This window comes from uncultured Marinobacter sp., from assembly GCF_947488835.1.
GTDB lineage: Bacteria > Pseudomonadota > Gammaproteobacteria > Pseudomonadales > Oleiphilaceae > Marinobacter.
Genome location: NZ_CANLBK010000001.1, coordinates 1,153,009 through 1,210,679 on the forward strand (window position 1 = coordinate 1,153,009; position 57,671 = coordinate 1,210,679).

The 57,671-nt window shown below is 53.5% G+C and carries 56 protein-coding genes (2 of these 56 only partly in view); 26 read left to right on the plus strand and 30 right to left on the minus strand.

Translation table 11 applies throughout. The features are described from left to right. The 11 genes from Q0824_RS05330 to cysQ form a co-directional block, all read right to left on the minus strand. Positions 1 to 764: the 5' portion of a DegT/DnrJ/EryC1/StrS family aminotransferase gene (locus tag Q0824_RS05330; RefSeq protein ID WP_298448168.1), read on the minus strand. It extends 358 nt beyond the left edge of the window; 764 of the gene's 1,122 nt are visible here — the first part of the coding sequence; it begins with the start codon at positions 762 to 764; its stop codon lies off the left edge, out of view. Continuing rightward, the gene (locus Q0824_RS05335; RefSeq protein WP_298448170.1) at positions 764 to 1,225 is read right to left on the minus strand and encodes an acyltransferase; all 462 of its coding nucleotides are present in this window, start codon (positions 1,223 to 1,225) and stop codon (positions 764 to 766) included. The genes Q0824_RS05330 and Q0824_RS05335 overlap by 1 nt, the downstream gene beginning before the upstream one ends. Next, on the minus strand, positions 1,222 to 1,629 hold the full coding sequence (locus tag Q0824_RS05340) for an FdtA/QdtA family cupin domain-containing protein (RefSeq protein WP_298448172.1): 408 nt from the start codon (positions 1,627 to 1,629) through the stop codon (positions 1,222 to 1,224). Before Q0824_RS05340 ends, Q0824_RS05335 begins: the two co-directional genes overlap by 4 nt. Next, positions 1,626 to 2,510 carry a glucose-1-phosphate thymidylyltransferase RfbA gene (gene rfbA / locus Q0824_RS05345; RefSeq protein WP_298448174.1) on the minus strand — a complete coding sequence of 295 codons (885 nt, stop codon included), beginning with the start codon at positions 2,508 to 2,510 and terminating at the stop codon, positions 1,626 to 1,628. Before rfbA ends, Q0824_RS05340 begins: the two co-directional genes overlap by 4 nt. Then, complete coding sequence (locus tag Q0824_RS05350) at positions 2,507 to 3,634, minus strand: dTDP-glucose 4,6-dehydratase (protein ID WP_298448176.1); 1,128 nt, start codon at positions 3,632 to 3,634, stop codon at positions 2,507 to 2,509. The genes rfbA and Q0824_RS05350 overlap by 4 nt, the downstream gene beginning before the upstream one ends. After that, complete coding sequence (locus Q0824_RS05355) at positions 3,631 to 4,605, minus strand: Wzz/FepE/Etk N-terminal domain-containing protein (RefSeq protein ID WP_298448178.1); 975 nt, start codon at positions 4,603 to 4,605, stop codon at positions 3,631 to 3,633. Before Q0824_RS05355 ends, Q0824_RS05350 begins: the two co-directional genes overlap by 4 nt. Further along, on the minus strand, positions 4,605 to 7,124 hold the full coding sequence (locus Q0824_RS05360) for an SLBB domain-containing protein (protein ID WP_298448179.1): 2,520 nt from the start codon (positions 7,122 to 7,124) through the stop codon (positions 4,605 to 4,607). Before Q0824_RS05360 ends, Q0824_RS05355 begins: the two co-directional genes overlap by 1 nt. Before the next feature lie 60 nt (positions 7,125 to 7,184). Beyond that, a complete protein-coding gene (locus Q0824_RS05365; RefSeq protein ID WP_298448181.1) occupies positions 7,185 to 8,675 on the minus strand; it encodes a capsule assembly Wzi family protein in 1,491 nt (496 codons plus the stop codon). 155 nt (positions 8,676 to 8,830) lie between these two features. Further along, positions 8,831 to 9,616 carry a Wzz/FepE/Etk N-terminal domain-containing protein gene (locus Q0824_RS05370; protein ID WP_298448183.1) on the minus strand — a complete coding sequence of 262 codons (786 nt, stop codon included), beginning with the start codon at positions 9,614 to 9,616 and terminating at the stop codon, positions 8,831 to 8,833. Positions 9,617 to 9,754: 138 nt separating this feature from the next. Further along, positions 9,755 to 10,234, minus strand: coding sequence for a transcription/translation regulatory transformer protein RfaH (rfaH, locus tag Q0824_RS05375; RefSeq protein WP_298448185.1), 480 nt, complete (start codon positions 10,232 to 10,234; stop codon positions 9,755 to 9,757). After that, a complete protein-coding gene (cysQ, locus tag Q0824_RS05380) occupies positions 10,231 to 11,007 on the minus strand; it encodes a 3'(2'),5'-bisphosphate nucleotidase CysQ (RefSeq protein ID WP_298448187.1) in 777 nt (258 codons plus the stop codon). Before cysQ ends, rfaH begins: the two co-directional genes overlap by 4 nt. Before the next feature lie 140 nt (positions 11,008 to 11,147). Between cysQ and Q0824_RS05385 the strand changes: the two genes are divergently transcribed. Then, positions 11,148 to 13,340: a mechanosensitive ion channel domain-containing protein gene (locus Q0824_RS05385; RefSeq protein ID WP_298448189.1), complete on the plus strand. Its 2,193-nt coding sequence runs from the start codon at positions 11,148 to 11,150 to the stop codon at positions 13,338 to 13,340. Positions 13,341 to 13,590: 250 nt separating this feature from the next. On the opposite strand, the gene Q0824_RS05390 is transcribed toward Q0824_RS05385, so the two are convergent. The 3 genes from Q0824_RS05390 to Q0824_RS05400 form a co-directional block, all read right to left on the minus strand. Continuing rightward, on the minus strand, positions 13,591 to 14,040 hold the full coding sequence (locus Q0824_RS05390) for a pilin (protein WP_298448191.1): 450 nt from the start codon (positions 14,038 to 14,040) through the stop codon (positions 13,591 to 13,593). Between the two features lie 50 nt (positions 14,041 to 14,090). Beyond that, positions 14,091 to 15,629: an O-antigen ligase family protein gene (locus tag Q0824_RS05395; protein WP_298448193.1), complete on the minus strand. Its 1,539-nt coding sequence runs from the start codon at positions 15,627 to 15,629 to the stop codon at positions 14,091 to 14,093. 110 nt (positions 15,630 to 15,739) lie between these two features. Further along, positions 15,740 to 16,228, minus strand: a complete 489-nt coding sequence (locus Q0824_RS05400) for a pilin (RefSeq protein ID WP_298448195.1) — start codon at positions 16,226 to 16,228, stop codon at positions 15,740 to 15,742. Positions 16,229 to 16,615: 387 nt separating this feature from the next. Here Q0824_RS05400 and pilB point away from each other — a divergent pair, with 387 nt between their 5' ends. From pilB to Q0824_RS05460, 12 genes are all read left to right on the plus strand, one after another. Further along, positions 16,616 to 18,331: a type IV-A pilus assembly ATPase PilB gene (pilB, locus tag Q0824_RS05405; RefSeq protein WP_298448197.1), complete on the plus strand. Its 1,716-nt coding sequence runs from the start codon at positions 16,616 to 16,618 to the stop codon at positions 18,329 to 18,331. Between the two features lie 2 nt (positions 18,332 to 18,333). Continuing rightward, positions 18,334 to 19,554 carry a type II secretion system F family protein gene (locus Q0824_RS05410; protein WP_298448199.1) on the plus strand — a complete coding sequence of 407 codons (1,221 nt, stop codon included), beginning with the start codon at positions 18,334 to 18,336 and terminating at the stop codon, positions 19,552 to 19,554. Positions 19,555 to 19,627: 73 nt separating this feature from the next. Then, on the plus strand, positions 19,628 to 20,503 hold the full coding sequence (locus Q0824_RS05415) for an A24 family peptidase (RefSeq protein ID WP_298448200.1): 876 nt from the start codon (positions 19,628 to 19,630) through the stop codon (positions 20,501 to 20,503). 17 nt (positions 20,504 to 20,520) lie between these two features. After that, positions 20,521 to 21,120 carry a dephospho-CoA kinase gene (gene coaE / locus Q0824_RS05420; RefSeq protein WP_298449529.1) on the plus strand — a complete coding sequence of 200 codons (600 nt, stop codon included), beginning with the start codon at positions 20,521 to 20,523 and terminating at the stop codon, positions 21,118 to 21,120. Next, positions 21,092 to 22,207, plus strand: a complete 1,116-nt coding sequence (locus Q0824_RS05425; protein WP_298448201.1) for a hypothetical protein — start codon at positions 21,092 to 21,094, stop codon at positions 22,205 to 22,207. The genes coaE and Q0824_RS05425 overlap by 29 nt, the downstream gene beginning before the upstream one ends. Positions 22,208 to 22,212: 5 nt before the next feature. Next, complete coding sequence (gene tsaA, locus Q0824_RS05430; protein WP_298448202.1) at positions 22,213 to 22,956, plus strand: tRNA (N6-threonylcarbamoyladenosine(37)-N6)-methyltransferase TrmO; 744 nt, start codon at positions 22,213 to 22,215, stop codon at positions 22,954 to 22,956. Positions 22,957 to 23,026: 70 nt separating this feature from the next. Further along, positions 23,027 to 25,351, plus strand: coding sequence for a response regulator (locus Q0824_RS05435; RefSeq protein WP_298448203.1), 2,325 nt, complete (start codon positions 23,027 to 23,029; stop codon positions 25,349 to 25,351). Next, a complete protein-coding gene (gene yacG / locus Q0824_RS05440) occupies positions 25,348 to 25,536 on the plus strand; it encodes a DNA gyrase inhibitor YacG (RefSeq protein ID WP_298448205.1) in 189 nt (62 codons plus the stop codon). Before Q0824_RS05435 ends, yacG begins: the two co-directional genes overlap by 4 nt. A gap of 120 nt (positions 25,537 to 25,656) precedes the next feature. After that, on the plus strand, positions 25,657 to 26,217 hold the full coding sequence (locus Q0824_RS05445) for a YfaZ family outer membrane protein (protein ID WP_298448207.1): 561 nt from the start codon (positions 25,657 to 25,659) through the stop codon (positions 26,215 to 26,217). Positions 26,218 to 26,390: 173 nt separating this feature from the next. Continuing rightward, positions 26,391 to 28,580 carry a hypothetical protein gene (locus tag Q0824_RS05450; protein WP_298448209.1) on the plus strand — a complete coding sequence of 730 codons (2,190 nt, stop codon included), beginning with the start codon at positions 26,391 to 26,393 and terminating at the stop codon, positions 28,578 to 28,580. A gap of 103 nt (positions 28,581 to 28,683) precedes the next feature. After that, a complete protein-coding gene (locus tag Q0824_RS05455; RefSeq protein WP_298448211.1) occupies positions 28,684 to 29,607 on the plus strand; it encodes a glucosaminidase domain-containing protein in 924 nt (307 codons plus the stop codon). Positions 29,608 to 29,649: 42 nt separating this feature from the next. Then, positions 29,650 to 30,567: an acyltransferase gene (locus tag Q0824_RS05460; RefSeq protein WP_298448213.1), complete on the plus strand. Its 918-nt coding sequence runs from the start codon at positions 29,650 to 29,652 to the stop codon at positions 30,565 to 30,567. Between the two features lie 10 nt (positions 30,568 to 30,577). On the opposite strand, the gene Q0824_RS05465 is transcribed toward Q0824_RS05460, so the two are convergent. The 4 genes from Q0824_RS05465 to zapE form a co-directional block, all read right to left on the minus strand. After that, positions 30,578 to 33,265, minus strand: a complete 2,688-nt coding sequence (locus Q0824_RS05465) for a LuxR C-terminal-related transcriptional regulator (RefSeq protein ID WP_298448215.1) — start codon at positions 33,263 to 33,265, stop codon at positions 30,578 to 30,580. Between the two features lie 167 nt (positions 33,266 to 33,432). Further along, on the minus strand, positions 33,433 to 34,791 hold the full coding sequence (locus tag Q0824_RS05470) for a DUF1329 domain-containing protein (protein ID WP_298448217.1): 1,359 nt from the start codon (positions 34,789 to 34,791) through the stop codon (positions 33,433 to 33,435). A 33-nt stretch (positions 34,792 to 34,824) separates the two neighbouring features. Beyond that, complete coding sequence (locus Q0824_RS05475; RefSeq protein ID WP_298448219.1) at positions 34,825 to 36,681, minus strand: DUF1302 domain-containing protein; 1,857 nt, start codon at positions 36,679 to 36,681, stop codon at positions 34,825 to 34,827. Between the two features lie 255 nt (positions 36,682 to 36,936). Beyond that, a complete protein-coding gene (gene zapE, locus Q0824_RS05480; protein ID WP_298448221.1) occupies positions 36,937 to 38,070 on the minus strand; it encodes a cell division protein ZapE in 1,134 nt (377 codons plus the stop codon). Between the two features lie 194 nt (positions 38,071 to 38,264). On the opposite strand from zapE, the gene Q0824_RS05485 reads away from it, so the two are divergent. Next, complete coding sequence (locus Q0824_RS05485; RefSeq protein WP_298448223.1) at positions 38,265 to 38,693, plus strand: YhcB family protein; 429 nt, start codon at positions 38,265 to 38,267, stop codon at positions 38,691 to 38,693. 36 nt (positions 38,694 to 38,729) lie between these two features. Here the strand turns inward: Q0824_RS05485 and Q0824_RS05490 are convergent, their stop codons facing one another. The 11 genes from Q0824_RS05490 to Q0824_RS05540 all read right to left on the minus strand — a co-directional run bounded on the left by Q0824_RS05490 (position 38,730) and on the right by Q0824_RS05540 (position 47,332). Next, positions 38,730 to 39,473: a Nif3-like dinuclear metal center hexameric protein gene (locus Q0824_RS05490; protein ID WP_298448225.1), complete on the minus strand. Its 744-nt coding sequence runs from the start codon at positions 39,471 to 39,473 to the stop codon at positions 38,730 to 38,732. A gap of 169 nt (positions 39,474 to 39,642) precedes the next feature. Next, positions 39,643 to 40,695 (minus strand): histidinol-phosphate transaminase, encoded by a 1,053-nt coding sequence (gene hisC, locus Q0824_RS05495; protein WP_298448227.1) that lies wholly within the window; start codon positions 40,693 to 40,695, stop codon positions 39,643 to 39,645. After that, entirely contained in the window at positions 40,688 to 41,998 is a 1,311-nt protein-coding gene (gene hisD / locus Q0824_RS05500) for a histidinol dehydrogenase (protein ID WP_298448228.1), read from the minus strand. Before hisD ends, hisC begins: the two co-directional genes overlap by 8 nt. A gap of 26 nt (positions 41,999 to 42,024) precedes the next feature. Further along, entirely contained in the window at positions 42,025 to 42,663 is a 639-nt protein-coding gene (gene hisG / locus Q0824_RS05505; protein ID WP_298448230.1) for an ATP phosphoribosyltransferase, read from the minus strand. Between the two features lie 29 nt (positions 42,664 to 42,692). Then, on the minus strand, positions 42,693 to 43,955 hold the full coding sequence (gene murA, locus Q0824_RS05510; RefSeq protein WP_298448232.1) for a UDP-N-acetylglucosamine 1-carboxyvinyltransferase: 1,263 nt from the start codon (positions 43,953 to 43,955) through the stop codon (positions 42,693 to 42,695). A gap of 28 nt (positions 43,956 to 43,983) precedes the next feature. Next, positions 43,984 to 44,226, minus strand: coding sequence for a BolA/IbaG family iron-sulfur metabolism protein (locus Q0824_RS05515; RefSeq protein ID WP_298448233.1), 243 nt, complete (start codon positions 44,224 to 44,226; stop codon positions 43,984 to 43,986). Between the two features lie 25 nt (positions 44,227 to 44,251). Further along, on the minus strand, positions 44,252 to 44,560 hold the full coding sequence (locus Q0824_RS05520; protein WP_298448234.1) for an STAS domain-containing protein: 309 nt from the start codon (positions 44,558 to 44,560) through the stop codon (positions 44,252 to 44,254). Then, positions 44,557 to 45,171, minus strand: coding sequence for a phospholipid-binding protein MlaC (locus tag Q0824_RS05525; RefSeq protein WP_298449531.1), 615 nt, complete (start codon positions 45,169 to 45,171; stop codon positions 44,557 to 44,559). The genes Q0824_RS05520 and Q0824_RS05525 overlap by 4 nt, the downstream gene beginning before the upstream one ends. An 85-nt stretch (positions 45,172 to 45,256) precedes the next feature. After that, a complete protein-coding gene (gene mlaD / locus Q0824_RS05530) occupies positions 45,257 to 45,706 on the minus strand; it encodes an outer membrane lipid asymmetry maintenance protein MlaD (RefSeq protein ID WP_298448236.1) in 450 nt (149 codons plus the stop codon). A gap of 34 nt (positions 45,707 to 45,740) precedes the next feature. After that, a complete protein-coding gene (gene mlaE, locus Q0824_RS05535) occupies positions 45,741 to 46,523 on the minus strand; it encodes a lipid asymmetry maintenance ABC transporter permease subunit MlaE (RefSeq protein WP_298448238.1) in 783 nt (260 codons plus the stop codon). Continuing rightward, positions 46,520 to 47,332: an ATP-binding cassette domain-containing protein gene (locus tag Q0824_RS05540; protein WP_298448239.1), complete on the minus strand. Its 813-nt coding sequence runs from the start codon at positions 47,330 to 47,332 to the stop codon at positions 46,520 to 46,522. The genes mlaE and Q0824_RS05540 overlap by 4 nt, the downstream gene beginning before the upstream one ends. Positions 47,333 to 47,645: 313 nt before the next feature. Here Q0824_RS05540 and Q0824_RS05545 point away from each other — a divergent pair, with 313 nt between their 5' ends. From Q0824_RS05545 to yjgA, 12 genes are all read left to right on the plus strand, one after another. After that, positions 47,646 to 48,626, plus strand: coding sequence for a KpsF/GutQ family sugar-phosphate isomerase (locus Q0824_RS05545; protein ID WP_298448240.1), 981 nt, complete (start codon positions 47,646 to 47,648; stop codon positions 48,624 to 48,626). 46 nt (positions 48,627 to 48,672) lie between these two features. Beyond that, a complete protein-coding gene (locus Q0824_RS05550; protein WP_298448242.1) occupies positions 48,673 to 49,236 on the plus strand; it encodes an HAD hydrolase family protein in 564 nt (187 codons plus the stop codon). Positions 49,237 to 49,238: 2 nt separating this feature from the next. Then, positions 49,239 to 49,859, plus strand: coding sequence for an LPS export ABC transporter periplasmic protein LptC (gene lptC, locus Q0824_RS05555; protein WP_298448244.1), 621 nt, complete (start codon positions 49,239 to 49,241; stop codon positions 49,857 to 49,859). A gap of 43 nt (positions 49,860 to 49,902) precedes the next feature. Further along, a complete protein-coding gene (lptA, locus tag Q0824_RS05560) occupies positions 49,903 to 50,379 on the plus strand; it encodes a lipopolysaccharide transport periplasmic protein LptA (RefSeq protein ID WP_298449533.1) in 477 nt (158 codons plus the stop codon). A 27-nt stretch (positions 50,380 to 50,406) separates the two neighbouring features. Then, complete coding sequence (gene lptB, locus Q0824_RS05565) at positions 50,407 to 51,132, plus strand: LPS export ABC transporter ATP-binding protein (RefSeq protein ID WP_298448245.1); 726 nt, start codon at positions 50,407 to 50,409, stop codon at positions 51,130 to 51,132. Positions 51,133 to 51,306: 174 nt separating this feature from the next. Further along, complete coding sequence (locus Q0824_RS05570) at positions 51,307 to 52,842, plus strand: RNA polymerase factor sigma-54 (protein ID WP_298448246.1); 1,536 nt, start codon at positions 51,307 to 51,309, stop codon at positions 52,840 to 52,842. A 103-nt stretch (positions 52,843 to 52,945) separates the two neighbouring features. Continuing rightward, positions 52,946 to 53,254 carry a ribosome hibernation promoting factor gene (hpf, locus tag Q0824_RS05575; protein WP_298448247.1) on the plus strand — a complete coding sequence of 103 codons (309 nt, stop codon included), beginning with the start codon at positions 52,946 to 52,948 and terminating at the stop codon, positions 53,252 to 53,254. Between the two features lie 84 nt (positions 53,255 to 53,338). Then, positions 53,339 to 53,809 carry a PTS IIA-like nitrogen regulatory protein PtsN gene (gene ptsN, locus Q0824_RS05580; RefSeq protein ID WP_298448248.1) on the plus strand — a complete coding sequence of 157 codons (471 nt, stop codon included), beginning with the start codon at positions 53,339 to 53,341 and terminating at the stop codon, positions 53,807 to 53,809. A gap of 29 nt (positions 53,810 to 53,838) precedes the next feature. After that, entirely contained in the window at positions 53,839 to 54,723 is an 885-nt protein-coding gene (rapZ, locus tag Q0824_RS05585; protein WP_298448249.1) for an RNase adapter RapZ, read from the plus strand. Positions 54,724 to 54,729: 6 nt separating this feature from the next. After that, on the plus strand, positions 54,730 to 54,999 hold the full coding sequence (locus Q0824_RS05590; protein ID WP_298448250.1) for an HPr family phosphocarrier protein: 270 nt from the start codon (positions 54,730 to 54,732) through the stop codon (positions 54,997 to 54,999). Between the two features lie 68 nt (positions 55,000 to 55,067). Beyond that, on the plus strand, positions 55,068 to 56,429 hold the full coding sequence (gene mgtE / locus Q0824_RS05595) for a magnesium transporter (protein ID WP_298448251.1): 1,362 nt from the start codon (positions 55,068 to 55,070) through the stop codon (positions 56,427 to 56,429). A gap of 22 nt (positions 56,430 to 56,451) precedes the next feature. Further along, complete coding sequence (yjgA, locus tag Q0824_RS05600; protein ID WP_298448252.1) at positions 56,452 to 56,976, plus strand: ribosome biogenesis factor YjgA; 525 nt, start codon at positions 56,452 to 56,454, stop codon at positions 56,974 to 56,976. 18 nt (positions 56,977 to 56,994) lie between these two features. On the opposite strand, the gene Q0824_RS05605 is transcribed toward yjgA, so the two are convergent. Beyond that, positions 56,995 to 57,671, minus strand: the 3' portion of a protein-coding gene (locus Q0824_RS05605) for an AsmA-like C-terminal region-containing protein (RefSeq protein WP_298448253.1). It continues 3,088 nt past the right edge of the window; the window shows 677 of its 3,765 coding nt (coding positions 3,089-3,765); its start codon lies beyond the right edge, outside the window — the gene reads right to left on this strand; its stop codon occupies positions 56,995 to 56,997.

Here is a 57,671-nt window from a genome sequence, read left to right on the forward strand (position 1 = left end):
TTTCGGGTGTCGGAATCGAGTTGCTTTAGCTTCACCCGCAGTAACGATGCCTGCAATTCGTCCAGGCGACTGTTTACGCCTTGGTACAGATTTTCATATTTTTTATGCCCCCCGTAATTGCCCAGTGCCCGGATAGTTTTCGCCAGCTCGTCGTCATTAGTAGTCACGGCACCCGCATCACCCAGTGCTCCTAGGTTCTTACCAGGGTAGAAACTAAATCCAGAAGCATCGCCCCAATTGCCGGCTCTTTTGCCATTTATGGCGGCGCCATGAGCTTGGGCCGAATCCTCCAGCACCAACAAATTGTGAGTTTTAGCCAGTGTCATAATTCCTGGCATAGGCGCTAACTGGCCATATAGGTGCACGGCGAGGATGGCGCGGGTGTTCCGGCTAATAGCGGTTTCGGCTTTTGCTGGGCATAAGTTGTAGGTAAGTTCATCCGGCTCGACCAGAACGGGCTTTAACCGGTTTTCAGTAATTGCCAGTATGCTGGCAATGTAGGTATTAGCTGGCACTATAACTTCATCACCCTCCTTGAGTTTGCCCATTTCTTTCCAGGCTCTAAGGGTAAGGGTCAGCGCGTCCAAGCCATTGGCTACGCCTATGCAATGTTTGCTGCCACAGTAGTCGGCGAACTCTTCTTCAAAGGCTTTTACTTCATTGCCCTGAATGTACCAGCCGGAGTCAATAACTCTGGTGGCGGCGGCTACGAGTTCGTCTCGGTATTGGGCGTTGATTGCTTGCAGATCTAGAAACGGAATCATTAATTTATGTACCTAATTACTTTCGCCGGATTTCCAGCTACAACAGCATTAGCCGGGACACTTTTGGTAACAACCGCGCCAGCCCCAACCACAGCGAATTCATTAATTGTGATTCCCGGTAGTAACGTAGCATTTGCACCAATGCTTGCATTGCGCTTGATGAAAACACCAGAGAATTGTTCGGGATACTCTTTTGATCGAGGATACGGGTCATTTGTAAGGGTTGCATTTGGGCCAATAAATACATCATCTTCTATACGGGTACCGTCCCACAATTGAACACCTGACTTTACAGTTACCCTGTCACCGACAATGACATCGCCTTCAACCAGAGTATGAGCACATATATTGCAGTCAAGTCCAATTTTCGCGCCTTGAAGAATGACCACAAACTGCCAAATTTTAGTACCCTCCCCAATGGTACATTCGGCGACATCCGCAAGCGGGTGGACAAAGCTCATTGGTTCACCTGCTGTCGGAAGTCTTCATGGTCGCGAATGTAATCAGCTTCATCATAGTGTTCACTCGCTAGCACCAGCAGCACACAGTCTTCGCTAAAGTCATGCATTTCCCGCCATACCATGTTTTCGATTAGAAGGCCTTTGGTCGGTGAGTCAAGCCATGTTTCTTCGCGACTTGTGCCATCATCCAATACCATCCTGCATTTTCCAGCTACGCAGATTGCAATCTGCTTAAGCTGCTTATGAGCATGGTAGCCGCGACTCCCGCCCTGCTCGGTATTGTAGATGTAATATACGCGCTTGATATCGAACGGCACCGCTTTGTTCTGGCCCATTTCCACAGCAACCATGCTACCTCTCTCATCCCCAAGGCTTGGAAATTCGACCCATTTAAAGAGGCTCATTTGATTGCATCCTTTATTAAATCTGCCAAGTATTCGCCGTAACCATTTTTCTTAAGTTGGTCGGCCTGCACTTGCATTTGTGCGGCGGTTAACCAATTCTGACTAAACGCGATTTCTTCCAAGCAGGCGATTTTGTATCCTTGCCTCTTTTCAATCGTTTCCACGAACTGCGCTGCTTCCAATAAACTCTCATGCGTCCCGGTGTCCAGCCAGGCGAAACCCCTCCCTAACAATACTACGTTGAGATTGTCTTGTTCCAAATAGGCGCGGTTTACGCAGGTGATTTCCAGTTCGCCACGGTGGCTAGGTTGTACCTGCTTGGCGATATCGACCACGCTGTTGTCGTAGAAGTAGAGGCCAGTGACAGCATAATGGGACCTGGGTTTAGCGGGCTTTTCTTCTATGGAGATGGCTTGGTGGTTTTCGTCAAACTCTACTACTCCAAAACGCTCAGGGTCTCTTACCTGGTAGCCAAACACTGTAGCGCCTTTACCGTTGTTTGCATTTTCAGCCGCTTGTCTAAGCTTGGGGGTAAAGCCCTGTCCGTAGAATATATTGTCGCCGAGGACTAGGCATACACTATCTCTGCCGATGAAATCTTCGCCGATGATGAAGGCTTGAGCCAGACCATCTGGACTTGGCTGCACGGCGTAGTTCAGGCTGACACCAAATTGTTCACCTGTCCCCAGTGCACGCTTAAATCCTGCCTGATCTTCCGGGGTGGTGATGATGAGAATGTCCCGGATACCGGCTAGCATGAGTACAGATAGTGGATAATAGATCATGGGCTTGTCGTACACTGGCAGGAGTTGTTTGGAGGTGCCGAGTGTTATGGGGTAGAGGCGGGTGCCGGAGCCGCCAGCAAGGATAATGCCTTTCATTCTGCTGCTCCTAGGCGTTCGCGCTGATAGCTGCCGTCTTGTACTCGGTGACACCAGCCGAGGTTGTCGAGGTACCACTCTACCGTTTTACGGATGCCGGTTTCGAAGGTTTCTTCTGGTGTCCAGCCGAGTTCCTTTTCGATTTTGGTGGCGTCTATGGCGTAACGCCTGTCGTGGCCGGGGCGGTCAGTGACTGTGGTGATAAGGTCATGGTAGCTGCTGTCCTGCGGGCGCAACTCGTGAAGTATGTCGCAAAGGGTGTGTACTACTTCTATGTTCTGCTTTTCGTTGTGGCCACCAATGTTGTAGGTTTCGCCTACTTGGCCTTCGATGACCACTTTGTAGAGTGCGCGGGCATGGTCTTCTACGTAGAGCCAGTCGCGGATTTGGTCGCCTTTGCCGTATACGGGTAGTGGTTTGCCTTCCAGGGCGTTCAAGATCATCAATGGGACGAGCTTTTCGGGGAAATGGTAAGGGCCGTAGTTGTTGCTGCAATTGGTGACCAGTACCGGCAGGCCGTAGGTGCGGTGCCAGGCTCGCACTAGATGGTCTGAGCTGGCTTTGCTGGCGCTGTAGGGGGAGCTGGGGGCGTAGGGGGTCTCCTCGGTGAATAGAGGTAAAGTTCCCCCCATCTCCCCTGCCCCCTCTCCCGCGGGGGGAGAGGGGGAGCTGGCCCCATCTCCCAGATTATCACCTGGGTGTGGGAGATCGCCGTAGACTTCGTCGGTGCTTATGTGGTGGAAGCGGAAGTTAGCTTTCTTTTCACCTTCCAGAGTCTGCCAGTATTGGCGGGTGGCTTCCAGGAGGGTGTAGGTGCCGACGATGTTGGTTTCTATGAATTCTGCAGGGCCGTCGATGGAGCGGTCAACGTGGCTTTCGGCAGCCAGATGCATGATGGCATCTGGCCGATGTTGAGCCAGTACGCGGTCGACTTCGGCTCGGTTGCAGATGTCGACTTGCTCGAAATTGTAGCGTTCGCTGTTGCTCACTTCGGCCAGGCTTTCGAGGTTGCCTGCGTAGGTGAGTTTGTCGAGGTTGATCACTTCATCGTTGGTGTTTCGAATGATGTGGCGAATAACTGCGGAGCCTATGAAGCCGGCTCCGCCGGTTACTAAGAGTTTCATATTTCTGCTCTATCTGAATTTTGTTCTTTGCCGGAGCGGACAAAGGCTATTACAAATACAGTAAAGATGCCCAGCATGCCGCCGAGCATGGTCGCGACCACGCATATCAAAGCGCGCTTGGGTTCGCTTTTTTCCTGTGGCACCACCGCCGGATCTATGGTTTTGAACACGTATTCGCTTTGGGCGTTTGCCAGCATCACGGTGCGAGTTTCACTTTCAATCAATTGATAGAACACCTGCTGCATTCCAGCAATATTTGTTTCGCGTAGTTTGTTTTCGAGGTACGCAATACGAGCTTCGGCTTCAGCCACGTCTTGCTCGCGCATGTGTTCGTTAATATCGTGCACCAACTTTGTAGCCCAGTCTTTCGCGGCAGGTGGCGCGAGGTTTTTCACGCTCAGGGAGATCATGCCGCTGTCTTTATTCTCAGACAGACTTAGGTGTGACTCCTTAAACTTTTTAACCATGTCCCAGTCTGTGGGTTTCTGGCTTTCTCCATTTTTATCGTTGAGCCATTGATGGGTTTCCGGGTTATATTTCTCCAGATCAATAATCCATTTTTCGTTTTTCTCATCCCAGCCCTCTGCCGCCATCAGCGGCACCGCCAAGTTGTGTCGGTGAATAAAGTCTGTGAGAAAAGCGCGGGACTGCAACACTTCTTTTGCTATTAGGGTGGGATTTGCTCCACCTCCACCTCCAAGACTGATGCCTGCCAGGCTGGCGAGGCCGCCGAGCTGGCCGCTTAGGCCTCTAGCGCCTCCTTCATCCTGTGCCGGAGCCAGTAGCACACTAGCTTGATAAATATTGGGCTTGCCCAGGGCATAAGCGACACCTCCAGCTGCGAAGACCACCGTAAACAAAAGAATGATCCACTTGCCACGCCACAAGGTGACAAAGAGTTCCCTCAAGTCAATTTCGTCGTCCGGGTAGTGTGATTGTTCGGCCACTTGATACACCACAGGCTGATTCATCACAAATTCCCCACTGCTGCCGCACCAAGCGCCATCTGGTAAACAATCTGGCTTACGTTGGTCCAGAGTTCCAGCTGGTTCAGGCGATCTACATCGATGGGCATTATCACGGTATCGCCTGGCTGCAACTGTTGGCTTCGACCGCCAAACCATGAACTTTTCTCGGGCAACATTACGGAACCATTGGCCTTGACTACGTAAACACGGCTTGCGTCCGCTTGGCGGGTTGGGCCGCCGGAACGTTCGAGGTAGTCGTCTACGGTCAGGCTTGGTTCATGCAAGTGGCTTGTGGGAAATTGCACTTCGCCAAAGACTGACACCGATTGGGGGATGGTCGGTATGGTCAGCGCATCGCCGTCTTGCAGGCGAATAGATTGATAAACTTCATCATTGAGTACAGAGGCCAGATCAATAACCATGCGGCCAACCGAACGGCTGTTTTGAACGTCGTCCAGCAGGCTCTCCACTTGCCTTACCCGTTCTGTATTCTGACCACTGAAGCTATCGCCTTCCAGCTGAACTCCCAGCAGGTCCCCCTGCAGCCGTTCTTCGGCTTCTCTCAGGCGCCGGGCTTCCAGTTGCCGGAGCTTCTCACGGGTGAATACAGCGCCTTCCGGAAAGGCGTTGCCCGTCAGCCCGCCCGCTCGGTTCAGAACCTCCTTCAAGGTTTCTCCATCCCGAAAGGTGTACTGCCCGGGATAACGAACTTCACCACTGAGCGTAACGGTTCTGTTCTGGGCGAACTGCGGGATGGACTTGATCAAGATAGTATCGCGGCTGCGAAGCTTGAGAATGCTTTTGCCAGCCATGGCTTCAGCCAGATCCAAGTTGATGATTCGAGTTTGGCCTATGCCGTTTTCATCGGTGGTATAACGGGCTACCTCTGCCTGCTGCAGGGAGGCCGCGTCTTTCAGGCCGCCAGCTACAAAGATTGCATCCGCTACGCTGCGGGTGGCTGGTAGTGGATATTCACCAGGGTAGCGTACCGGGCCACTGATGCGGATGGTTTGTTGGGGCGCACTGGGCGCGGCCTGGGCTTTTAGGCGCTGGAGTACAGGGGCGAACAGGTTTTCACGGGTGTAGTTTTCGCCGTTTTCGCTGTTTTCGCTGTTTTCGCTGTTTTCACTGCCTTCGACCTTCCCCGCATCCGAGAACACTAGAACTGTATCTTTTTCTTCCAGTTGCACATCGTATTCACTGCCCGGCCGGGTAATAGCCTCGCGTAAGCGCAGGTTCAGTACCGATACCGCGTCGGTGTTTGGATTAGTGCGTACAATGGCGGCATAGCGTTTGTCGGCTGCTGGCACCAAGTCGGCGTCCAGATCCCTAATAATCGAACTCACTCGCATGCCAGGCATCCAGGCGAATTTGCCTGCGCGGGTCGCGGCACCGCGGAGTTCTACATATTGGCCGGTGATGTCGGAAATCGAAGGAATGGTGATGGTATCCCCCGCCTGTACCCGAGCATTACGGCCCTGCGGTTGGGTGTAATCTGCTTCCGCAATCACCCGCAAGTAATCACTATTGGTTCGGATAATGTTGACGCGCTGGGGGTATGCTTGCGGGGTAAGACCACCTGCTATCTGCACCAGTTCTGCCAGCCGGGTTTCATTTTTCAACTCGTACAGCGCCGGGCGGTACACTTCACCACCAATGCCCACACGCTTGCCCACCGGTGGAATAAAGATCACGTCGCCAGGCTGTAGGCGGTTGTCGGCGCGGCTGTCGCCTTTGAGCAGTAGATCGTAGAGGTCTAGGGTGCCCACCAGCTTGCCGTTGCGCTTGTGCTGAATGTTACGCAAAGAACCGGTGGCTTGAATACCGCCAGACACAAACAAGGCGTTGGTAAGGGTAGACAGGGAGCTAACCGTGTAGGAACCAGGGTTACGGGCTTCACCAAGCACAAACACTCGCACGCTGCGCAGTTCGCCCAAGGAGACACTGGCCTGCACACCTATGTATTGCTCCGTTACCTTGTTGCGGATTTGTTCCCGGGCTTCGTTGAAGCTGAGGCCCGCCACGCTCAGAGGGCCTGAGTTTGGGAAGCTGACGCTGCCATCGCGGCTCACCGGTAGTTCCAGATTGCGGTTTTCCTTGCCCCAGAGCTGAACCTTCAGCACATCGCCCGGGCCCAAGGTGTATTCAGATGGCACAGGGATTTCAGTCACCGGTGCGAAGGTGGTGGGACTGCCTGCGAAGAGATCGTAGCCGTAGGGTTTCAGGCCGCCGTTTTTTTTAGCCTCTTCAGTTTCAGCCTGCTTTTCTGGTTTGCTTCCGGCTTCGTCCGCTTGCTGACTGCGAATAGGATCAATTACCTGCACCGGTTGGGGCCGCTGGTTCGTGCTTTGCCCAATGCCCCCCAAGGCAGACAAATCGACTCCATATTGGCTGGCTAAGGCTTCTTGCTGGGCCTTGGGTAGAGATTTGAACTGCTCGATCTGTGCCGGCGTAATAGACTGCGCTTGAGCTGCTATGGGGAGCAGAAGCGTTAAGGAAAGCAGGAGATTCTTTAGATTCACGGTTTTAGGGTCCGGTTTATTGCTTAAATTGTTTGGGTCTGGGGCGGCTTTGGGCGGGAGCTAGAACCGGTAGCGCCAGCTGGCACCGACTGACCACTGGCCAGATTGGTTTTCTGCCGCGTTCACAAGCTCAAGTTTTTTATCGGCATACTGGGCACTCACATCCAGCCAGCCGCTTAACGCTTGGGTACCGTAACCGATTTTGGCGATAACTTGTTCCGCGTTCTCGGCAGGTACCATTAATTTGATTCGCTCATCGACAACAGGCGTTCTGCTTGCGCCGTCTTTATTGAACTCTACAACGCTCACGCTGGCTGTGAGGTTTCTGCCATCATCGAAAAAGTGGAAGCCACCCAATGTAATGGCCTCTGCATCGCCACTGAAGCTGGCACCCATGGTGCGACCGTAGTAGCGGTAGCCGCTGTGATAACGGGAATGGTCGTAGGTAATGTTGGGCATGGCATCACCGAGGAAATCGTCAGCTAGAGTGTTAGCGTACTCAACAAACCACTGTTGCTCGCCGCTGAAAAGCTGGCTTGTCCAGTCGGTACCCAGTAGCCAGGATTTCCGCGCCGGGAATGCGCCGGCTTCGTCTTCTCCCATCATTTGGGCGTACAGGCCCATTGACTGCTTACCAATTGCGAACCCATAGCGCGCGTCTATGCTTGCAAGCTGGTTGCCCGGGTCGTCTTCTTCGAGCTGGCCGTTATCTCTGCCAATTAACGCATTCCATAGTGTGGAACCGTTTTCAGGCCTGCCTTGCCCGCCGAGCATAATCGCCCTTGAAAAACCGAGCTCTAACCCATCCAAAGGGCGCAGGTTCAAGCGCATACCGATCAATTTGGCCTCGGGAATTGTGCGTTCGTGCTCATACTGCCCTGCAAGCAGTGTGAGCTGCCAGGGGCCAATCCAACTCAACCATTTACTTTCAGGTGCAGAGGCATCTTTACGATTCAACCATACGGAGGGCATGGGCCGGGCGTTGCTGGATAGGATTAGGCTGGATTGCCAGCCTGGACCCCACCAACGATCAATCGCGCCCGCTCCAAATACCCAGTTACCTGCAGTTGCCGCAAGGTAGGAGCCGTCAAGGCGGGCCTTGTCATTATCGTCAGGATTGTGAGCATAGGCCGGGCTCACGCCAAATGCCCAATTCTGCCCCTGCCACTGCAGGGTCAGTTTGGCCTCAGCCTCTGCCATTGGCCCGCGTTCGAACCCTTGAACCATAGCGACTTCGTTGGTGCCAGACACTTCAAACTCAGCCCGAAATCCTGGTTTAGCTTGCTGAACACGCTCAAATTCAAGATAGCTGCGGGCCAACCCGGTTTCAGAAGCAGGCTGCATGCCGGCTTCATTCAAGCCATTGCTTATGGAGCCCCACATGATGGGCCAGCTGGTTACCGGCCTGGGAAGCTGCCCCCTGTCTGCCAGTTTCTGCACGGCAAAGCGCGCCCGAGCATCTCCGGATTCTAACCAGGGTGCTGCTGTCGAAACATTGCCGATTAAGCACGCTACCGCCCCACCGACCAGGGCCCAGTGTTTTAAGGTCATAGAATAATTTGCCAGCAATGACAAAGAGAGGATCAAGAGGAAAATTTTCGCCCCCGACTGTCTCCCTATCAGTGTGTGAATGCTCCAAGTCTAAAGCGCGGCGATTTTACGCCATCATACGAGACAAACAAGTGACAAAAGGTCTGACACTAAATCTAACCGTGCTCCCTGCCCTCTTTCGCCAGCTGTTTTCTAACTGAAGCGGCGAATTCAGCCATAAAGGCAGCGAAGATACCCAGCATGCCACCTTGCAATATCGCCAAAGCGATGATAAGACTTCGCTTTGGGGCAGTGCTTTGGGCACTTTGTCGGCTGATGACAAGCACCTCAACGCCTTGGAAACTTTTGAGCTTACCTTCAAGCTTTGACTGCCGCTCTATTGCACCCGCAATCGCTTCACCCGTGCCCGGCTGCCCTCTCAAGGCTTCAACGGCGCTGTCCAAAGAGGCCACTTGGCGCTCCAGACTCTGCTGCTCTTTCTTGACCAGGGTCGCCTGATACGCTTCCACACCGGCAATCAGCGCACTGTGCGCTGCGGTGACAGCTTTGCTCGCCGATTTCGAAGCGGTGGTGGTGAACCGGATGAGGCCGGTACTGTCGGGGTTGCTGAATGAAACCTTAAATGGCAGCTCTTTATCATGCTCTGCACGGTAAGCTACTTGCACTTCCGGCAACCAACGGCTTTCCAGTGTTGCGATGGTAGTTTCTGGTGACTGAAAAAACGTTTCGCTATCTTTTTGAGCGATTTGAATAAGACTGACATGCTCGTACTCATTCGGCGCTAGTAGTGCATACGCAAAGCCTGCGAGCAAAGTAGAGACTAAAACCGCGTAAAACACCCGGCGGCGGCGAATGAAGGTTGCAACAAGGTCAACCAAGCTGACTTCATCAGAGTATTCTTGCCGCTGGTCGTCCGGAGTGCGGTGCTGTATATCGCTCATTGAGTTTCGATCCAGAGTGTGTTGCCTGAAACGGAGCAGAACGCGGCACTTAGCCCAACTACGTTTGATTTTGATAGGGCCCCACACTCTACAGGTTGCGGCGGATATTTTCCGTTACCGGGTGTTAAGGCTTCGGGGTTACAACCTTATCGTAGAAACCGGCACCCTCACCCTCTGCTGCTTCTGCATAAAGCTGATCAGCACAATAGCCCGCTCTTCGCCATCATACGCCTGAAAAACCGCATTAATACCTTCAAACGGCCCTTCGCTCAACTGAACCGCTTCTCCACACTTTAGCCCACCCTGCTGAACAACGGAGCCCAGGCTATCTTTGATGTGCTGTATCACGCCGTCCGCGATAGCGGCAGGTTTGTTAGCAAAACTCACAATTCGCAACACCCCACGGGTGGATCGCAGTTTTGCCCAGGCAGGGTCTGTTTGCTCCAGATTTATAAACAGGTAGCCGGGAAACAACGGCTCCAGTTTTTGGGTACGCTTTCCGGCTTTGATTTTCTCTACCTGTACTTTCGGGTAGAAGCAGGCAATATCCTGATTTTGCAGGTGCGCCAGTGCCCGATCGCCTTGTGCAGGCTTGTGTTGAAGTGCGTACCAAGTCATGGGCGCGGAATATACCAGCTTCCCGCCGCAATGAAATACGGGTTAAGCACATCCTCCTTGCCATACCACACAGGCTTGCCGTCTAGGGTGTTCACACAGCCTCCTGCGGCGACGAGTACTGCATGGGCTGCAGCCGTGTCCCACTCGCTAGTAGGCCCCATACGTGGGTAGAGATCTGCATGGCCTTCGGCAATCCGGCAAAACTTGAGGGAGCTGCCCGCCTGAAGTGTTTTGTGGGGGCCAAGCGCTCTTATGAAATCGCGAGTCTCATCATTCATGTGGTTTTTGCTGGCGACGACCCGAATGGTATCTGGCAACTCTGCCACTCTGATGCGATGTTCCCGGCCTGTTCGGTCACGCTTATAAGCGCCCTCACCCTTTATTCCCCAAAACGCCTCGTTTAATGCTGGGGCAGTAACAACACCCATTACCGGTTTTCCATCTTCAATCAGGGCGATATTCACGGTGAATTCCCCGGTACGCTGGGTGAACTCTTTGGTGCCATCAATGGGGTCGACCAGCCAGAAGCGCCGCCACTGCTTGCGCTCCTCCCAAGGAGCCTGGGCACCCTCTTCCGAGAGAACAGGAATGTCCTGACTGATGTTACGCAAGCCCTTTACGATGATTTCATGGCTGGCCACATCCGCGGCGGTGATGGGCGATTCGTCTTCCTTATAGCTCACTTTGAAATCAGACTGATATATGTGGAGCACTCTCGTGCTGGCCTCATCAGCCACCCTGATCACTTCCGGGAGTATTGAGCTGTATTCCATAGCCGGCATCCTGCTTCGCTAATAATCATGCGGTATGGGCGAATAGTATCAAATATTGGCCGCCGGCCGTATCCGGGCTTTTCTGTACGCGCGCTTTCAGGCAATCTGAGGCACCCCGACATGCTTGAAGAGGTAGAGATTTGAGGTTAACCGCGCTCTTTTTTGGCTTTATCTTGCTGTTTACTGCTGTGGGCGCGGCCCAGGCACAACCCTTCACGCTCCCGGGCATTCCCGGGTTCTCGGGGCAGCCAGATAAAGAAGAAGCCTCAGCTGAAGAACTTGAAGCCTCTATTGAGGTAGCCATTCAGGCTCTGGAAGACGACGAGAGCCGAAAGGCACTGGTGGAACAACTCAAAGTCATCCAGCAGGGATTGCAGGCCGAATCTTCGCAAGCGGGGAGTAGAACCTCTGGTGGGGAGGGTTTGTTAGGCGCTCTTGCTGTGTTTTTTGATGATGCAACCAACGCTGACAGCACAGCAGAAACTCCGCTCTCCATCTGGAAAACACACTTTCGTAATGCCTACAGCGCAGCAAAAAAACTACTGACCGGTGCTTCTTACCGCGTTCTAGCAGAAATCACCGCCGGCCTCATCGCATGGATGGCCGCGCTGTGGGGCCTGTCACGCCTGGTTAGCATGTTTTTCTCGTGGCGCGAATGGCCGCTCCAAATGCCAAGGCATCCCAGGCCCTGGATGCTGATCGCCCATTTTTTAAGGCGCATCTTACCCTGGCTACTCACCTTTACCGCGCTGCTGGCTGGACTGCCCACATTCGGCATGTCGGATGACGCCCAAACCACCATACTTATTCTGGCCTATGCAGGCTTGAGTGCCCGCGGGCTGACCTCACTTTTCGATGTGATGATTTCCATTTTTTCCAGTGGCCACCGCCTTGCAGCCGTTATGATTCTACGCCGACGAATGCTTTTACCGCTGTTTATCATCGGCGTGCTGTTTGCCCTGGAAGATGCGTTAAGTACAACCGAGCTGACCGACCAACTCGGGAGAGAGCTCGCCAGTGCACTGGCGCTGGTATTCAGCGTTATTGCCGCACTGCTCAGCTTCTTCCTGATTGTTCGAAACCGCAGGCCGGTCACCCATCTGATTCGAAACCGACCGTACAAACAACGTAAAGACCAAGGCGTAGGGCGTGAAGTCACTGCTCTGCTCGCCAGGCTTTGGCACATACCTATGCTGGTAGCCATCAGCGCCTCGGTAGTCGCGGTGTTTGTGAATGGCGGGGAGGCGGATGCTGCCTTGGGCAAAGCCATGATCTGCGCCTTGCTACTGGCACTGACGCTTGCTCTGCAAGGACTGATCGGTATTCAAGAAAACCGACCCAAGCACCAAGCCCTGAGTACCTTTAGCCGCAGACTGGTGCGTTTTGGCTACAACCTGATTCAGGCGGCTGCCTGGCTGTTATTCTTCGAGCTAATCCTGCAGATCTGGGGGCTGTCTTTGTTCAGTCTTGGGGGTAAACCATCGGTGAGCACGGGCGTGGCTGGGAGCTTGCTGGGCGTGACCTTTATTCTGCTTGCGGCAAAGCTGACCTGGATTTTCGTAGACGAGCTACTCGAAAGAGCCATGCGCGGAGGCGACCGCAACAAACGCATCAACCCGGCCAGAGCCCAGACCATCCTCCCTATTGCCCGGAATACCCTGCTGATCACCATTCTGGTCATCACTACCTTGGTGAGCCTCTCCACTCTGGGCGTTGATGTAACCCCCCTGCTCGCCGGTGCCGGTATCATCGGCCTTGCCGTCGGCTTTGGTGCACAAACACTGGTTCAGGATTTGATTACCGGCCTGTTTATTGTGGTTGAGGATTCCATGTCAGTTGGGGATTTTGTGCAGATCAACGGCTTCATGGGAACGGTAGAGGGATTCAACTTGCGCACCGTGCGCCTGCGAGACCTTGAAGGGGTTGTGCACCACATTACCTTCAGCAAAATCAGCTCCATTCACAACATGTCACGGCAGTTTGGAATCGCGCTGCTCAAAATCCGCATCCCCAGGGAACTGCCTATTGATGATGCAATTCTACTGATGACAGAAACCGCTGAGGAACTTCGCACACTGCCGGATATGCGCTGGCTGATTTGGTCGCCTCTTGAGATGCAGGGGATTCATTCTTTTGAGGAAGGTTGTCCGGTGCTAAGGATGCGAATGCGGACCAAGCCGGAGTACCAGTGGGATGTTTCACGGGCGTTTAATCTGCTGCTGAAGCGCAAGATGGAAGAGCGGTATATTGATGTTGCTGCGCCTAGGATTAGTGTGCAGATGGAGGGGGAAGGGCTCGAGGTCACCGGTGACAGAGGGACTAGAGCCGGGTAGTGCCTCGCTCCGAATTAATGCTAGTGTTGGTAAATCAACACTAGCAGTTTCGTGACTTGGTAGAAAAAGCCTAACCGAAAAACAGCCCAAGCTGCCGCCCGCGCTTAACCTTGAGCCCTACTTAAAAGTCGGGCTGCAATCTACCACAGGGCTTTAATTATGCGTGAGCGTCCAATCTCATTGCATAAACTGACCAGCGCGAAACTTGGGCAGAGCCAAGGCTTACCGGACCAATTCCAAGAAATGGCGCTCAAATAACACTACATCCATTTGGAGTATAAGCTTCAGCCCAGCGCACAGATACACTCCTATCAATGACGCATTGCCATATTCCAGTAGCGCTGCGCTCCATTCGAAGAACGACACCAGCGATATCAGGATGGGAATTACCGCCTATGGTCACCTGAATGTGACCAGTTCCGTCAGAGTTAGCCGCTCCGACATTGCCTAGCCCATTAACAACAAGGTTTGAGGGCACATACCCCAAATCTGTATCAGTAACCGGCCCAGCGTTGCTAATCTGCACCTCAAATGCTGCCTTATAGTTCGCAAGTTCTCCAACTGCACGGTTTAGCTGGGATTTAACGACGTAACTTTGATATAGCGGAATAGCCATGGCCGCCAGAATCCCTACGATTGCCACGGCTATCATTAGTTCAATCAGAGTAAAACCTTTCGCATGCATTTTCATAAACTTCATTACCCAATGATTTTGCTTAACACATTAGATAGATGCAAAAATGCTGCCATCTAGCGCGGGGCATTTGAATCTGGAGCTCGCGGGAAGTTGCCATGAAACCAGAATCGCGGATTCATCCCGTCAGAAATTTTGTCGTGGTAAAACGCCTCATCCTCCACCATTGCCTGGTGATAACTCACGACCTGTCCAAACCAAACCAGACACAACAACAGGAGCGCCGTAACGGCAGCTGCAACCAAAGATTTGTGAAAGCCCCTCGTTTTAATAACCAAAGACTGAGACTTCTGACCGGCCGATGGTTCAATCAAAGCCCAAAAAATGATGAGCACAGGCAAACCAACCAACATAGAAGCTGGCGCAATCAAGACCGCAGAAACACCAGCATGCAGTGAAGCGGCTGCGACGGAAGCAGTAAACGGGATGACGAGATTGGAGGCAGCACCGTTAGCATAAAACAGCTTTTTCCGAGTAACTACCAAACGCTTCGATACCTGAAGAAACACCCCTACAAGCACCACCAACAATATCCAGCCATACTCGGCAGCCCACATAAGATAAATGTTATGGGGGTGCCCGAATTTAGGAGAACTCTTGTAGGCTTCCGTGAAAATCTCATGCGTTAACCACGACTGAGGCCCCATGCCAAAGGGGAAGTTCTCTTCGCTCATGCGCCAGGCTTCCTGGAAAAGCGGCATTCGCCCCGAGCTATCAACGTTAAAACTAACTTCAGTCGAAGCGTCGATAAGAAGAGATGGGATAAGAAGCGATAACAGGAGCCAAAAAGCAACTCCGAGAGCAATATGGCTCGATAGAGATTTTAACCAAGCCCGGCCATGTTTACCAAACAGTATGAGCACGCAAATTGCTCCGAAGGCGACGCTAACGGCAGTACCTCTTGCAGATGAAAGAAATAAAATCCACCACCAGAGCCCGGCACCCGTAAATATAATTAATCGCCACAGCCTATGCTTGCGTAGTGACACAGCCATCGCGGCCGCAGGCAATAACGGTAACAACCATGTCGCGACATGACTCCAGTAGCGAATATTTACAAACCCCCATGGAATATATTCTCTCAAGCGTTCAACACCATCAACTATTGCAAAGAGATAGACATTGATTGTCATCATTCCGTAGAAAAAACACACCAGCCCAATCACGATAAGGAAGGCCGTAGCGGACCGATCAATCATGAAACTATCAGCCAAAAAACGGCCAACGATCGCGACAGATAAAAAGAAAAGCGCGTAAAAACCCGGCTCAATCCATACAAACTCTGAGGCGGAAAATGGCACGCTCAGAAAGACAAACGAAAGTGAAAATAAAACGAGAGACCAGCTTTTCACCAAAAGCTCGAAAATTCTGCCCGATGAGAAATAAACCGCAGCGCCGAAAAAAGTCATCATAATGATGACACCACAGAGAAAAAATCGTTGATCAGCATACCCGCCAAGAGCTGGCGAAAATAAATCCACAAACACTGCAAACACCGGAGCAACGACGAGCAAAAAAAGAATAGTCAAATTGACAGACCTATCAAGCCTTGTCAGCGATGCTATACGTTGGAGTGAAGCCTGATCGTTTGACATATAAAACGCCTGAAGATTTTAATCTCTAGACAATTAAGGCACAAAAAAACCCTTGCGGTTAGGCAAGGGTTTTCTCGTTTATGCAATTTTTAGCTTTCGACTCTCACAAATTAAGAGTGCGGGCAAGCTGATGGAGCGTAGCTGTCCTTCCAGCCTTGAGCAGCCGTTCCGCCGCTCAAACCACAAGTCCAGATGCCGTCCGCAGAACGGCTCAACGTAGCAGTTACACCACTTACGTTCGCTCCCGCATCACCACCGAGGGTTCCAGCAACGGTCGGCTGAGATGGAGTAGTAGTAACGACAGTAATTTGAGCTTTACCAGTACCGGAAAGCATGTTGGACTCAGTCCAGCCGAGATCTTCCTCACCCGCAGCCGGGCTTGCTTTAGAAACAATAGTTCTACCTTGAAGAATAGCTGCCTCAGCTGCTGTTCTGAGTGCGTTAATCTCAGAGTAAGCACGGGTTACCTGACTGCGAGCCGTGTAGTCCTGGTACTGAGGAATAGCGATCGCCGCCAAAATACCAATGATCGCCACAACGATCATCAGTTCGATCAAGGTAAAACCTTTCTGAGCGTGATTAATTTGAATATTCTTCATATTCGACCTCTGTGTTGTCGTTTTGTTAACTCATTTTGGCCCGGGGCCGGTGGAGCTTTGCCCCGCAACCGGTTTTGGTGAGCCTACTCAACAACAAGCACCTTCCATGCCAAAAAAAGACTCCAAGCTGCGACCTCATTCGAATCAGTGGGTTGCAATTCGGCGCGCAACCATATGCTACACACCTCTCGACAACACGAAGGCCGCCCGCCGTCACTCACTGACAAAGTTTGTCACCCTCAATGAGCACTTCCTATTACCGCCACTGGGAAGACGTCTCCGATTCAGTTACACCCACACCTTTCCAAACCCACACCAGCCATCTAAACTCTCCGCAATCAGGAAATATCTTTTTCAACCACTTAGGCAGCACTCTCTAATTCGTTTATGGCTACTAACAAAAGCAACATCACCCTAACAGGACTGGCCCGGCGCTTTGTGGAAGACGGTCTTCTTGATGAAGCAACCGCCAAAGATGCCTTTGTACAGGCGTCCCAAAACCGCATTCCATTAATCACCTACCTCACCCAAAACAAACTGGCGGATAGCGCCAAGCTAGCGTTCTCAGCCGCCATGGAATTTGGAGTGTCAGTTCTTGACCTCTCATCCTTTCTCCCGGAGATGATGCCGGAAGGCGTGGTTGATGAGAAACTGGTGCGCAAACACAACGCCCTGCCTCTTTATAAACGCGGAAATCGTCTTTTTATCGCGGTATCAGACCCCACCAATATCCAGGCACTGGACGAAATCAAGTTCAATACTGGCCTGAGCACGGATGCAATCTTGGTAGATGACGCAAAGCTGCGCGATGCTATCGATAAGTATTTGGACTCCCAAGACACATCTATGGGAAATCTGGACGATGCAGATCTTGAGGGCGTGGAAACCGAAGGCGGCGAGCAGGAAGATGATGGGGCTGTATCTGCCAGCGATGTGGATGACGCCCCCATCGTCAAGTATGTGAACAAAATGTTGCTGGACGCCATCCGTGGAGGCGCATCCGATGTTCACTTTGAACCTTATGAAAAGACCTACCGCGTGCGCTATAGAACAGACGGCATTTTGAAGGAGATGTCTCGCCCATCTATCAAGTTGGCACCCAAAATTTCGGCTCGTGTGAAGATCATGGCGCAACTGGATATTTCAGAGCGACGCGTTCCCCAAGATGGCCGCATCAAGATGAAGCTTTCCAAAACCAAAGCGATCGATTTTCGGGTAAACACCCTGCCGACGCTCTGGGGCGAAAAGATTGTATTGCGAATCCTGGACCCCAGCCAGGCGAAGCTTGGCATTGATGTACTTGGGTACGAGGAAGATCAGAAGCAACTGTTTATGGATGCGCTGTCTCAGCCGCAAGGGATGATTCTGGTTACGGGGCCAACCGGTTCTGGTAAAACTGTATCGCTTTACACTGGCCTGAACATCCTCAACACGCCCGATATCAATATTTCCACGGCTGAGGATCCCGCCGAAATCAACTTGGAAGGGATCAACCAGGTAAACGTAAACACCCGAGTCGGGCTGGGCTTTGCTGAGGCACTGCGTGCATTCCTGCGGCAGGACCCCGATGTAATCATGGTGGGCGAGATCCGAGATCTTGAGACCGCCAATATTGCGATCAAAGCCGCGCAAACCGGGCACTTGGTCCTTTCTACCCTTCACACTAACAGTGCTGCAGAAACCCTCACCCGTATGATGAACATGGGCGTACCCGCATTTAACATTGCAACGTCTGTCAGTTTGATAATCGCCCAACGGCTTGGCCGACGACTTTGTAGCGCCTGTAAACAGCCTGGCGAGGTTCCTAAAGACCTACTTTTGGCCGAAGGGTTCACAGAGGAACAAATTGATACAGGCTTCACGTTGTACCACCCCAAGGGCTGTGATAAATGCAGTGGTGGTTATAAAGGCCGCGTCGGTATTTATGAGGTGGTTAAGGTTACAGAGAGGCTGGCCAGCATGATTATGGAAGAGGCCAGCTCCATTAAAATTGCAAAGCAGGCAGAGGCTGAGGGCTTCCGGAACTTGCGCCAGTCAGCACTTAGAAAAGTGATTGAGGGCGTAACGAGTCTAGAGGAAGCCAACCGCGTGACGAAGGATTAAGCATGTCAGAGAAATCGCAAAAACTGGAATCGTATGTTTGGGAAGGCAAAGACCGAAAGGGCGCCAAGTCCAAGGGCGAGATTGCTGGTTCCAGCTTGGCCTTGGTTAAGGCCCAGCTTCGCAAACAAGGCATCATTCCGGATAAAGTAAAGAAAAAACCAAAGCCCTTGTTTGGCGGCAGCAAGAAGATTACGCCATTCGACATTGCCATGCTTACTCGCCAACTTGCGACCATGATGAAGGCAGGTGTCCCCCTGGTGCAGAGCTTTGATATAGTTGCTGACGGCCTTGAAAACAAAGGTCTTCAGGAGCTCGTAATGTCTATCCGGAATGACATTTCTTCTGGAACGAGTTTTGCTGCATCTCTCCGCAGGCACCCCAAGCACTTTGATAATTTGTATTGCAACTTGGTGGACTCAGGCGAAAAAGCCGGTGCGCTGGAGGCAATGCTGGATCGTATCGCTCTTTACCTTGAGAAAACAGAATTGCTCAAGAAAAAAGTTAAGAAGGCAATGACCTACCCGATAGCAGTTGTTACAGTCGCGATTATCGTTACAGCCATTCTATTGGTTAAAGTTGTGCCTCAGTTTGAAAGCCTGTTCCAGGGTTTCGGGGCTGAACTCCCCGTATTCACACAGATGGTAGTGAGGTTATCGGAATGGATGCAGTCCTGGTGGTTTGTAGTTCTTTTGGGCATAGCGGGCACTATCTTCCTATTCAAGGAAGCCAAGACCCGGTCGCAGAAATTCTCGGATATTGTAGACAAATACGTTCTCAAGCTGCCGGTTATTGGCGAGATTCTTGATAAATCAGCGGTAGCCAAATTTGGCCGGGTTTTGTCTACCACCTTTGCCGCAGGCGTACCACTTGTGGATGCACTGGATTCGGTAGCGGGCGCGACGGGCAATGCGATTTACCGGGATGCGATTCAGCGCATTAAGGCTGATGTTTCCAGTGGTACTCAATTGCAGGCATCCATGCGGCAGCAGGATGTTTTCCCAGTAATGGCTGTCCAGCTCACGGCTATTGGCGAAGAGTCCGGTAACCTTGATGAAATGCTCGAGAAGGTTGCCGTGCATTATGAGGCCGTAGTTGATGACATGGTGGATAACCTGACTGCGCTGATGGAGCCGATGATTATGGCTGTGCTGGGTGTGTTGGTGGGTGGTTTGATTATTGCCATGTACCTGCCGATATTTCAGATGGGGCAGGTTGTGGGTTAAGGCCCGCCCCCTCTCCCCCAGCCCCTCTCCCGCTAGGGGAGAGGGGAGTTAAAACAACACACTAGAGTTTTGAATGGCTACCTTGGATATTTTTCTCTCAACCCCCTGGCTCCTTTACCTAACCGTCATCTTCATCTCCCTCTGCATCGGCAGCTTCCTGAACGTGGTCATCCTGCGCCTGCCAAAAATGATGCACCAGGAATGGCGCTGCCAGTGCGAGGCATTTCTTGAGGTTCCAGAAGGCGAGCGCAAGCAGGAAGAGCCGGTAACGCTCTCCCGCCCTGCCTCCACCTGCCCTTCCTGCGGGCACAGGATTCGTGCCTGGGAGAACATCCCCGTTGTCAGCTACCTGCTTCTTGGCGGCAAGTGTAGTGGGTGTAAGACGCACATTTCGGCCCGTTACCCGATTATCGAGGCGGTTACGGCGTTGTTTTCGGTGATCACTGTAGTGATCGGTGGCCCTTCGGAATCAACCTTGTTGGCGCTCCTGCTGGTTTGGGCGCTGATTGCTCTTACCGTGATCGATTTCGACACCCAGCTATTGCCAGACAGCATTACCCTGCCCTTGATGTGGCTCGGGTTGATGTTGAGTTATTTCGGGTATCTGGGCGATTTTAACAGCGCGTTTCTTGGGGCAGCTGTTGGTTATCTTTCTTTGTGGTCTGTGTACTGGTTGTTCAAGTTAGCAACCGGCAAGGAAGGCATGGGCCACGGGGACTTCAAGTTGCTTGCAGCTCTGGGTGCCTGGCTGGGCTGGGAGTTGCTTCCGGTGGTGATTTTGCTGTCGTCGGCTGTGGGTGCGGTTGTTGGTGTCAGTTTGATGGTCTTTAAAAAGCATGGCCGGGAAGTGCCAATTCCGTTCGGGCCTTACCTTGCAGCGGCGGGATTGCTGTGTTTGTGGTTTGGCATTGAGATTCAGGAAATCTGGTATCGGTTGCTGGGAGTTTAATGGGTTTGGCAGGTCGCATGGTCGTTTTAGGGTTAACGGGCGGTATCGGCTCCGGTAAATCCACTGTTGCACGGCAGTTTGGAAACCTGGGCGTTCATTGGGTGGACGCGGATGACGTAGCCCGTGAAGTCGTTGAGCCGGGCACCCCCGCGCTCGCCGCAATCGCCGATCACTTTGGTGCAGATATCCTTTTGGGTGACGGGGCTCTGGACCGAGCCAAGCTGCGGCAGATAGTGTTTGAACAACCGGACGAGCGCATCTGGCTCGAAAGCTTGCTGCACCCGATTATTCGTGAAGAGCTGACTCGCCAGCTACACCCGCAAAATTATGCGTTACCCTATGTTCTTCTGGTCTCGCCTTTGCTTCTGGAAACGGACCAACACCAGCTGGTAAAGCAGATACTGGTGGTGGATGTACCAGTGGAGGTTCAAATAGAGCGCACTATGGGCCGCGACACGAACTCCCGGGAGCAGGTAGAGCGAATTATTGCCGCTCAAATACCACGTGAACAGCGGCTTGCCCGTGCAGATGCAGTGATTGATAATAACCAATCTTTAAACACTGTTGCAGCTGAGGTTCGGGCATTACATGAATCGTTCATGGTGGACTTTGGTTGAATGCCGCGGCCTCGCATTTGCTTGGCTAATTGCCGCCCATACCCTTCTGATCAGCACAAACGCCAGCGGTATGGAGCCGGAGTTTGAAGCTCAAGAGCTGCCTATTCCAGACACGCTATCGCTAGAAGCTCTCCCCCTGTCTTTTTACACTTTCAGCTCAGATGAGCATTGGGCTGAGCCACAGGACTCTTACTGGCTGAATTTCAGCAACTTCATTTTGCGCCAGGAACGTATTCAGAGCCCTAAAGTTCACGCTTTCGGGCAGTGGGCAGATCGCACTCTTTCTGGCGAAACCCATAGGCTGCCAATGAACGACAGCTACTTGCGAATCGGCATCGCCACAGAGTCTGAATACGGCAATGTGTTTCAGTTCGAACCAGAAGCCCGGTTTCGTCTGGACATACCCACCACAAAACGCAAGCTGCGCCTGGTTATTGAAAGTGAAAGCGACGAGCTGGTTCCCTTGGGGGAGCGTCAGCGCGACCGGCAACTCACTGAAACGAGTCGCACGAAAGGTACAGGCACAGGTGCCTTGCGATATTTGTCGCAGATCGGCGATTCGATCAACCTGTCTAACGATGTGGGTGTGCGCCTTCACCTGCCACCGGATGCTTTCTGGCGCGCAACGGCTGACAAGCAGTGGGACGCGGGCGACCACTGGGGGTTAAGGGCCCAGCAACAATTTTACTACTATCATCAGGATGGCTGGGGCGCGCGCTCGTCACTGGGCGCCAGCAGGGATTTGGGGCGAGGCTGGCAGTTCTGGTCATCCTCAGAGCTTGAGTGGGTCCACAGCGACCGTAAGTTTGTGATGGGGCAAATATTCAGTACCACCAAGCGGCTCAATAGCCGTTCACTGCTAACCCCCAGAGTGGGCGTACTTGGTGAGAGCCAGCCGAATTGGCGCACCACCTCAGCCTTTGCAGACCTCACCTGGCGCTACCGGCTTCACAGCGACTGGCTATTTGCAGACCTTATACCGGCTCTTACCTTTCCGCGAGACAAAGGCTTTAAAGATCAAGGCTCCATTCTTTTTCGGGTAGAAATGTACTTTTCCGGTGCCATCAATCCAAACTTCATGAACTAGGCCCTATGCCCAGACACCACGCTACACCCGCCCAAGATGCACTGGCGCTCACTCCTATTGCGGTCACTCGCTCCTGCTTCAAAGACAAGTTCGGTGTGCCGCGCCAACCGGGGCTTACCCGGTACGCCCGCGCCGATCTTATTATACAGGCACCCTATGATCGCGAAGATGCCTTCCGGGGCCTCGAAACCGCCAGCCATCTTTGGCTGATATTTCAGTTTCACGAAGCTGTGCGCGCGGAGTGGCGCCCCGTGGTTCGGCCACCTCGCTTGGGCGGCAACCGAAAGATGGGTGTATTCGCAAGCCGCTCCCCTTTTCGGCCCAATAGCTTAGGGCTTTCGGTAGTACGCAACGAGGGGCTGGTGCGCAAGGATGGTCAGTTGGCGCTACAGATAAGCGACCACGATCTTATTGAAGGCACGCCAATTCTGGACATCAAACCTTACCTGCCCTTTGCGGATGCGATTCCCGAGGCCGGCCTGGGTTGGGCTGAAACGGCCCCCACCGAGCGACTGGAGGTTGTATTTCTGCCAGAAGCTGAAGCGCAACTGACTGAGCTGTCGCCAGAGCAGTACCCGGATCTGAAGCTTCTGATTACCGATGTGGTTAGTTACGATCCGCGCCCGTCGTTTCGTCGGGGCCGTGATGAAGCGCGTATTTATGGCGCGCACCTCTATGATCTCAACGTTCGATTCCGATTTGTGAATGCGGATTCATGGAAACGTGTCGAAGTGCTGACGGTCTGTTAAACTTCGGCAGTTAATTTTGTAGTCGACACAGGGAATTTGTGCCTTGCCTTCAAAACGGTTTTTCACGCGCATGGGTATTCGGCCGCTTGCAATGCGGCTGCTTGTGTATGTGTTGCTGTTCAGCCTTGTCATTTCTCTGGTTGCTACCGGCGTACAAATGATCGGTGAGTTTGAGCGCCGTAAATCAGACTTGCAGGAAACCCAGAAGCGAACCGCCGACCTGGTTTCCGGGGGCATGAGCAACAATATCTGGCTGATGAATTTCAGCGAGGTGGCCAACAGCCTGGATGACATGCGGGCAGTGGAGGCGATTCATTACGCCAGGGTTGTCACCTCTACCGGCGAACAGTTCACCACCGGCAGCTACCCCGAAGGCCGGGTTATTTCACAAACCTTCCCGCTGATATTCAATCGTTCTACCTACCGGGGCCCGGAAGATATGGGCACCCTGACCATTACTTCGTCGATTGAGCAGGTCTACACAGAGCTTAGGAACAGCGCTCTGATCAATCTGCTGTTCCAGTCGATCGTGGTGATGCTGGGCACCCTCGGGCTATTGGTCATCGTTCGCCTTACGCTTTCCCGCCATCTGGAGTCTATGGCGGATTACGCCGCACGGCTTAATCTTGATGCACTGGTAGACCCCTTGCACCTGAAGCGCAAAGCCCGCAAAAATCCCGATGAGTTATCAGAGTTGGAGTACGCGCTGAACAAGATGCGCCTGCAGATTCTGGAAGATACTCGCTCACTCCGGCAAACAACCATTCAATCCCAGGGTGAGCGCGATGAGGCGATTCGGGCCAATCGTGCGAAAAACCAGTTTCTCGCCAATGTAAGCCACGAACTGCGCACGCCTCTGCAGTCGGTGCTTGGCTACGCCAACCTGCTTACCGACACACCACTGGATCAGGAGCAACGGGAATACGTGCAAACGCTGCTCAGCGCTTCAGAAGGCCTCTCATCCATCATCAATGACCTTCTGGACATCTCCAGCATGGAGGCTCAGAAGCTGGAGCTTGAAGACATTCCCTTTGATTTGCGGGAAACCCTGAACGACCTGGTGCACATGCTGGGCGAACGTGCCCGGGAGAAAGGGTTGGCACTGGAATTACGCATCGATGAAGAACTGCCCTGGGCACTGCGGGGCGATCCTGCGCGCATTCGTCAGGTGCTGCTGAACCTGGTATCCAACGCCATCAAGTTTACAGATTCGGGGCATGTGCTGATTAGCATTGAGGTGCTGGGGCGTCGGGATGACAAGGTTCGCCTGCGCCTGGCGGTGGAAGATACCGGCATTGGTATCAACCCGGAAGACCTCCCACTGGTCTATGAGCCCTATGTTCAGCTTGGCCAGAGATTCCAGCGCCAGCTGCCCGGCGCCGGGCTGGGCCTGACGATTTGCCGCCAGCTTGTCACTTTGATGCAGGGCTCTCTGGATGTAGAAAGCCGGCCCGGTGAAGGCTCCACCTTCTGGGTTGAGCTTTCCCTCCCTACCGCGCCTGAAAGCACGTCCAGAGTGCGCCCGGATGCACGCATGGTTAAGGGCAAGCGGGTTCTGGTCGCAGACTCCTATGAGCTGTCCCGGAAGATCACCCTGGAAATGCTGTCGCGCCACGACGTTCACATCGAGGCCGTAAAGTCTGCAGGAGAAGCCCTGACCTCATTGCGCTTGGCGTTCGACAGCGACGAACCCTTCGATGCCATCATTCTGGATGGCTTTTTACCCGATATGGACAGTGATCTGTTGTGTCGGCAAGTTCGTGGCAACGCGCTTTGGTCTGAGATGCGCCTTCTCATTTTGTCTTCAAACCCTCAGCGGGGCGACGCCGAGCATTTCCGGCAGGCCGGGGCGGATGCGTTTCTCAGCAAATCCCTGAGAGAATCCTGCCTTACACCTATCCTCAACCAGATTTTTGAGGATTCCGCAAAGGATGAGCGGCGCTTCCTCACCCGTTTTTCCCTGCAGGCGAGCAGCGACACTGAGAAGCGCCGTGAGCTTTGGTCCCGCACCATGAAGGTTCTGCTGGTGGAGGATAACCCGGTCAATCGCACTCTGACTCGCAGGCTTCTGGAGAAACTCGGGTGCGATGTGATGACGGCTAATGACGGCGAGGCGGCATCAAGCCTATGGCAGTGGCACCCGTTTGACCTCATCTTCATGGACTGCATAATGCCTAATGTAGACGGCTTTGAAGCTACCCGGCGCCTGCGGGTATGGGAAGCAACCCACAAGCGCAGCCGCGTTCCTGTGGTGGCGCTCACTGCCAGTGCCATGGAAGAAGATGAGGAACGCTGCCGCCGTGCCGGTATGGATTCTTTCGTTGCCAAGCCTGTCAATATTGAAATGTTGCGGGCAGTACTGGAACAATATGCCCATGGAGGTCCACAAACATGAACGTAAACTGCCCTACCTGTAAAAAATCTGTTGAATGGATTGAGGCCAACACCTGGCGCCCATTCTGCTCAGAACGCTGCAAATTGATCGACTTTGGTGCCTGGGCCAACGAGGAATATCGGGTACCGGCGGAAACGGCGTCTCCCGACGATCTTGATCAGGGTGGGGAAACAACACGCCATTGATTATTTCGCGTAAAAATCGCGATTCTATCTCCCCGCTTACATGCTTGTAAGTTGTGGTGTGGCAGGTAGCCCGTTACCATTCGCACCTATTACTCGCACCGCAATCTAGAAGGTAAAAGAATGAAAGTATCCCGCGTTTCCGTATTGGCCCTGTCTCTGATCGCCGCTCCCGTTATGGCAGCCGATATGGATTTGAGCCTGACCAATGACTCTGTAAAGGGACAGGTTAACTTTTTCGGAAACAACAACGATCTTCAGCTGGGCGCTGGCTACACCTACCATGAAGGCAGCCGGCATATTGCTAACGTGGATTTTCACGCTCAGGGCCGCACCGCTCTTGGCAACCTGCCAACAACCGCCGGCATCGGCATGCGTGGCATCTTCTGGGATCAAAACCGTGCTGACGGTGGCGCAGTGGGCCTGGGCGGCTTTGCCACAGTGAACATTCCCCGTGCACCGGGCCTGTCCTTCACCGGCGGCCTTTACTATGCACCCAGCATTCTTTCATTTGGTGACTCTGACGACATGACCAGCTTTGAGCTGCGCGCCAACTACAGAGTTATCCGAAATGCTGAGCTGTTTGTGGGCTACCGCTACCTGAACACCGAACTGGACTACCCTTCAGAGCCCGACGTAAACCTGGATGAAGGTGTTCTTGCAGGCATGAAAATCTTCTTCTGATGCTTGCAGCTATCTAAACTTGCTGTCTAAAACAGGCGCCCTATATTGGGCGCCTGTTTCGTGCCCTCTCTCACGCTTTCCCATCCCCTGCACTGCTACACTGATTATCGGCGGTTTGGATCTCACCGACATCGCCAGCATCTACAATACCGCTTTAGCATGGACAGCCAGATATGCGACTGATACCGGGGCTATTTCTCGTCTCTGCGATTACGCTGATAACCGCCTGCAGTGGTGAGTATGCAATTGAGGGCGCCCGAAACAAGCCCAATTCCTTTGCGGGTGTGAAAAACCCGGCAAATGATTTCAGCCCCGGCAGTACCGGTGACTCCAACAACAGCAGTGGTCTCAGTTACGGTGAAGTTCGCATCACTATGGAGCTTCCCGGAAGTCTCGCGCCAGACGGCGAACCAACACGGCGCAATCTGCGGATTGTTCAGCCGGATAGCGTTCGCGCGTACCAGATCGACAGAAACCTCAAGGATATTGGCTCCGCGGCGTATAGCACCCGCAAGGATGATGAAGGCTATACCATTATCAAGTTCGAGAACGGGCAGCCTCTCTCGCCAGACGTCGTTATTGAAGCTCAGTATGGCAACACCAAACTGCGATCACTGGCCGCTGATGACGATCGTGATATCAAGATTAATCCCTTCTCCGAATACCTGTTGCTCAACACGCTTCCAAATTATTCTTCCGGGGAATTTCAGCGCCTTCTGGACTGTGCCGATGACGCCAGCGACACTCTGTGCCTCAACAAACTCGTATGGCCAGCTCTGGCCGACCAGGTTCACGACTTCGAAATCGATATTCCTACGGGGGCCAGCATCGCAAGCGCGTTGGATCTTCTCTCCCAACGGGCAGACTTCGTAAGTTATATTGCCTCAGCGGCGAACTACCCGCTTCTGGATGATCAATCCGTAAGTGACATTTCAGCAAGCTCAGCGGATTACAACTCGGTTTTCATGGGTATGGAGCTGGGGCAAACATTTCTGGAAAGCAGCTTGGCTGGATCTGGCCAGTGGGGCATTCGCATGGGAAGGGAAGAGCCTACCAGCCCCACAACCTATAGCTACCCGGGATCAACCCTCGCAAGCCTCGATTTCATTGGCATCAAAATCACCTCGCTTGCAGCGCAAATTCCCTATGACAGGAAAACGCTGATCCATCAGCAAGGCAATGCGTTTTTTGAGCGGGGCTCTGAGACTTGGGACTTGAACACTCATTCGTCCTCCCCCGGTGGCGCCACATTGGACAGCGATACTCGATTGCTGGCCATTCGCGCGCTTTACCAGAGCATCACCGGCCGCAACAGCTCCAGAATCATTGGCTGGACTCGCAACCCCTACTATATGGATGCCTATGTCGGCGCCGCTAGCAGCACCAACACTGGCCCTGATCGGGCGCTGGCTGGCTACTTCAGCGCTGGCAAAGCCATTAAGCTTGAGTCTGAGCAAGGCAAGCTTGCGCGGAAAGATGAGCTGGAAGCCCATTATGTTTCAGCGCTTGAGCTGAACCTCCTGAGGAAAGACGGCTTCGATGTAAGCGTTCTGAACAATCGTGGTTACAACATGCTCTATTTGGCAACCCGGTTTTCGGCGGGCTCTGCGTCACCGTTGCAGGTCGAGTCGGGAACTGGCTCCTGGCAAGTTAGTGCGGGCTCGAATGTCAGCACCATTACCCAGTCTCAGAACTATACCACCCTTAACCGTGACAGCTCCGGCGCGGTAGTGGCGGGCAGTACAGGCACCCGTTCCGACAACTGGGTACTCAGCTCCCGCACCGCGCGATTAAGCACCGGTGACAAGAACATTGGCCGGCTTAATCTTGATGTTAACAATTCCGCAGGCGCCTTTGGCGAACCAGATCTGGGTGTCGGTGCCAGCGTGCCAGATGGTTCTTTACTGGCGTTTAACCTGGTTAACGCCGCTTCGTCCGGTGGCGCGGTCATTGGCGATGGCCTGCTCATTGCGGCAGAGAAGGCCTCTTCCGCTGCCCCAACCTCAGGACGCTACAGGGTTCAAGGCTTTATGATGGGCATGGAGGATGGCTTCAACAGACTGATTCACTTGGATAATGGCACTCTGGAGCTTTCTGGCAGTACCGCAAGCTTGAGCAGCAATACTTTTGAAGTATTGCATTCAGTGGGCAACGAAACCGTTTCCACACCGACGGCCGTCCAACTGACTACGCCCCTGCTGACCTATACCGATGGCGGTGACGGGCAGGTGAGCTTCAGCGTCGGCGGTCTGTCTCTTACCGGCTTTGTAACCGCCGATCAAAACCAATTCTTCTTGCTGTACAAAAACAACCTCAACGGTGAAGAACGTCGTGGCATTCTGCTCGCGACCAAGGTGCCGTGAACCGACAGATAACCCTGCCCGTACAACCTGTTATAATTGTGCACACATGGCTCGTTGCATATAAGCTTAACGGGCGTACAAACAGGTTGTGACGAGAGGTTTTATGTTTCCCGCAATGCGCTCGCTAATGCTGGTGATTCCCTTGGTGGCTTTTGCCCTTGCGGGAGCCCTGTACTCACCCCCGGACTACACAGATAGCAGCGACAATTCCGGTTCAGAGCCTGCCCTCAGTTCTCTCCCACCTCTGCCTGCGTGGGCGCGTGCAGGGTTACCGGACTTTACCGGCTATAGCGATACCACTGAAAAGAAAGTGGCTTTTTTCTCCTTTCTCTATCCTCGCATTGTTCTGGCCAATTCCCGTATTCTCATTGAGCGGGATTATCTTGATAGCCTTACCCACAAGGAAACCCTGTCGAAGAACGAACATGATTGGCTCGCAGCGCAAGCCAAGCGTTTACGCGTAGATGAAGAACCCGGCAGCCCTGAACAATTTGCGTTACTGAGAAAACGTCTGGATGTTATCCCCCCTTCCCTGATTCTGGCCCAGGCGGCCAATGAATCCGCGTGGGGCACCTCGCGCTTTGCTTTACGCGGTAACAATCTATTTGGCCAATGGTGCTTCTCGAAAGGGTGTGGTCTGGTGCCGCTGAGCCGTGTAGAAGGCGCTAATCATGAAGTGGCGGCCTTCCCCTCACCCTACCATTCTGTTCGTGCCTATATCCAGAACCTGAACCGGCATGGGAGTTACAAGGGACTGCGTGACACCCGCCTTGATGACAGAGAAGCGGGCGATCCACTCTCCGGGCTCGCCCTTGCCCGAGGGCTGATCAGTTATTCCGAGCGTGGCGAAGAATATGTTGATGAAATACGCTCGATGATTCGCTATAACAATCTGGAGTTCTACGACAGCGAATTCCGTAAGATTTTAAGCGACCGAAGCCCCTCGCATCTGAAGGTTCTTGCATCCGCAAGTGCCGAGAAACAGTTGCTTCCCGGCCAAGGCGCTGGCTTGTCGGCCGAGGGCTAAACCCCAACGAACCTTCTGACAAACAGACAGAGACGCTTCCGAATGTTTCATTTTTTGCCTGCGCCGCTAAAGGGAACCCTGGCGGCTCTTCTTGTAGTGCTTAGCACACTGACACTTTTCCCATTCCTGATGCTGTTTGCACTGCTGAAACTGGTGCTTCCCGTAATTGTCATTCGTAAAGGTTGCACGGTGGTTCTGAATGCCATCGCCCACGTTTGGATAGGGTTTAACAACCTGGTGATGGATGGCTTGCACAAGATCGAGTGGGATGTGCGGGGCGCGCAGCATCTCAGCCAGGAACACTGGTACTTTGTTACCTGCAACCACCAGAGCTGGGCCGACATTCCGGCAATACAGTACGTACTCAACAGCAGGATCCCACTGCTCAAGTTCTTCCTGAAAAAAGAGCTTATTTGGGTGCCGCTACTGGGCATTGCCTGGTGGGCACTGGATTTCCCCTTTATGCACCGCCACACGAAAGAGCAGATCGCCAAAAACCCGGAACTGAAGGGCAAAGATATTGCGGCTACCGAAGCTGCGTGCGAGAAGTTTCGTTATACACCGGTAACCATTTTCAATTTTATGGAGGGCACGCGCTTCACGCCCGCCAAACATCAGCGCCAGAAATCGCCCTATAAAAACCTGCTCAAACCCCGGGCCGGAGGCACCGCCTTCGTTTTAGGCGCCATGGGGGAGATGTTACATACCATGCTGGATGTCACCATTGTTTACCCTGGCACCGGGGAGCAGCGCATCGGTATTTGGGATTACCTTTCCGGGCGTATCGAAAGGATTATTATTGATATCAGGATTCGGGAGATTCCACCGCAATTTCTGGGAATGGACTATGAAAGCAATCGCGAAACCCGGGTGGAGTTTCAGCGCTGGGTAAGTGAGCTATGGGCCGAAAAAGATGCCCTTATAGAAACTCTGAAGAACGAAGATCTTCAGCGCCCGTAAGCTGCGCTCTCTACAGCAAGCCCAGCTCTCGGGCGCGAACCGTTGCCTGGGTGCGGGAGCGTACTTCCAGCTTGGCGTTTATACGGCGGGCGTGGGTTTTGACTGTGTGCAGAGAAATATGCAGTTTGTCTGCAATCTCCTGGTTCGATAACCCTTTGGCAATCAACTCCAGCACAACCTGTTCCCGCTCGCTGATAGGCTCAGCAAGCGAAGCAGGCAGCTCAACCCCGGATATGGCGAATAAGCGGCCCAATGCGTCCCGAAAGGGCGTGCTTGGTAGCTGGCCGTAAGCCCGTGCCATCAGCTCATTCAGCTCCAGCTTTAGCTCTGCAAACGGGCTGATAAAGTGCTCCTTTTCCGCTTCGGACACCACACTCACCAGTATTTTTTGTGCAGCCGCCGGACCCTTATCCTCACTGATCAATATGGCTTCCAGCAACCGCATGTGGAGATCCACCCCCCAAGGGATGGCCTCTTCATAACGCTTACGGGTATTTGCCAGGGTTTCACGGGCCCTTACCGTTTCGCCCCGGGCAAGATCCAGGCGCACCTGCAAACAATCGAGTAGCCCAGGCATCATGGGAAAGAGTTCCGGCACGCAGCCGGCATCCCGGTATGGCTGCAATCTCGCGAGCGCCTGAGCGACACTATCCAACTGATTCTGAGCCAGCCAGCAGCTGGCCTTGAGGGCTTCAAGCACCGGCACATAGAGTGACTCATCTACCTGCCACGTGTGCATGGTCCGCTCAGCCCTTCCTATCCATACAAAGGCATCTTCCAAGCGATCTTGGGAGCGGCACATCAACACGCGAATGGCCATTGCCAGTAGCAATCCCAAGTCGCGGGCCTGCTCGGCGTGGCGACCACAGGCTACCAACAAGCGATCTGCTTCCGCATCACGCCCCTGATGCCAAAGCACAAGCACCAGATTGAGCTGCAGCCTCGTTTCACCAATCCTTGCGGGGCGAGCCTGCTCCTGAACGGCCGTATCGAGACCGGTTCGAAGCAGCTGTTCAGCATGTTTAAGCGCCCCCTTTCCAAGCTCAATACGGGCATGAGCATAGACTGCCAGAGCCTCTGACCCTGGATCGCCCGCTTCCCTTGCCAAGCGAGATGCAGCCCGGTTCGCCTCCCGCGCCTCCACGAATCGCCCGGATGCACACAGTGCGCTGGCCCGGACCATTTGCGTTACAAGCTGGCCCTGAGGTGACAATTCGCCTCCCGAGAGGGCTCGATCAGCCATATCCAGAGCGGGCGCTACTTGCCCCTCTCCCCGCAAAATAAATGCCCTGAGCGCAAAAACCCGCGCCTCATATTCCTGATAATTCTGCCCTTCCATGCCGTCAAGCAGTGACCTGGCCTGTCGGAACTGGCCGCCAATGGCATGCACCCAGCTATACACAATTCTCAGCCTCGCACTGCGTTCCAGCAGTGGAGCCGGAAGGCTTTTACGTAAACGCAACAAGGAGGCCGTATCCTGCCCCAGCAAAAGTGCTTCAGAACCCTCAGAAGCGATGCGGATGATTTCTTCTGCATCTCCCGCAAGCAATGAATATTTCAATGCCTCCGGAAACTGATTGCGACTGCTGAACCACAGGCTGGCAGCAAGCATTCTGTCGGTATAGCCTGCCATCACGGGCGCTTTCAGCCATTCCATTAATAATGGATTAATCCTGTACCAGCGCCCCCAGCCCGGCATAACTTTTACCGGCAGGCCTCGCTCACACGCTTCAGATGGAAGCAGAACACCGCCGGGAATTGGCGGCTCCAGCGCTAAAAGCAGCTCATCAGAGCAAAGCCCAAGCTCCGACATGGCCCTGAGCGATCCCACCTGTCCCTGCGACAAACTGCCCAGCACAGACTCCTTCAGAAAGCGCCCTACCCCCGGCGTTTCAGACACCGCGTGCCTCTCGGAGCTTTGCAAGATATCCCTACGATAGAGAGCCAAGGGCGTAGGCCAACCTTCGGTTAAATCATACAGATGGTCAATAGCCACACTGGTTAGCTGTTGGTTGTTCAGCACTTCCTGGAAAAAACCAAAGGTTTCACTTCTGCTGAACTCAAGTTTTTCAGTGCCTATGCGGGTGAAACGGTTTTCAAGCTCCAATGAATGCGTTTCATAAGGCAGAGCCTGCCGTGAAAGCATAGCAACCGAAAAATTGGACGGAATATCGGCTACCAGCTGCTGAAGCAGTGCAACTACGGCAGGGTTCGATATGTGATGCAGGCCATCAAGTACAAGAACAAGGCGTTTCTGTTCTGGCGCTTTTTTCAGCGCCAAAAGCATTATGGCGAGAACATCAGGGAAGGTTGTACTCCCCTGCAGGCCGCTTTCGCAGGATTCGGGTATATCCAGCGCCACAGACAACAACCCCAAAAATCGGGTTGGTGCGTTATCCTGACTGTTCAGTTGTAACCAACGAACATTGTCATCTGGGATACCTGACGCTTGAATACCCAAAGCAACCGTATGGGATTTCCCATAACCACAAGGAGCGTCAACAAACAGCACACCGCGGGGTGTTAATGCATCGGAAACCAGCGCCGCGAGATGAGGGCGCGCCAAGGCATCTGCTGGCACAACCGGTGCCTGCAGCCTTTGCCTGAGCAAATCTCTTACTAACTCACCTCGTTGAAGCCCGCTATTTGCAGACTGAAACTCGTCATTGGCTGCACAGCCGTCTTTAAATGATTTCAAACGATGCCCCGAATACGCCTTTGGTATTATAGGAGGTTAAACCAAGTAAGGTGCTGGCTGCAAAGTTTTGACGTTAAAGGTGTATATCTGGCGGCAGTTTTTTATCACAGAAACAGAAACGGCGGGCCAAGGCCCGCCGTTTCTGGATGATCCACGCTTACCCTTACTTAGGTACCTGCACGGCGAAGTGCCGCGGGCGTGTAATCTCTGGACTGGCGCTGAACGCCAAACTGGTACGGATTCGTTTCCTCGTTGGTCAGACCATTGACCAGGTAACGGCCGGACAAAAGGTCATAGAGGGTTTCAATCGCATACCAAGGCACATCCCGGTCGTAAAACTGCATGGAGTGAGCCTCAGCAACTCGCCAGAGCTCTCCACGACCATCGTAATGGTCAACAACCGCAGCCTGCCAGGTATCTTCGTCAATATAGAGGTCACGCTGGGCATAGATATGGCGCTCGCCCTCTTTCAGAGTAGCCTTCACGTGCCACACCCGGTGCAGCTCATATCGCGTAAGATTCTGATTGATATGGCCAGGCTTGATGATCTGGTCATAGGTCAAATCGCGATCGACCAGCTTGTAGGAGTTGTACGGAATATACATTTCCTTTTTGCCGACCAGCTCCCAGTTGTAACGATCTGGTGCGCCGTTGAACATGTCGAAGTTATCCGATGTGCGCATGCCATCGGCCGCTGTACCTGGTCCATCGTAAGCAACCTGTGGAGCACGGCGAACACGGCGTTGCCCAGCGTTATATACCCAGGCACGACGTGGCTCAGCTACCTGATCAAGGGTCTCGTGTACCAGCAGTACGTTACCGGCCAATCGTGCGGGCCCGGTAATAGCCTGCTTGAAGTAGAACAGCACGTTGGGATCTTTGTCCGGGGCGTAATCTGTCAGAAAGGTGCGCCATGTAAGTTCATCCTGGAACTTCACAATGGAAAAGGACCCGCTGGCTGTTGGTGTCGCCTGCCCGACGTTACGCTGCACAGAACCACCACGATAGCGGGTGATGTGGTTCCAGTACACCTCGAGACCGTTCTGTGGAATCGGAAACGGCGTCGCGTTCTGATAGTTGTCCAGACCATTCCCACCTTTGATCATTTCTGCTTTGGTGGCGTTCTTGACAGTCTCATCCATGATCTCTTGGGGATAGGCGGCTGTGCGATGGGTTTCATAAACCGGAAGCACGTAGTCCTTGTATTGCTTGATCATTGCAACCTGCCCAGGGGACAGCTTGTCGGCATATTCCGCCACGTTGCTCTGATCAATAGTGAACTGGGGCTTCTCGTTAGGGAACGGGTTTACATAAATGCCGTCGCCTTTGTAGCCCGCAGGCGGTGTTGTCAGGCCGCCATCCCATGCAGGGATCGCTCCACCATTACCTGCTTTTTCTGCACCGATAGGTGTCAGTGAGTCACCCAGTTTGGCTGCCTCCCCTGCAGAAATTGCACCCCAAGCCTGGCCCGCAACGAGACTCGCCGCCAAAATGCCTGTGGCCAGTAATTTCTTGTTTAGTTTCATTTAAATTACCTCGTTAAACGAATTTTTGACGGTTCAGAATGAGTAGGAAACGCTGGCACTCACGAAATCCCGATCAGTCAACTCGTTATACGGCTTGCCACCGAAAAAGTTTGTGTAACCGATTTCACCGGTAATCTTGTTCTGGTACACAGCCTCAACAGACAAGCCAATAGCCTTGTTGCCTTCGTTGAAGTTGCCGCCAGGAGAAGGAGCATAGCCCTTCACATCATGGCTCCACGCCAACTGTGGTGACAGGTTGATGCCTGCAAAGACGTTGGGGTAGCTCCATACCAAGCGGGAGCGATAGCCCCAGGAGAAGTCGGTAGTGAATCCGTCATTATTACAGTAGTTGGTGTTGATGTTTTCAGCAGCTCCGCCTTCACCTTTACAAAGGTCACCACCGGACAGGGGCAGCGTTCCAATACCGAAGGTGCCGGAACGGCCGTATCTTGCCTCATCATAGCTTGGGAGGTCGTGCACATAAGTAGCACCGAACTCAGCAATCAACGACATACGGCTAGCACCCATAATTTGATCAAAGAACTTGATCAGTGTGAACTGTGCCTGAGATACGCCAAAGCGGTCATTACCGGATACCTTCATGCCTGGAGTAAGCGTCCCCAGTTCTTCCCGACGCTGATCTTCCAGCTTGCCGAGAACCTCTCCCTTCGGGCCACGCTTCTGCAAGCCTGCGTAGATCAGCTCAAACGCGTTCCATTGCAGCGGCATATTATCGCGGTAGGAGTATTCAGCTCCAAGCGACCAGCCACCCGGGGTGTTGGTGTTGATACTGATACCGTACAGGTTAATGTTTTCCGGGTACTCAACATAGTACGACGGGAAAGGACTATTGCCATCGTTTACTGTTCCGCTCACGTACGGCAGGCGGCTGTTGTACTTGATGTAGTAAAAGCCAAGCTCAGAGTCGTTCAACGCCGGCACATACCAACGCATCGCAACACCGAACTGATCCTTAGAATCTGCTTCTTCATCACCTAAGCGCGGCGCGATAAAGCCCTGAGCGTATGCCTGGGAATCGGGCAGCTGGCCTGCGAGTAGCACGGGGCCACAGCCGTCAGAGGTAAAATCGTTGGTGGAGAAGAATGTTCCACAGTCATCCGCACGAACGGGTGCCCAATCTGTCTGCACGAATGCCTCAAGAGTGATGTTCTCCGTGACACCGGCTGACATGTAAAGCATTTCAACAGGCAGAAGAGCGTCTTTCAGCTCGGAGCCAGGCGCACGAAATGCGGGCACGTCAATGGGGTTAATGGCGTTTATGCCACCCTGGATAAAGGTGCTCTCACCCCAGCTCACTACCTGCTTGCCGTAGCGCACACTCAGGGGCACGTCGCCCAGGTACCAGTTGGTAAACACGTAAGCGTCGAGAAGCTCTCCGCCCGATGCATTGCCTTTAGCTGAATCATTGAGCTCACGCCGCTGACCAACATAGTCCGTCGCACGCCCCTCATCTTTCAATTCGAAGTCATACCAGTAGCGAACACGGGCCAAACCACCGACACGGGTCAGGTACTGGCTATCAACCGCGTAATCAAGGAACAGTTCAGTGTTGCCTTTGACGATCTTGGAGTAGGTGTCACCCTTTTCAAAGTTGAGGTTGCCATCATCGTAGTTGTTCGTTGATGCACCAATATTTGCGTTAGTGCCACCGGGGGCGTAACTCGGGCCAAGGTTACCCTGGGCGATCAAGCGCGCGTCCCGATCCTGGGTACGCCAACCGACACCCGCTGATAGCGTGGTGTTAATCTGGGCTTCCACATCCCCAACATAGAAAGAATAAGCAGATGCCTGGCCCGAAAGGCCCGCTGCAACTGCCACGGCAAGCGGTAATTTTGTCCAACGCTGCCATTGGTGTGTTTTTCTTGTCATTGGAAGGCTACTCCATTGTTGTTCTGAGTCGCTGCTCTGATTATTGGTATTCACGATGTATTGGAGGCTTCATGCACAGTGCTCGTGATGTAAGCACTATAGCTAACGCTGTCCACTGCTTTGATCAGTCAAAAGTATGATTTTGCTCTCACTAACTGCTCACCGCCCCGATCGGCGCCGGGTTTACTCGCACGCCTTCACTATAGACAACATTTGTAGATGCAACCACTTTGCTTTTGATGGATTTTTGCTGATTTAAGGCTTATGGGGCGCTTCGAGATATTCCTGCGACTGCATTTCCAGAAGACGGGATTCCGTTCGCTCAAACTCGAAGCTCAACCGGCCGCCGGAATAAAGCTCGGTAATGGGGGCCGCCGCAGAAATGATGACCTTCACGTTGCGGTCGTAAAACTCGTCGATCATGTTCACGAAGCGTCGGGATTGGTCGTCTTTCTCACCCCCGAGCACGGGCACATTGCTGACGATGATGGCGTGAAACTGGCGCGCCATTTCAATGTAATCATTCTGGCTACGCGGGCCGTCGCAGACATCTTTGAAATCAAACCAGACCACATCGTCGGCATGGGCCTGCGCAGGAATCTTGCGGCCGTTGATCTCCATGGACTTACTGTGCTTGCCCGCTTCTACCGCCAGCGCATCAAAGCTTTTACGCAAACTCGCATCCGCCTCTTCACCCAGCGGAGAGTAGAAGAGCTCAGCTTGTTCCAGGGTTCGCAGCCGGTAATCAATGCCGCCGTCGACGTTCACTACATCGGTGTATTTATTTACCAATGCAATAGCCGGCAGAAAACGAGCCCGCTGCAAACCATCCTTATAGAGCCCGTCAGGGACAATGTTGGACGTGCATACCAAGGTAACGCCCCGCTTGAACAAGCCTTCCATTAAGGTTGCCAGGATCATTGCATCGCCAATATCAGAAACAAAAAACTCATCGAAGCAGATCACCCGAGTTTCATTGGCAAATTTCTTTGCCACCAGATCCAGCGGGTTCTTTTCGCCCTTAACGTTTTTCAGCTCTTGATGAACCCGCTGCATAAACCGGTGAAAATGCACGCGCATTTTACGCTTGAACGGCAGCGACTCGAAAAAGGTGTCCATGAGATAGGTTTTGCCACGGCCGACACCACCCCAGAAATACAGACCCTTAACGGGTTCTTCCCGGCCTTTTTTCAACTTGCGCCGCAATTTGGTGACCGCTTTACCGCGTTCGCTTTCCGCGTCCACCAGTTTATCGTAGAGTGTCTGTAGGCGCTGAACAGCATCAGCCTGTGCCGCGTCCTTATGAAACTCCGGGCGCTCAAGATCCGCTTGGTAACGCTGCCAGGGTGTCTGGTTTGCGGTGGCGATAGAAGGCGAAGAAGCTGTCATCAGGAAATCCCGGGGTCAGATCGTTGATTTTGGGCGGCGTATTATCGCGTATATACGTTTTTTTCGCCATGCTGAAGACCCACCGGGCAATACGACGATTGGCGCAGTATTCAGGCATGGGCTGATGACGCTACGAGCGTTATACTGACCGATATGGATTTGCTCATTTTTAAGGCAACAGGACGAGATAGCATATGACAAACCTGATTCTGGCAGCGATTGCCGCATTAATTGTTGGCATTGTCATCGGAGCGATTTTTGGCCGCTCAGGACAAGGCTCCACGCTGCGGCAGCGCCGTGCCGAGCAGCAGGCCGAGGAGGTGCGTAATGAGTACACCCGCTACCAGGCCCAGGTAAATGAGCATTTTATGGAGTCAGCCCACCTGCTACGCCGTTTTAATGATGCGTATCGAGACGTAAACCAGCACATGGCTCGTGGTGCGAATCGTTTGTGTAACGATGAGGAGTGGATGGCTGAACTGGCAGAGGAAACGTCTCGCAAGCGCCTGGAAGAGGTCAGCGAAGATGGTGCTGAGCCCCCCAGGGACTATGCGCCAAAGACTTCTGGCACTTTGTCTGAAGACTTTGGACTCAAGAAGGGTGACAAGTCGGCAGAGGCCTGATTTCGCCTGCTGCCGCTAATAGTTTGCTCCGTATCGTTATACCGGATTATCGCAATCAATGAAGCGGTGCTTGATCCCGAACTCTTTTTCTAGCGCCGCTCCCAGTGCTTTGACACCATATCTCTCTGTTGCGTGGTGGCCGGCGGCGTAATAGTGAATCCCACACTCCCGGGCCGTGTGCGTAGTCGGCTCGGAGATTTCACCACTGATGTAAGCATCGAGGCCTGCATCAATTGCTGTGTTGATGAATCCTTGCGCAGCGCCTGTACACCACCCTACCCGTTTGATTTCTGCTTTGCCGTTACCGACTCGCAGGGGGTCCCGGTGTAGCGCTCTTGCGATGTGCTGGCTGAACTTTTCCGGGCTCATTGGCTCATTTAGCTCACCTTCCCAGACCAGACCGTTTAACGGCCTTGGGTTTTCAATACCGAGGATATCCGCCAACTGTCGGTTGTTGCCGTATTCCGGATGGTCGTCCAATGGGAGGTGGTAGGCCAGCAGGTTGATGTCGTTATCCAGCAGGCGCTTCAGGCGTTCACGCTTCATGCCCCGGATGCTTTGATCCTCACCTTTCCAGAAGTAGCCGTGATGAACGATCATCATATCGGCATTGGCGGCTATGGCGGCTTCTATGAGATCTCTGGAGGCGGTTACGCCGGTGACGATGGTTTTGATCTCACTTTTGCCTTCGACTTGCAGGCCGTTTGGGCAGTAGTCCTGGAATTCGCCCGGCTTTAGCCACTCATTGAGTTTAGCGAGAATACTGTCACGGGTTGCCATGCTTTATCCTCTTTTGCCTTAGACTTGGGTGTTATCGGCTGACAGGAAGAGAGGGGGTTCCGGGAACCGCTACGAGCACATCCATGTGCGCTTGTCTTCGGCCGTCCTTGGCCTACGACATTCCCGGAACCCCCTCTCTCCCTGCCAACCTCGATTAGACTTCAGTGGTTTACAGAGATTTAAGGCCGGTAATTAGTGCGTCATTTTGTTCTGGAGTACCGATGGTGATCCGCAAAAACTCGCTGATTCTTGGCTTATTGAAGTGACGAACTATAATGCCTTGCTCCCTTAGAGCCTTAGACAAGCTATCACCCGATTTCTCTTTGTGGCGGGCAAAAACAAAGTTGGCCTTAGACGGCAAGACTTCAAAGTTCAATCCTTCCAGGGTCTTAGTAACACGCTCCCGCTCTGAAATCACACCCTTGCACGACTTTTGGAACCAGGCCTCATCTTCGTACGCAGCTTTTGCACCTGCCTGTGCAAGCCTGTCCAGCGGGTAGCTGTTGAAGCTGTCTTTAACGCGGTTTAGCGCCTCAATCAGATCCGGGTGACCGAGGGCGAAGCCGACCCGCAAGCCAGCCAAGGAACGGGCTTTGGAAAGGGTTTGGCAAACCAGCAGGTTGGGATACTGACCCACTAGTTTGACGGCAGATTCGCCGCCAAAGTCTACATAAGCTTCGTCGACTACAACAACACGCTCGGTGTTTGCCTGAAGGATTGCCTCTACATGCTCAATCCCAAGGTAACGGCCGGTGGGCGCGTTAGGGTTGGGGAAGATGACTCCACCGTTTGGCTGTTTGTAGTCTTCAGGGTTGATTTCGAAGCTGTCGGTGAGGGGTACTGCTTTGCCTTCGATGTTATAAAGGCCGCAATACACCGGGTAAAAGCTGTAGGTTACATCCGGAAACAGCACGGGTTGGCCGTGTTGGAACAGGGCGCAGAATATGTGAGCCAGAACTTCGTCGGAGCCATTACCCAAAAACACTTGTTCGGGTTTTACGCTGTGGTAGGTGGCAATGGTCTGGCGCAGGCTTGAGCCTTCCGGATCCGGGTAGAGGCGCAGGCTGTCGTTAAGTTCTGCCTGGATGGCTTCGATTACCTTTGGCGAGGGGCCGAAAGGGTTTTCGTTGGTGTTCAGTTTTACCAGGTTGGCCATTTTGGGCTGTTCGCCTGGTACATAGGGAACCAGGCTTTCGACCAGAGGGCTCCAGAATTTACTCATCGTTTTTAATCCTGTACTCAGCTGAACGTGCGTGGGCCGTTAGCCCTTCTCCCCTTGCCAACACGGAAGCAACCCGGCCCATACGATCAGCACCTTTGGCGCTGAAACCGATGATGGAAGAACGCTTCTGGAAATCGTAAACGCCCAGCGGGGATGAGAACCGGGCTGTTCCGCTGGTGGGCAGCACGTGGTTTGGCCCAGCGCAGTAATCGCCCAATGCTTCGGCGGTATACCGACCCATAAAGATGGCGCCGGCGTGGCGGATTTCTTCCACCAGGGCTTCCGGGTTTTCTACGGATAGCTCCAAATGTTCAGGAGCTATGCGGTTAGAGACTTTTGCGGCTTCGCTCAGGTCTGCAACGTGAATCAGCGCTGCGCGATCAGTCATGGAGGTGCGGATGATATCGGCACGTTCCATGGTGGGGAGCAGTTTATTGATGCTGGTTTCTACAGCATCGAGGAATTCTGCATCGGGGCTGATCAATATGGACTGGGCTTGTTCGTCGTGCTCCGCCTGGGAGAACAAATCCATGGCGATCCAGTCGGGATTGGTTTTGCCATCGCAGATTACAAGGATTTCCGAAGGGCCGGCGATCATATCTATACCAACCGTGCCGAAGACTTCCCGCTTAGCGGTGGCTACATAGATGTTGCCGGGGCCTACGATTTTATCTACTGCCGGTATGGTTTCTGTGCCGTAAGCAAGAGCACCAACAGCTTGCGCACCGCCTACCGTAAATACACGATCAACACCTGCGATGGCCGCAGCGGCCAGTACCAAGTCGTTCACTACGCCATCCGGAGTAGGGACAACCATAATGACTTCGCCCACACCAGCCACCTTTGCAGGAATGGCGTTCATCAATACAGACGATGGGTAAGCCGCCTTGCCCCCCGGCACGTAAAGGCCCGCGCGATCCAGAGGCGTTACTTTCTGGCCCAGAACAGTGCCGTCTTCGTCCTGATACTGCCAGGATTTCTGCTCCTGACGTTCGTGGTAATCCCGCACCCGGTCTGCAGCTTGCTGCAGTGCCACTCGCTGCTCCTGAGGAATAGCTTCCAAAGCCTGCTGCAAGCGGCTCTGGCTCATTTCCAGTTCTGCAACACTGCCGACTGTCAAACGGTCAAACTTCTCCGTGAACTCCAGAACCGCTTGGTCACCACGAGTTTTTACTTGATGCAGGATATGACGTACTGACTCGTTCACATGATGATCAACACTGTCATCCCAAGCCAGCAGCGTAGCCAGCTGGCTATCAAAATCCACTTGGGAGGCGTTCAATCGTTTGATGCTAACGGTCATTTCTCAAATCCTGCTTTGGATTGTTTCTACCGGCGCCTATCCACAGCCGCCGCCATTTTCTCAATAATGTGGTTAATTTGCTGGTGCTTCATCTTCATGGAAGCACGATTAACCACCAGCCTGGTGCTGATATGGTCAATCAGCTCTCGGGCTTCAAGGCCATTGGCCTTCAAGGTATTGCCGGTATCTACGATATCAACAATCTCGTCCGCTAACCCGAGAATCGGCGCCAGCTCCATTGCACCATATAGCTTGATGAAGTCGGCCTGCCGGCCCTGCGCTGCATAGTACCGGCGAGCCATGTTGACGAACTTGGTGGCTACACGAATACGCCCAGTGGGGGGTGTTTCACCTACGGGGCCGGCGGTCATCAACCGGCAACGAGCAATATTCAAATCCAGAGGCTCGTACAGCCCTTCCCCGCCGTGCTCCATCAACACATCCTTACCCGTCACACCCAAATCAGCACCACCGTACTGCACGTATGTAGGTACGTCGGTGGCGCGGAGAATGAGCACGCGCACATTCGGGTCCGAGGTGGGGAACACCAGCTTACGGGATTTCTTGATATCGTCGATCAGCTCAATTCCGGCTTCCGCCAGCAGTGGCAGGGTCTCTTCCAGGATTCGCCCCTTCGACAAGGCGATGGTGATGGAATCTGTCATGCGTCCTTCCGGTTTCCCGTTTGTGTCTGTCACGCTGGCAAGCGGCGGATACTTCCACCAAGCAGCTGCAGCTTCTCTTCAATGCACTCGTACCCGCGATCAATATGGTAAATACGATCAATAATCGTATCTCCATCTGCCATCAAGCCTGCAATAACCAAGCTGGCAGACGCTCGCAAGTCCGTTGCCATAACCGGAGCACCCGTCAGGTGGTCAACACCTTTGATAATCGCGGCATTGCCTTCCAGGGTGATGTCAGCACCCATGCGGGTCAGTTCCTGAAGGTGCATGAAGCGATTCTCGAACACCGTCTCGATGATGGTACCTGTGCCTTCTGCTACCGCGTTCATGGCCGCAAACTGTGCCTGCATATCCGTGGGAAACGCCGGGTAAGGTGCTGTGCGGATGTTAACCGCCTTCGGGCGCTTACCTTTCATGTCCAGCTCGATCCAGTCAGGGCCGGAGGTGATATGGGCCCCTGCCTCTTCCAGTTTGAGCAGCACTGCATCCAGCAAATCTGCGCGGGTATCTTTCAGTTTTACCCGGCCGCCAGTCGCTGCTGCTGCCACCAGGTAGGTTCCGGTTTCGATACGGTCAGGCAGTACGTTGTAGTGACAACCATGCAGGCGCTCAACACCTTCAATTTCAATGGTTGAGGTGCCGTGCCCGGTGATCTTCGCACCCATGGCAATGAGGCACTCGGCAAGGTCTACTACCTCGGGCTCACGAGCTGCGTTTTCGAGGATGGTTTTGCCATCCGCTAGGGTTGCAGCCATCAACAGGTTTTCGGTGCCGGTTACCGTCACCACGTCCATGAAAATGTGCGCGCCTTTCAAGCGGCCATTGGTTTTTGCCTTGATATAACCGTTTTCCACGGTGATATCCGCGCCCATTTGTTCAAGACCCTGAATATGCAGGTTTACCGGGCGGCTACCAATGGCACAACCGCCTGGCAGAGAGACTTCCGCCTCACCAAAGTGTGCGACCAGCGGCCCCAGCACCAAAATGGAGGCGCGCATGGTTTTAACAAGCTCGTAAGGCGCGTGGAAATGCTTGATGGTGTTGGCGTGAATTTCCACGCTCATTTTCTCATCAATCATCAAATCCACACCCATGCGGCCCAGCAGCTCGATCATGGTGGTCACGTCGTGCAGGTGCGGCAGATTGCCAACGGTAACCGGTTCGTCTGCCAGCAGGGTTGCCGCAAGAATAGGAAGCGCTGCGTTTTTGGCGCCGGAAATCCGGATCTCGCCGTCCAGAGGCTTGCGGCCTCGGATTAGAAGTTTGTCCACAATAGTAATCCTGTTGTGTGCGAGAGGCTCAGCCCTGACGCGCAGCCCATTCAGCCGGGGTAAAGGGTTTCGGGTGAAGGGCGTGAATAGTGCCATCCATGATTTGCTGGAATAGCGCTTTGTTGATCAGCTGCTGCCGCTTGATGCTCGACAGGCCTTCAAAAACGTCACCTATAACGACCACCATATAATGGTTACCGTCGATCTGTACCTGCACCTCACATCCAGGCAGTGCTTCCTCGACCAACTGGGTGACTTCGGTGGCGTCCATAGTAAATCCTCAGATATTTATGAAATCAGGGGCGGGATTGTAACCAATCTGCAAGGCTGCTCAAAGCGGCAAGAGAAACGAGACGATCAGGGGCACCGGCAAAAGACAATACAACCCCCTGCTTTTCCGCCAGCCGACTCCAACATAGCAGCATGGAGAGAATAACGCTGTGAGTGGTGGATAAGCCCGAAAGATCTACTACCACGCCATTTCCGGCAGCAGTGATAAGCCGCTCACCTTCAGCCCGCAGGGGAGCAACATTGTGGGCATCAATCGCGCCGGAGACAAACAGTACGCCTGCCTCCAGCTGAACACCCGGTGCTTCGGTGCTCATGATTTGTTCACTTCATCTTCCAGGTTGAGGGATTTGACGGCATCACTCCAGCCGTCGATAACCACTTCAACCTGTCCGCGATTGGCTTCCATTTCCTGGGTAAAGCGGTCCCGGAAGGAAAGACCAATGTTAACCCCTTCAACGATGACGTTTTCCATCATCCAGTTGCTGCCTTCATCCTTGCGGTACATGGAATAGGTAACTGAATGACGGTTTCCAGACGTAGTAATGACTTCCATGGCTACCGACGCCCGGTTGTCGTCACCGGGGTTAATTGTAGCGCCCCGCACCTTGATTTCGAAATTGTCTGCGCTCATCAGCGCCTGCGCGTAGCTATCAAAAAGGCTGCGTTTGAACTTGACCACAAACTCGTTCCGCTGCTCAGGCGTTGCCTGGCGCGCATAGCGCCCCATTACACGGGCGGCAATCCGGCGAAAATCCACGAAGCCTTCCAGTTCATCCTCCATGTTCTGGTAAAAAGCTTCCGGATCGCTTTCATAGAGGCCACGCTCTTCATTGAGCTTGTTCACCAATCGCTGCGTGTTTTCATCGACGTACTGTTGTAAATCGTCTTCCGGGCCGGCCTGCACCGATGCCACGCAAAACGCCATCAGTGTGACGGCGAGAAAAAATCGCTGTGTTACGTGCTGTATTAAAACAGTCATCTCGCTTCTCCTGTTCTGTCGCTCGACTGGCTTATTTGCCAGACGCAAAATTGCTGATCAGCCGCTCGATATTCATCGCCGACTGGGTGGAATAAAAGGTATCACCCGGCTGGAGCGAATCCATTTCGCCGCCTATGGATATATCAATATACTGCTCACCCAGCAGTCCGGATGTGCGTATTACTGCTGCGCTGTCTGCCGGAATATTGTCAACATCCCCATGAATGGACATAGCCACCCGCGCCTGGAAGGTTTCCTTGTTCAGGGTAATCGAATCGATACTGCCCACCGTTACACCCGCCATGGACACCCTGCCCCGGGGGGTAATCCCGCCGGTGTCGTTGAAGTCCGCGTAAATGGTATAGGTGCTTTTCGCCGATTTCGGGGACAATCCGCTTACCTGAAGTGCCAGAAACAGCAGCGCTGCCAAACCTGCCAACATAAACAGGCCAACTGTGATGTCCGTTGTTCTTTGTATCATTACCGGCTCCCGGTGTTATCTCGTCAATCGTTGATCAGAAGTTGCCGAACATTACGGCAGTCAGCACAAAATCCAGCCCCAAGACAGCCAGCGAGGAATACACCACAGTTTTGGTGGTAGCCGAGCTGATGCCTGCCGATGTGGGCACACAATCATAACCTTGGTAAACCGCAATCCAGGCACACACAAAACCGAACACGACGCTTTTGATAATGCCATTCACGACGTCGTCCCAAAAGTCCACCGAAGCCTGCATGTTGCCCCAATATGAACCTTCAAAAACACCAAGCCATTCCACGCCCACCAGCATGCCCCCCCAGATACCCACCATGGAGAAAATAATGGCCAGTATCGGCATGGCGATAAAACCAGCCCAGAGCCTGGGGGCAATTACGCGACGCAAGGGATCTACCCCCATCATTTCCATGCTGGAAAGTTGTTCGGTTGCTTTCATCAATCCGATTTCAGCGGTTAACGCCGAACCTGCCCGCCCGGCGAACAGTAACGCTGTTACCACCGGCCCAAGCTCCCGCACCAGGGTAAGCGCGATCATTTGGCCGATAGCAGCCTCAGACCCAAAATCACTGAGTATGGTGTAACCCTGCAGCCCCAGCACCATGCCGATAAACAATCCGGACACTACAATGATTGCCAGCGACAGCACACCAACGGAGTACAGCTGTTTCATTAACAGAGGGAAACCGGTTACCGGGCGCGGTACGCCTGACAACACCCCAGCCAAAAACCGGCCTGCACGCCCGATGGATATTACAACATCTGCCCCGCTACGCCCGAGGGAAGCGATTCTGTCGATCAAGACACACCTCCCGCAACCCCAAAATCTTCGGCCGCAGCCGCAGAAGGATAATGAAAGGGCACAGGCCCATCCGGATGGCCGTGCAAAAACTGCTGCACCTGTTCAGAAGGGTGATTTTTCAACTCCTCGGGAGAACCGGCGCCAATTACTTTCCCATCAGCAATAATGCAGGCGTAATGACAAATACTCAGAGATTCCTGAACGTCGTGTGAAACCAGAACACTGGTTAAGCCCATGGAGCTATTGAGATCACGAATCAGCTTCACCAGCACGCCCATACCAATAGGATCCTGACCGGCAAAAGGCTCGTCGTACATAATCAGCTCAGGATCCAGAGCAATGCTGCGCGCCAAAGCCACGCGCCGATTCATACCTCCAGACAATTCCGAAGGCATGAGGTTCCGCGCGCCTCGTAGCCCAACCGCTTCCAGCTTCATTAATACTATGTCGTTAATCATGTCTTCCGGTAGCTTGGTGTGCACTCGCATCGGGAAGGCCACGTTCTCGAACACGCTCAAGTCCGTAAATAGAGCACCGCTCTGAAACAGCATGCCCATTTTCTCCCGAAACGTATAAAGCTCTTTACGGCGAAGTTCAGGAATCGACTGCCCGTCGACAATGATATTGCCAGAGTCAGGCCGAAGCTGGCCGCCAATCAAGCGCAGCAACGTGGTTTTACCTGTGCCACTTGGCCCCATAATGGCGGTAATCTTCCCGCGGGGAATGTCCAAAGTCACACCGCTAAAAATACGGCGGTCAGAACGTGAAAACACAACGTCCTTCAATGTAATGTACGAGTCCAACCCCATATTCCTTACCTTTCAGCCCATCGCTTTTAGCCTTCACCCTGCAGCCTTAAGCTCTCAACACATAACGGTTATGGCTGCAGGGAGCGGCTACATTATGCCAAGGAGCCCTCAAGCTCAATCAATGCTTCCCAAAATGAATTGATAGCAATGATCAATTTTACTGACCGCCCGGTTTAACTTGCGGTAACCAGACTGCTCTGCTCGCGGGAAATGTTATACTCCGCTAATCTGATCGCACCCTTCTATTTTCACATAGATAGCACCGGGTTTTTACATACATACGGTGCTAACGAAAAAGCAGGTTTTTCGCCCGATGACTGAAAAGAGAACATACGATTTCCGCACTCCCGCACTCCAGGCTATACGCATTGAGCGGGATGCCATCAGCGCCCTTGAACACCGCATTGATGATCATTTTAAACGTGCCTGCGAAGTCATCATGGCCTGCAAAGGCCGGGTTGTAGTGACCGGTATGGGAAAATCGGGCCACATAGGTCATAAGATTGCAGCCACACTGGCAAGCACCGGAACACCTTCGTTCTTTGTTCATCCCGGGGAGGCCAGCCACGGTGACATGGGTATGATTACCAGTCAGGACGTGGTTATTGCTATTTCGAACAGCGGCAATACCAGCGAAGTAGTTACCATTTTGCCACTGATCAAACGCATGGGCGCTCCGTTAATCAGCATGACTGGCAACCCAACATCCACTTTGGCAAAAGAAGCAGTGGCGAATCTGGATGTCAGTGTTGAAACAGAGGCTTGCCCACTTGGCCTGGCGCCCACCTCCAGCACCACCGCCACGTTAGTCATGGGCGATGCGCTGGCTGTTGCCTTGCTGGAAGCCCGGGGCTTCAGTGCAGAGGACTTCGCTTTCTCCCATCCCGGTGGCAGCCTGGGCCGCAAGCTCCTGCTACGGGTATCGGACATCATGCACACTGGTGACCGCATCCCTATCGTGGATGAAGACACCACATTGAGCGGGGCCCTGCTGGAGATATCCCGGAAGGGGCTGGGCATGACTACGGTGGTAAACGCTAGCGGCACTATGACCGGCATCTTCACAGACGGAGACCTCCGCCGCACCCTCGACAAGTCCATTGATGTACACACAACCCCGATACGGGACGTGATGACACGCAACGGCAGAACCATTCAGCCGGACCAGCTTGCTGCAGAAGCGCTGAACGTGATGGAAGGCCTTAAGATCAGTGCGCTGCCAGTAACTGATGTTGACGGCGCCCTGGTCGGAGCCATCAATATGCACGACCTGTTACGCGCCGGTGTTATTTAAAGCCAGCTCAGAAACGAATTTAAGAGCAAGCACACAAGGCATCATGATGAAAGAACTGCAAAGCCCACTGCAAAAGCTCTGGCCGGAATCCCTTCTGAGGAAGGCTGCTGGCATCAAGCTTATTGCCCTGGATGTTGATGGCATCATGAGTGATGGCAAAATCTACTTCAGTGCCAACGGCGATGAACTCAAAGGGTTCAATATTCTGGATGGACTGGGGCTGAAGCAGCTCATGACTGCCGGAATCACTGTCGCCGTCATTACCGGGCGCACTTCGCCACTGACTGAAAAACGCATGCACGATCTGAAAATCCCGCACCTGATGCAAGGTCGTGAGGACAAAAAGATCGCACTTCAAGAGTTAGTCAGCACGCTGAACATAGAACCAGAAGCTATCGCCTACATGGGCGACGACCTGCCCGATTTACCCGCCATCCGTTATGCGGGTTTTGGTGTAACAGTGCCCAACGGGTACTGGCTGGTAAAAGAGCATGCTGATTACTGCACCCAGGCTGCAGGAGGCCACGGCGCCGTAAGGGAGCTGTGCGATCTGCTACTGACCGCCGGGGGGCACTTGAACGCCACACTGACCCCTTACCTGGAGTCATAACAATGGAGGAGAGCGCAAAAAGCAGCTTGCTCTCAAAACTGGCCTTGGCAAACAGGCCCCGGCTGCGCATGCTGGGGCTGGCAATAACCATTGCAGCCACTGCTTTTTTACTATGGCAAGGCGACGAGCCCCCACTCAGCAGCTACAGCGATGCCAGGCAGCTCCGCGGCGAATCAGAGCCTGACGGATTCGTTATTAACGGCAGCTACACCTCTTACGATGAGAACGGGCAGCGCAAAATCGTATTCACCAGCCCGCGGATCGAACAGTTCGAAGAAGGCAACCTTGCCGCTATGGAGTCGCCCAGCGCCGAACTGTTTGGCGCAACCGGAGAAGGCCCGTGGCTTCTGAATGCCGAGAATGGCACCCTGCGCCAGAACGATGACCTGCTTTATATTTCCGGAAACGTTCGTGTCGTACGAACGATTGGGGAACGGGAGGCAACGCTTAATACTGAAAGCCTCACCCTGGATAACAAACAGGGCATGGTTTATACCGATGACCCGGTTAAAATCACCGACACCCTTGGCACCACTCAGGCCAAAGGCATGAAAGCGTGGATCGACGAGCGCATTCTGGAACTGAACTCCCAGGTAGAAGGACGCTATGAAACCGTTAAATAAAGCCCTGCGCAGGCTTCTGACCACCGCCGTGGCAGCAGGCCTTATGAACTCAGCGATGGCCTTTGATCTTGATTCTGATCAGCCCATCACCGTGAGCGCCGACAGCGCTCGCCTTGACGACGGCAAAGGCATTGCCACCTACACAGGTGCCGTTGAGCTGACTCAGGGAAAAACCCGGCTGTCCGCAGAGCGTGTGGTTCTCTACCGCAGTGCCGAAGGTCTGAACCGCATCGAGGCCAGTGGTTCCCCTGCCCGCTATCAGCAGCCAGTAACCAGCGGTGACGGTAAAACGGATGCTCAAGCCAAAAACATAACCTGGTCTGCCACGGACAAACAGCTCACCTTTGAACGGGAAGCCGTCATTGAGCAGAATGGCAACGTGTTTCGTGGCGACATTATTCACTACGATACTGAGCAACGAGTGGTTACGGCAGAAGGCGGCGAGGATACCGGAGCTGGCCCTGGGCGGGTCGAGATGGTTATCCAGCCCCGAGGCAACAGCACAGACTCCACCCAATAACAGCTGATTACAGTAGACAGGAATCCGATGGCAGTTCTCAGAGCGAGTAACCTGGCAAAAAGCTATAAGCAGAAAAAAGTAGTCATCGATGTATCGCTGGAAATTCGCAGCGGCGAAATTGTTGGCCTGCTCGGGCCCAACGGAGCTGGCAAAACTACCTGTTTCTACATGATTGTCGGGCTGGTTAACGCGGATAATGGCCGTATCACTATCGACAGTCAGGACATCACCCCCCTGCCCATGCATGGCCGGGCGCGCAAAGGCATTGGGTACCTGCCCCAGGAGGCGTCTGTATTCCGCAAGCTGTCAGTGCGGGACAACATCATGGCGATTCTTGAAACCCGCAAAGGTCTGAGCCGAGCCGAGCGCCTGAGCAAGGTTGAACAGTTGCTGGAAGAGTTCCACATTACTCACATTCGTGACAGCCTGGGGATGGCCCTTTCCGGCGGCGAACGACGTCGGGTAGAAATAGCACGCGCTCTGGCCATGGAGCCTGCCTTTATCCTGCTGGATGAACCCTTTGCCGGCGTAGACCCCATTTCCGTCAGCGATATCAAACAGATTATTCGCCACCTCAGGGACAAGGGCATTGGTGTGCTGATCACCGATCACAACGTGCGCGAAACTCTGGATATCTGCGAGAACGCATACATCGTTTCCGGCGGGCACATAATAGCTTCCGGTAATGCCGAAACCATCCTTGCCAACCAGCAGGTAAAGGAAGTTTATCTTGGCAATGAGTTCCGGCTGTAAGCGTTGTTTTCAGCATGGCGGCGCGCCCGCTCGATTGTGTTGCCGACCCGGAGCAAGTAAACTCGGCAGAGAACTTGCTAGGATAATCTTTTTTGGCGGCAAGTAGCCGTGAAACAAAGAATTTTTAGCCGAAGCAAGAAATTCAGATCGGGTATAAGTGACGGATCCTGAGCGATGGTTATGAAAGCCTCATTACAATTAAAGCTGGGTCAGAGCCTGACTATGACGCCCCAGCTGCAACAGGCGATCAGGCTTTTACAGTTATCAACCCTCGACCTCCAGCAGGAAATCCAGCAAGCACTGGAATCCAATCCCTTGCTGGAATCCCAGGATGACGACGATCAGATTGATGCGCCTGCTGCGGATAGCGAGCAGAGCCACGACGACACTTCGAACCTTAACAGTTCAGAGACAGCCTCCGATTCGTCCAGTTCTGATTGGGATGAAAGCGAAAACGGGCCAGACTGGCAAACTGAAAACGAAATCCCTGACACAATCCCGGACGACCTTCCCGTCGATACCGCGTGGGACGATATCTATCAGTCCGCCCCTGCTCCTGCAGCACGCAACGAAGACGAAAGCGACCACGATTTCGAGACCCGCAACTCCCCAAGTGAAACCCTTAGGGACCATCTTGAGTGGCAGTTGAACCTTACGCCCATGACGGAACGGGACCAGGCTATTGCGCACGCGCTTATGGACGCAGTAGACGAGCAAGGCTACCTCACAAGCCCCCTGGAAGAGATATACAGCGGCCTGACGAACGATTCCGATGACGACCCTCTGGAGATGGACGAAGTAGAGGCCGTGTTACGCCGACTGCAGTTCTTCGACCCTCCCGGGGTGTTTGCCCGAGATCTCCAGGACTGCCTGCTTATCCAGCTAAATCAGTTGCCACCGGAAACACCCTGGCTTGCTCAGGCACGGTTGGTGATCACACATTATATAAACCTGCTGGGCAACCGTGACTACGCCCAGCTACTTCGCCGCAGTCGCCTTAAAGAAGACCAGCTGCGCGATGTGCTGGCACTGATTACCAGCCTCAACCCGCGCCCGGGAGACATCATTGATCGCACCGAGCCGGACTACGTTATTCCCGATGTAATCGTGCGCAAACACAATGACCGCTGGCGTGTTGAACTGAATCCTGAAATTGCGCCGCGCATACGCGTGAATGCGAGCTATGCTTCATTAATAAAGCGGGCGGATAGCAGCGCAGACAACACCTACCTGCGCGACCAGCTTCAGGAGGCAAAGTGGTTCATCAAGAGCCTGCAAAGCCGAAACGAAACGCTGCTAAAAGTTGCAACCAGGATTGTTGAATACCAACAGGGTTTTCTGGACCATGGCGAAGAGGCGATGAAGCCGCTGATTCTTTCGGATATCGCCCAGCTTGTGGAAATGCACGAATCCACCATTTCCCGTGTGACCACGCAAAAATACATGCACACACCTCGGGGCGTGTTTGAACTTAAATATTTTTTCTCCAGCCATGTCAGCACCGACGAAGGCGGAGAGTGCTCATCAACGGCTATTCGAGCAATGATCAAAAAACTGATTGCAGCAGAAACACCGAAAAAGCCGTTGAGTGATAACAAGATTGCAGCCATGCTGGGAGAAGAAGGGATCAAAGTGGCGCGACGCACGGTTGCAAAATACCGCGAGGCCATGAACATTCCGCCCTCAAACGAACGCAAGCGGCTGGTTTAAATCTGGCGCGTCGAACAGTTTCAAGTGGTTTTCGCTGGTGCAGCCATGCGCCAGCACTCAGACCGGCTCCCAGAGCCGGAAAGAATGACAACAGGAGACGTCTATGCAACTCAACATTTCAGGCCGTCACGTAGAGCTGACTCCCGCTTTGAAAGACTATGTAGCCGAGAAGTTTGAACGACTCGAGCGGCACTTCGACCACATCAGTAACTGCCAGGTAACACTGGAAGTCGAGAAGGTTCGGCAGATTGCAGATGCGACGCTCCACGTGGTTGGTGGTGAGATTCACGCAAAGGCGGAAAACGAGGACATGTATGCAGCCATCGACGGGCTCGTCGACAAGCTTGATCGACAGATCCTCAAGCACAAAGAAAAGAATGTAGACAGGATGCAGGGACACACCGCCCGCTAGGCGAGTGTTTTCAGGCATGTCATCTAATCAAGCTGCGGCGCGGTCTACGCGTCGCAGCTTTTTTCACGGAAGCGCGGTCGATTCATGAGCGACACATCCCTGACAATAGACAACATCCTTGTGCCGGAGCTGACCCTGTGCAATGTGCCCGCATCAAGCAAAAAGCGAGTGCTGGAGACCATTGCCGAGCAGATTCACGAGCACAATGATTCGGTCAACGAAAGTCAGATCTTCAACAATCTGATTGCCCGAGAGCGGCTCGGGAGCACTGGAATAGGCCAGGGGATAGCCATTCCCCATTGCCGTCTCGAAGGCCTCGAGCAGGTTATCGGCGTGCTGATGACCCTGGAAGAAGCCGTCGAATTTGATGCAATAGACAACCAGCCGGTGGACCTTTTGTTTGCACTGATCGTGCCCAAAGAAGCCACCAGCGAGCATCTTGAGCTGCTGAGCCAACTCGCCGAGAAATTTAACGAGCGCTCATTCTGCGACGCTCTCAGGCAGTGCGAAGATGCGCACACACTTTTCCAACGCATGACAGCCACAAGTGGCTGATATCTACCCCGGCAACAGGTTATTTCACTATGAAGCTGATCATCGTCAGTGGCCGGTCAGGTTCCGGCAAGAGTACCGCTCTGCACGTACTGGAAGACCTGGGATACTACTGCATTGATAACCTGCCTATCGGGCTTTTGTTTCCCCTGACACGGGAAGCGGCAAACCAGACGGCGCCGGGCAGGCTCGACAAAATGGCCGTCAGCATTGATGCCCGAAACCTCTCGGGTGAGCTGGCCAATTTCGAGGAGATCCATCGCAAGCTCCGCAGAGATGAGATCCAGGTTGAAGTGATCTACCTGGATGCTGATGACCAGTCTCTCCTTCAACGGTTTCACGCCACCCGGCGCAAGCACCCCCTGAGCGATGACAAAACGTCTCTGAGAGAAGCCATCAGCAACGAAAAAGAACTGCTTGAACCTCTCTCAAAGCTCGCAGATTTGCACATCAACACCAAAGGGCTGTCGATGTATGAGTTGCGGGATATGGTGAAGCAACGGGTTGCCGGCCGCAAAGATCAGGAACTTGCGCTGCTGTTCCAGTCTTTCGGATTCAAACACGGTGTACCACTGGACTCTGATTATGTCTTCGATGTGCGCTGCCTGCCCAATCCCTACTGGGATCACAGCCTGCGCAAGTTTACCGGCCTCGATCAGCCCGTTATCGAGTTTCTTGAGGCCGAGCCTGCCAGCACCAAAATGGTTAACGATTTGATCGGGTTTCTGGAGAGCTGGATTCCGTCCTTTGCAGACAGCAACCGTAGTTACATGACCATCTCCATTGGCTGCACCGGCGGCCAGCACCGCTCAGTGTATATCTGCGAACAGCTGGGGCGGCACTTCCGCGAAACCTGCAGCAATGTGCAGGTACGCCATGCGGAGCTGCCTCACCTGCAGGCCCGGAAAGAGGTCTGATCCGCTGTGATACGCCACCCCATTGTTATCATTAACAAGCTTGGGCTTCATGCCCGGGCCACTGCGAAGCTTGTGGCCACGGCTTCGCAGTTCGACAGCTCCGTGAGAATCTGTGGCAAAGGACGCGAAGTCGACGCTAAAAACATCATGCATGTGATGATGCTTGCCGCCAGTCAAGGCACAGAAGTTGAACTGGTGGCCGATGGCCCGGATGAAGATAAGGCCATTGAAGCCCTTTCGGAATTGATCAATGACTATTTTGGCGAAGGCGCATAACCCACTCTTTCTCACGTGCTTCGGCTAACTCCGTTATAATGCAGGCGTTTTCTGACTGCAGGTGATTCATGTCCGATATTCTGGAAAAAAGCCAGGCCCGCCAACGCTTACGCTCCCTGAGTGAAGCGCTGGACAGTGGTGCGCTGAAACAGGTTGCCCGCATTCTCAACGGCGGCTTGAGCCCCAGCGATATCGCGCACCTGCTAGAATCATCGCCGCCCCGCCAGCGTGCCCTGCTCTGGAACCTGGTCGACAAACAGCTCGAAGGCGATGTTCTCCAATACCTTAACGAAGACATCCGTGCAGAATATCTGAGCCGACTCAACGCCCAGGAACTGGCGGATATCATCGAGGACTTCGAGTCCGACGATCTCGCCGACCTTCTGCAGCAATTGCCGGATAAGGTGATCCAGGAAGTTCTGGACACCATGGACGAACAGGATCGGCAACGGGTTGAGGAAGTCCTCTCCTACCCGGAAGACACCGCCGGCGGCCTGATGAACACGGACACCATTACTGTCCGCCCTGATATCAGTATTGATGTGGTATTGCGGTATCTGCGTCGGCACCGTGCACTGCCGCCGATGACGGACAGCCTGATTGTGGTGAGCCGGCGCGATGAATTTATCGGAATGCTGCCGATAACCAAGATGCTTGTTTCCAACCAGGCAGCAACGGTTCGTGAGGTGATGGATACGGATATAGAGCCCATCCCCGTCATGCTCTCTGATACCAAGGTTGCCACTTTGTTTGAGCGTTACGACCTGATTTCCGCACCGGTTGTGAACCAGGAGGGTCATCTACTGGGCCGGATCACCATCGATGACGTGGTGGATGTTATCCGCGAAGATGCGGATCACTCACTCATGAGCATGGCCGGTCTGGATGATGACGAAGACACCTTTGCCCCGGTCTGGAAAACCACACGGCGCAGGGCGATCTGGCTGGGCGTCAACCTGATCACAGCGTTCATTGCTTCTGGTGTTATTGGCCTGTTTGAAGACACCATCGAAAAGGTGGTCGCATTGGCGGTGCTCATGCCCATTGTGGCCAGCATGGGCGGAATTGCTGGTAGCCAGACTCTCACTCTTGTTATCCGGGGTATGGCAGTTGGTCAAATCAGCGGCACCAATGTGGGCTGGTTGCTGAACCGGGAGTTTCTTTCCGGTATTCTCAACGGCATACTCTGGGCCGGCGTAGTAGCTGCCGCCGCAACCGCCTGGTTTCAGGATTTGTTAATAGGCGCCATTATTGCCGCTGCATTGATTATCAACCTGGTGGCCGCAGCGCTGGTAGGCACCGTATTACCGCTGTTCCTGAAATCCCGTAATATCGACCCGGCGCTGGCTGGCAGCGTTATACTGACAACCGTCACGGATGTGGTCGGTTTCATGTCATTTCTTGGCCTGGCGACTATTTTTTACGCGTGAACTGACAAACCTGGATGAAAACATGATCGACGACCACGACGACGAAGCTCCACAATACTCGGGGCCGAGTAAATCCCAGCTCAAGCGGGAAATGCATGCGCTTCAGGGCATTGGCAAGCGGATGCTGGACCTGAGCAACGAACAGCTTGATACGCTAACCATTAGCGACACTCTGAGACGTGCCATTGAAGAGTCTCGCAGAATCAAGCAGAACGAAGCCAAGCGCCGCCACCTGCAGTACATTGGCAAGATTATCCGGCAGGAAGATGACCCGGAAGCCGTTGAGCGAGCTATTGATGCGTTCGATTCGGGAAGTGAAGAGCATACCCGTCGCCACCACCTGGCTGAGCGCTGGCGCGACCGGATGATTGCCGAGGGCGACTCGGTTGCCGGAGAATTCTTCAACTACTGTCCTGGTGCCGACATACAGCATTTGCGCAATCTTGTTCGCAATGCCCGTAAAGATCTGGAAAAACAGAAAAATACCGGGCAATCCCGCAAGCTATTCCGCTATTTACGGGAATGCGTTGACGAAGCTGAAGCCTGATATCCGCAGCGGCTCAGGTTATTTACCTGTGTCAAATACGCTGCGCAAATCGACTTTAGGTTCGTCCCAAGGGCCGGTCACATTGTAGGTGGCGCTGGTGAGCCTGCTTAGCGGGTCTCCCAGCACCTTATCCAGTACAAACAGAGCACCTCCAATAGGTGCTCCAGCACCCATCAGCAAGGCAGCCAGCGGCAGGTTCTGGGTGAGTGGCAGTACAACAACCAGGCGCATATCGAACACCTCTTCCTCAAGATTGGTGCTACCACTGAGCTTGAACGCTCCAGATGGGCCAACCACCTGCATTTCCGGATCCATTGTGAGCAAGCCATCCTCAAGGCGAGCCTTGCCGGATATTGCATCAAACGCCACCCCACGCTCATAAAGATCCGAAAAATCCAGCTTGAGCCTGCGCCACAGCGTATCGGAGTTGAGCAGATTGAATATCCTGAACACCTGCGCACTGTTGTTGCTCTCCAAAATCACACCATCATCGAGGCGAAGACTGACATTTCCGCTAAGGCTTGCCGGATCAAACTCATCAGGACGCCCTGGCCAGTCCAGGTTCAATTCAATGTTGGACTGCTTGTTCGAAAAAGGTACTTCAGTATCGAAAAGTTCCCCCAGGTCTGCTAATGCCCCACCGGCTATAGATCCGGCAAACTGACTGACTTCCCGATCATCAACCACGCTCCAGG

Coding starts and splice junctions, on each gene's coding strand:
- Q0824_RS05335 (WP_298448170.1), bottom strand. CDS start 1,225: ATGAGCTTTGTCCACCCGCTTGCGGATGTCGCCGAATGTACCATTGGG.
- coaE (WP_298449529.1), top strand. CDS start 20,521: ATGGTCGTTTTAGGGTTAACGGGCGGTATCGGCTCCGGTAAATCCACT.
- hpf (WP_298448247.1), top strand. CDS start 52,946: ATGCAACTCAACATTTCAGGCCGTCACGTAGAGCTGACTCCCGCTTTG.
- Q0824_RS05525 (WP_298449531.1), bottom strand. CDS start 45,171: ATGGCGTTTTGCGTGGCATCGGTGCAGGCCGGCCCGGAAGACGATTTA.
- zapE (WP_298448221.1), bottom strand. CDS start 38,070: ATGACAGCTTCTTCGCCTTCTATCGCCACCGCAAACCAGACACCCTGG.
- mlaD (WP_298448236.1), bottom strand. CDS start 45,706: ATGATACAAAGAACAACGGACATCACAGTTGGCCTGTTTATGTTGGCA.
- Q0824_RS05355 (WP_298448178.1), bottom strand. CDS start 4,605: ATGAATCAGCCTGTGGTGTATCAAGTGGCCGAACAATCACACTACCCG.
- Q0824_RS05515 (WP_298448233.1), bottom strand. CDS start 44,226: ATGGACGCCACCGAAGTCACCCAGTTGGTCGAGGAAGCACTGCCTGGA.
- Q0824_RS05365 (WP_298448181.1), bottom strand. CDS start 8,675: ATGACCTTAAAACACTGGGCCCTGGTCGGTGGGGCGGTAGCGTGCTTA.
- Q0824_RS05340 (WP_298448172.1), bottom strand. CDS start 1,629: ATGAGCCTCTTTAAATGGGTCGAATTTCCAAGCCTTGGGGATGAGAGA.
- Q0824_RS05460 (WP_298448213.1), top strand. CDS start 29,650: ATGTTTCATTTTTTGCCTGCGCCGCTAAAGGGAACCCTGGCGGCTCTT.
- Q0824_RS05395 (WP_298448193.1), bottom strand. CDS start 15,629: ATGTCAAACGATCAGGCTTCACTCCAACGTATAGCATCGCTGACAAGG.
- Q0824_RS05410 (WP_298448199.1), top strand. CDS start 18,334: ATGTCAGAGAAATCGCAAAAACTGGAATCGTATGTTTGGGAAGGCAAA.
- Q0824_RS05450 (WP_298448209.1), top strand. CDS start 26,391: ATGCGACTGATACCGGGGCTATTTCTCGTCTCTGCGATTACGCTGATA.
- Q0824_RS05570 (WP_298448246.1), top strand. CDS start 51,307: ATGGTTATGAAAGCCTCATTACAATTAAAGCTGGGTCAGAGCCTGACT.
- Q0824_RS05520 (WP_298448234.1), bottom strand. CDS start 44,560: ATGAGCACCGAAGCACCGGGTGTTCAGCTGGAGGCAGGCGTACTGTTT.
- Q0824_RS05415 (WP_298448200.1), top strand. CDS start 19,628: ATGGCTACCTTGGATATTTTTCTCTCAACCCCCTGGCTCCTTTACCTA.
- Q0824_RS05435 (WP_298448203.1), top strand. CDS start 23,027: ATGGGTATTCGGCCGCTTGCAATGCGGCTGCTTGTGTATGTGTTGCTG.
- rapZ (WP_298448249.1), top strand. CDS start 53,839: ATGAAGCTGATCATCGTCAGTGGCCGGTCAGGTTCCGGCAAGAGTACC.
- Q0824_RS05455 (WP_298448211.1), top strand. CDS start 28,684: ATGTTTCCCGCAATGCGCTCGCTAATGCTGGTGATTCCCTTGGTGGCT.
- lptA (WP_298449533.1), top strand. CDS start 49,903: ATGAACTCAGCGATGGCCTTTGATCTTGATTCTGATCAGCCCATCACC.
- hisC (WP_298448227.1), bottom strand. CDS start 40,695: ATGAGTAAATTCTGGAGCCCTCTGGTCGAAAGCCTGGTTCCCTATGTA.
- Q0824_RS05370 (WP_298448183.1), bottom strand. CDS start 9,616: ATGAGCGATATACAGCACCGCACTCCGGACGACCAGCGGCAAGAATAC.
- ptsN (WP_298448248.1), top strand. CDS start 53,339: ATGAGCGACACATCCCTGACAATAGACAACATCCTTGTGCCGGAGCTG.
- Q0824_RS05540 (WP_298448239.1), bottom strand. CDS start 47,332: ATGGGGTTGGACTCGTACATTACATTGAAGGACGTTGTGTTTTCACGT.
- yacG (WP_298448205.1), top strand. CDS start 25,348: ATGAACGTAAACTGCCCTACCTGTAAAAAATCTGTTGAATGGATTGAG.
- yjgA (WP_298448252.1), top strand. CDS start 56,452: ATGATCGACGACCACGACGACGAAGCTCCACAATACTCGGGGCCGAGT.
- Q0824_RS05445 (WP_298448207.1), top strand. CDS start 25,657: ATGAAAGTATCCCGCGTTTCCGTATTGGCCCTGTCTCTGATCGCCGCT.
- Q0824_RS05425 (WP_298448201.1), top strand. CDS start 21,092: ATGAATCGTTCATGGTGGACTTTGGTTGAATGCCGCGGCCTCGCATTT.
- Q0824_RS05485 (WP_298448223.1), top strand. CDS start 38,265: ATGACAAACCTGATTCTGGCAGCGATTGCCGCATTAATTGTTGGCATT.
- rfaH (WP_298448185.1), bottom strand. CDS start 10,234: ATGACTTGGTACGCACTTCAACACAAGCCTGCACAAGGCGATCGGGCA.
- Q0824_RS05475 (WP_298448219.1), bottom strand. CDS start 36,681: ATGACAAGAAAAACACACCAATGGCAGCGTTGGACAAAATTACCGCTT.
- lptC (WP_298448244.1), top strand. CDS start 49,239: ATGGAGGAGAGCGCAAAAAGCAGCTTGCTCTCAAAACTGGCCTTGGCA.
- pilB (WP_298448197.1), top strand. CDS start 16,616: ATGGCTACTAACAAAAGCAACATCACCCTAACAGGACTGGCCCGGCGC.
- Q0824_RS05490 (WP_298448225.1), bottom strand. CDS start 39,473: ATGGCAACCCGTGACAGTATTCTCGCTAAACTCAATGAGTGGCTAAAG.
- Q0824_RS05550 (WP_298448242.1), top strand. CDS start 48,673: ATGAAAGAACTGCAAAGCCCACTGCAAAAGCTCTGGCCGGAATCCCTT.
- lptB (WP_298448245.1), top strand. CDS start 50,407: ATGGCAGTTCTCAGAGCGAGTAACCTGGCAAAAAGCTATAAGCAGAAA.
- mgtE (WP_298448251.1), top strand. CDS start 55,068: ATGTCCGATATTCTGGAAAAAAGCCAGGCCCGCCAACGCTTACGCTCC.
- Q0824_RS05545 (WP_298448240.1), top strand. CDS start 47,646: ATGACTGAAAAGAGAACATACGATTTCCGCACTCCCGCACTCCAGGCT.
- hisD (WP_298448228.1), bottom strand. CDS start 41,998: ATGACCGTTAGCATCAAACGATTGAACGCCTCCCAAGTGGATTTTGAT.
- rfbA (WP_298448174.1), bottom strand. CDS start 2,510: ATGAAAGGCATTATCCTTGCTGGCGGCTCCGGCACCCGCCTCTACCCC.
- cysQ (WP_298448187.1), bottom strand. CDS start 11,007: ATGGAATACAGCTCAATACTCCCGGAAGTGATCAGGGTGGCTGATGAG.
- Q0824_RS05350 (WP_298448176.1), bottom strand. CDS start 3,634: ATGAAACTCTTAGTAACCGGCGGAGCCGGCTTCATAGGCTCCGCAGTT.
- Q0824_RS05390 (WP_298448191.1), bottom strand. CDS start 14,040: ATGAAGTTTATGAAAATGCATGCGAAAGGTTTTACTCTGATTGAACTA.
- tsaA (WP_298448202.1), top strand. CDS start 22,213: ATGCCCAGACACCACGCTACACCCGCCCAAGATGCACTGGCGCTCACT.
- Q0824_RS05470 (WP_298448217.1), bottom strand. CDS start 34,791: ATGAAACTAAACAAGAAATTACTGGCCACAGGCATTTTGGCGGCGAGT.
- hisG (WP_298448230.1), bottom strand. CDS start 42,663: ATGACAGATTCCATCACCATCGCCTTGTCGAAGGGGCGAATCCTGGAA.
- Q0824_RS05400 (WP_298448195.1), bottom strand. CDS start 16,228: ATGAAGAATATTCAAATTAATCACGCTCAGAAAGGTTTTACCTTGATC.